Genomic DNA, 57,671 nt, shown 5'->3' with positions numbered 1-57,671 from the left:
CAATCAAGTTATCCAGACTTACAACAAAAAATAACTGCAACAGTTGCAAGTCCTAAGGATTTACCAACAATAACTCAAGCATATCCTGATTGGATGTTTAACCCTATACAAGATGGATTAGTTACAGATTTAACTCCATACATAGAAAATGAAACTCTTAAGTTTGATAATTATGATGATATATTACCAAGCCTTAGAGAAGCAGCTAAGATAGATGGAAAGATATATGGAATGCCATTTAATAAATCAACAGAAGTTATTTGGTATAACAAAACATTATTTGATGAATTAAAATTAACACCTCCAACAAATTATGATGAACTTGTAAAAGTTGCAAAAGAAATTAAAGATAAAAAAGGTATTCCAGGTGCTGGATTTGATTCTTTAAATACTTACTATACTACATTCTTAAAATCAGAAGGTAAAACTTTTGATAATAACTTTGATGTTACAAGTGATGCGTCAGTTAAAGCTGTTAATTACTATTTAGATGGTGTCAAGGAAGGTTACTTCAGAATTGCTGGAACAGATAAATATTTATCAGGACCATTTGGAAATGAAACTATAGGTATGTATGTTGGTTCAAATGCAGGTGAAAATTTTGTTAAACAAGGTGTTGGTGACAAATTTGAAGTAGGTGCTGCTCCATATCCAACAAATGCTTCATTACAACAAGGTACTGATTTATATGTATTCTCAAGTGCTACACCAGAACAAAAGACTGCTGCATACGAATTTTTTAGATTCTTAACTAGCAAAGAAAAGCAAATTCAATGGGCTTCAGAAACTGGATATATGCCAGTAAGACAAAGTGCTATTGAATCAGAAGAATATAAAAATTCTGGAAGCTTAATAGCTCCAATATTAGCAGATGCAACTAAGAACTTATATACAAACCCTGTAATAGCTGGTGCTGATGCTGCATACCGTGAAGCAGGTACAGTTTTAGAAGCGATATTAGCTGATACTAAAACAGATGTGACTAAAAAATTAGAAGAATTTAAAACAACTTTAAATTCAATTTGGGAATAATATAACAGGAGCTGCTTTATGGCAGCTCCAAATTTTGAAAGCTCCGTAAGGAGTTTTTTCTTTAATTTTATATTATACATTATTCATTTTACATTGTGCAAAGCACATAAAGGAGGTACTATGAAATTAGTAATTTATCAAACAAGTGATTTACATGGATTTGTATATCCAACAAATTATGTAACTGAAAAATCTCTTGGAATATTAAAAATAGGAACCTATATTTTAAAGGATGAAAAGAACTATGATGCATCTTTAAAAATAGATTGTGGTGATTTAATTCAAGGGTCAGCCTTAACTCATTATTTATCTAAGCAAAATCTAGAGACTAATCCAATAACAGAACTTTTAGAAGATATAGGATACGATGCGTATACTTTAGGTAATCATGAATTTAATTATGGATTAGATTATTTAAATACTGCTTATAAGACGGTTTCAGATAAAATTATAAACTCCAATATTAAAGGTTTGTCATTTGATAGTAAGCCTTATAAGATTTTTGATTTTAATGGTTTTAAGGTAGGATGTATAGGTTTTACAACATCATTTATACCTAATTGGGAACAAGAAAAGAATATTAAAAACTTAGAATTTTTAGATCCGGTAAAAGTTTATGGAGAATATGAAGAGGAATTAAAAGAAAAATCTGATATTATAATAGCTTGTTATCATGGAGGCTTCGAAAAAAGTCTAGATGGAAATAACACGCCTACAGAAAAGTTAACAAAGGAGAACCAAGCAAGTGAATTGTTAGAAAACTATGATTCTATAGATATTGTTTTAAGTGGTCATCAACATAGATCATTTATAACAAAAATAAATGGAGTTGTATGTACACAACCTATGCATAATGGTCAAAATTTTACTAAGATAGTTATAGATACTGAAACTAAAGAGATGAATTATGAATTAATAGATGTATCAAAATTAAATGATGAAATTGATTCTAAGCTAGAAAAACGATTTGCGAATATAAATAAGGAGTTACAAGATTATTTAGATAAGGAAATAGGCCATTTTAAAAATGACATAATCTTAGATGATATCTTTATAGCAAGACTTAAGGGACATCCTTTCATAAACTTCTTACATGAAGTTCAATTAGATGTTTCTAATGCAGATTTTTCAGCTTTATCATTATTTGACACTGCTATTGGATTTAAGAAAAATGTTTCAATTAGAGACGTACTAATTAATTATCCATATCCAAATACATTAAAAGTTCTTAAAATTAAAGGTAGCAAAGTTAAAGAAGCTATTGAAAAAAGTGCTACATATTTTGTTTTAGAAAATAATGAAATTAAAATTAATAAAGAATTTTTAGTACCGAAGGTACAAAACTATAATTATGATACATTTGCAGGTTTAACTTATGAAATAGATTTAAATGAAGATTTCGGAAATCGTGTTGTTTCAATGAAAAAGGATGGAAAAGAAATAGATTTAAATAAAGATTACACAATAGTTTTAAATAATTATCGTGCAAGCAATACAGCTATTTATCCTGCTTATGAAAATGCTCAAGTTGTAAAAGAAATAAATATGGATATGAGTGAGCTTATAATAGATTATTTCCAAAGAAACCATGAAGTAGATATTCCTGGTGAAAGTAGTTATATAATTAAATATTAATTTATTATTTAGAGTTCAAGGATATTTTTAAAATTATAATATCTTTGAACTTTTTTATTTATAAGATTAATTTATATTATTAACATGAAATCACATTCAAATTTTATGATAATATAGTGAATTTAATTAATATAAATTATATTAAGATTGAAGGAATAATAGCCAAATGAATAAAGTTGTTATAATAAGTGATTAATAGGAATTATTTTTTCATAATATCAAATAATAAAGTTTATTAGTACTATTTGAAACAAGGAGAATATTGATGAGCGAACAAGTTAATACTGAAAAAAATCAAGATTATTATAAATTAATACGGCAAATATTTAAGTGGATTATATTAAGCATTGCTATGGCTATACCTATTGGCATTATAGTTGGTCTGTTTAATAGGATGTTATCTGCAGCTAATAATTACAGAAAGGATCATGAGTATTTAATATACTTTTTGCCTATAGCAGGGTTAATAATAACGTTTATGTATTTAAAAACAAAAAGAAATGCATATTCAGGAGAAAATTTGCTTAAATCTGAAGTTCAATCAGCGGCTAAGGATATTCCATTTTATATGACATTTGTAGTATTTATAGGATCTTTATTAACTACATTTTGCGGTGGCTCGGCAGGAAAAGAGGGGTCAGCAGTAGCAATGGGAGGGACTTTAGGAGATTTTATAGCAAGGAAGTTTAAATTATCTGATGATGAACAAAGAACATTAGTAATATGTGGGGTTGGGAGTGCATTTGGAGTAATATATGATGTGCCTTTTGCAGGAGCAATCTTAGGAATGGAGTTAATATTAAAAGGTAGGTTTCATTATCAAGCATTAATTCCAGCTTTTTTAACAGCTGTAATATCTAATGAAATAGCAATAAGAGTAGGAAGTAAGGTTGTAGAGTATCCTAATTTAGTTTTAGATGATTTAAGCTTTGTAGTTCTTATGAAATTAGTATTACTAGGTATAATATTTGGAATAGGTGGATTTATATTTAATTTAGTATTAGATAATAGTAGTAAGGTTTATAATATGTTTACTAAAAATCCATATATAAAAGCTATTTTAGGTGGAGTTATAACAATAATTCTATTTTTAATAGTTGGAGATAATTATAATGGATTAGGTCAGTCTTTTATAAATGAATCATTTAAAAGTCATGTAAGTATAATGGATTCTATATGGAAAATTATATTCACAGCTGTCGCATTAGGTTCAGTTTTCCAAGGTGGAAGAGGAAATCCAACATTTTTTGTAGGAGCAACTTTAGGAAGCTTTGTTTCTAAATTTATTAATTTACCACTTACATCTGTGACAGCATTAGGAATGATAGGGCTATTTTGTAGTGCAACCTCTCTTCCTATAACATCTATAGCTATGGCTTTGGAATACTTTGGTGGAGAGGAAATGGTAGCAATTATAACTGTTATGACAGTTAGTTATATAATTTCTGGATTTTATGATATATTAACAAAAAGAAAATTACCAAAAGAAAAAGAAAAAATATTTGAAGGAAATATAAGAAAACATGATTAAAGAGATTAATATGCATAATGGAGCGCTGAATTAATTTATAAAAATGAGGTATATACTTTTAAATTTAGGTTATAAGATAATTATGAAGGATATATATTTGATAATATATATTTAATATAAACTTATGACTAATATAGGGAAGGTGAACTAATGAAGAAAAAACATAATAAATCTTTTAAATCTCTATCTCTAATTATGTTAGCTATTTTAATATTAACATTTTATTCAATAAGTCTTTTTAGAGATAAAGAAGAAGTACAATCTGTATTTGTAGAAGAAACTAGTGATAATGATATTATTCCAAAGCCATTAAGATATGAAAAGGGAACTGGAAAGTTTTTGCTTACTAAGGATAGTTCAATTTATGTAAAAGGAAATAATGAAGCAGAAACAGAGGAGCTTAGCAGAATTGCAGAATTATTAAAAGAAAAATTAAAACCTTCAACAGGATTTGAGTTGAATATAATAAGGGGTGAAAAGCCTGCTGTATCAAGCATTTATTTAACAACTATTGGAGGAGAAGAAGCTCAAGGAAATGAAGGGTACAAAATGATAACTACTTCTGAAAATGTTAAGATAATAGCATATAAGCCAGAAGGTGTTTTTAGAGGTGTTCAAACATTAAAACAGTTATTACCTACAGATATTGTAAAAAGTACATTAGTTACTAATGTTGAGTGGAGTATTCCTGTTTCTACAATAAATGATAAGCCTGAATATCAATATAGAGGGTTAATGATAGATGTTGCTAGGCATTTTTTTACGGAGGATGAAATTAAACGTCAAATAGATTATGCGGCACAGTATAAAATAAATAGAGTACATTTACATCTTACTGATGATCAAGGATGGCGTATTGAAATAAAGAAATATCCAGATTTAACTCTTATAGGAGGAAGTACAGAAGTTGGTGGTGGACCAGGAGGATACTATACACAAGATCAGTTTAAAAGTATAGTTAAATATGCAGCTGATAGATATATAGAAATAATTCCGGAAGTTGATATGCCAGGTCATAGTAATGCAGCATTAGCTTCTTATGGATTCTTAAATCCAGATGGAAAAAGAAAACCATTATATACAGGAACAGATGTTGGCTTTAGCTCTTTCATGACACATAGTGAAAAAACATATGAATTTATTAGTGATGTTATCAAAGAAATCTCAGAAATATCACCTTCAAAATATTTTCATATAGGAGGAGATGAAGCTGAAAGTACTAAAAAAGCCGATTATGATTATTTTGTGGGAAGAGTAGCTAAGATAGTTGAAGGTTATGGGAAAACGCCAATAGGATGGGATCCAATAGATACTGCCCCAGAAATAAATTCAAGTGTAGTGTTACAAAATTGGAAGGATTCAAATGAAGCAGCTAGAGAAAAAAAGATGAAGATGATAATTTCGATAGCATCAAAAGCTTATTTGGATATGAAGTATAATGAAAGTACGCCATATGGATTAGATTGGGCAGGATACATTCCTATAGAAACTGCATATAAATGGGATCCTACAGAATATGCTCCTAGGGATTTGATTTTAGGGTTAGAAGCTCCATTATGGACAGAAACTATTTCAACTGTAGAGCAAATGGATTTTATGATATATCCAAGATTACTAGGTTACGCTGAAATTGGTTGGACTCCTAAAGAACTTAGAAATTGGGATGAATATAAAATTAGGTTGGAGAAACAAGGCGAAAGACTTAGTAATCAAGGCATTAATTATTATAGGGATAGTGGTATATGGAAATAAAATTCAAAGATATTAATTTAGATTTATGTTAAAATAGTATTATATTATTAAATAAGGGGAGAATTTTGATGTGTATTAGAGTAGAATTAGTTGTTAGATTAGGCTCTAAGCAAGGACTGTAAGCTATTATTACAATTTTGTTTAGAGCCGTATTAGGAATATAAATGCGGTTTGAATGTTTTGTGCAGTCTTTGCTTTTTATTTATGAATTAAGTAGTAGATAGGAGCAACTAATATGAAGTATAAAAAAGCACAAGATATATTGCCAGAGGAGATTATTAAAATAATTCAAGAATATGTAGATGGAGGATATCTATATATTCCTACAAAGTTTGAAAAAAGAAAATCCTGGGGCACTCAAAGTGGACTAAAGGATGAGTTAAAACAAAGAAATAGAGAAATTTACAGTAAGTATAGTGAAGGAATGACTATTAATGAGCTTACTAAATGTTACTATCTTACTGAAAGTAGTATTAGAAGAATAATTAGACAACAAAAAGATATAATATGAATTTTGAAAATAATACCTATATGATTTTTATATAGGTATTATTTTTTTATCAAAATTTGTTCAGAAGTGTTTTTAAACTTGTTACATAAATTTATTAAATGATATTATTCGTATAAGGTATTGGTATGAATAAAATATATTACTTTTTTAATAATATAATTAAAAGCATATTTTGATTATATTATATTTATCTATAAATAAAGTAAAGTTATAAAGGTATATTGAAAGGGGAATAAAGATGAATATAGTAACAGTATTGGATGTTAACTTTGAGTATGGAGGCACGGTTAATACAATTTTTCCTGTAATATTAAGTGATAATAACAATATGATATTAATTGATTGTGGATATCAAAACTTTTTACCGCTAATAGAAGAGTGTGCTAGAAAAAAAGAAATTGAATTAAATAAACTGACAAAAATAATTATAACTCATCACGATTATGATCATATGGGATCACTAGCAGATTTTAAGAGGAAATATCCTAATATAGAAGTATTATCATCATATATAGAATCAAGATATATAAGTGGAGAAGAAAAATCCTTAAGGTTAAAGCAAGCAGAATTTATATATGATACTATTCCAGAAGAGGATAAAGAGGAGGCAAGAAATTTTCAACATATGCTCGAATCCATAGAAAATGTTAAAGTTGATACAGTGTTAAAAGATAAAGAAAAGCTTGAATGGTGCGGAGGAATGGAGATAATTGAAACTCCAGGACATATGCCAGGACATATATCTATATATCTAAAAGAAAGTAAAACGCTAATAGCAGGAGATGCTTTAGTTATAGAGGATAATAAATTAGTAATTGCAAACCCTCAGTATACATTAGATATGGAGAAAGCTAGAAATTCTATAATTAAGTTATTAAATTATGATATAGAAAAAATAATATGCTATCATGGTGGAATATACAGAAAAAATATAAGAGAATCACTTATGAAAATTTAGTTTAAAACATATACTATTGATGAAAAAGTTGATTTTAAGTTGGTATTTAACAAGGATTTAACATTGTTAATTTAATCTTCTAAAACTGTTATTATTACATGCTTTGCTATTTAACAAGAATTTAACGGTATAAACTGTGTATTTTGCTTGTATTTTTAAGATTAAATATTATATAATCACATTGTAAAAATTTTGTGAACAATATTATCATGATAATGAAAATAATAATAGTAAATATATTTATTATGATATAAAAAGTAGGTTTTATGCCATATATTAACTGAAAATTAACGTAAAAATGAAAGGGGATATTTCATGACTATTTCTTTCTTTGAATTTATAGGACAAATAGTAGATAATCCGGCATTATTAATAACAGTAATTTTAACCTTAGGTGTAATTTTAGTAAATGGATGGACAGATGCACCTAATGCTATTGCAACATGTGTATCTACGAGAGCAATAGGTCCTCGTGCCGCAATATTAATGGCAGCGGTTTTTAATTTTCTAGGAGTTTTTGTAATGACTATGGTAAATGCTAATGTAGCAATGACCATTTATAATATGGTGGACTTTGGAGGAGATTCTGGTGATGCTTTAGTTGCTTTATGTGCTTCATTATTTGCAATTGTTGTATGGGCAACTGCAGCTTGGTATTTTGGAATTCCTACAAGTGAAAGCCATGCACTAATTGCTGGTATATCAGGAGCAGCAATTGCGCTTCAAGGTGGACTTGGTGGTATTAACGGTGGAGAGTGGATGAAGGTAATTTATGGACTAGTACTTTCTACAGGGTTAGGTTTTGTAATGGGATGGATAACTGTTAAGATTACAGAATTGATTTTTAAAGGCTTTGATCGTAGAAAGACAAGTGGTTTCTTTAAATATTCTCAAATTGGCGGAGGAGCAGCAATGGCATTTATGCATGGAGCTCAAGATGGTCAAAAGTTTATGGGAGTATTCATGCTTGGAATATTCTTAGCAAATGGACAAGGCGCTGTTGAAAACTTTGTTATTCCAGTATGGCTAATGGTAATTTGTTCTTTAGTTATGGCTTTAGGTACTTCTATAGGAGGATATAAAATTATAAAAGCGGTTGGTATGGACATGGTTAAGTTGGATCAATACCAAGGATTTTCAGCAGATTTAGCTGCAGCTGGATGTCTTCTTATTTCTTCAGTAACAGGAATTCCTGTAAGTACAACTCATACTAAAACAACTTCTATAATGGGAGTTGGTGCAGCAAAAAGATTAAGTTCTGTAAACTGGGGAGTTGTTAAAGAAATGGTTTGGACATGGATTCTTACCTTCCCAGGCTGTGGTATTATCGGATTTTTAATGGCGAAGTTTTTCATTTGGATTTTTTAATAAAATATAAACTACAAAGGAGTAGGATTAAAAATGGGAAGTAAAAAAGGAAATGATTATTTTGAAATGTTATCTGAGTTAGTAGATTATTCATGCAGTGCAGCAAATTTACTTCATGATACTTTATTAAACTTTGATGTAAATGAAATAGAAAATAAAATAAGTGAAATGCATAAGATTGAACATGCAGCAGACTTAAAAAAACATGATATGATGAATAAATTACTTAAAGAATTTATTACACCTATCGAAAGAGGAGATATTGCAGAGTTAGCTCATGAAATTGATAATGTAACAGATGCTATAGAAGATATTTTAACAAGAATATATATGTTTAATATTACTTCTATGAGAAAAGAAGCCTTAGATTTTGCTAATGTAATAATAAAACATTGTAATGAGTTAAAAGGATTAATGAAAGAATTCCGTAACTATAAAAAGTCACAAGAAATACAAAAATTAATAGTAAATATAAATGGATTAGAAGAAGAAGGAGATAAGTTATATATTATGAGTATAAGAAATCTTTATACTACTTCAAAAGATTCTATAGAATTAATGACATGGACAGACACTTTTAAATATTTTGAAAGATGTTGTGATGCTTGTGAAACTGCAGCAAATGTAGTTGAAAGTGTAATAATGAAGAATTCATAATAAATTACATAAGAATAGAATAAGATAGGCTGTTGAAATCAAACAGCCTATCTTATTGCTATTTTAAAATCATCTATTTTTTTACCTTTAGATGTTATTGCACTTACCTTAATGTATTCTTTATCTATATCTATAAGTAAAAAATGATATACAGCAATTGGGGGAACAACAACACCGGATTTGCTTTTATACTTATCACGAAGCTTTTCACCGCCACCACCTGTAATTACTTGATAAATGTACTCTCTTTTTGAAGATGAATTTATCATCCTTCTTGAATAGTTATGCTCATGGCCACAAAAAATTATATCAATATTACATTTCTCTACTATATTTAAAAAGTTATCTCTGTCAGTAGGATACAAATCAAGGCAATGACCTAGATGAGCACCAGTTGGAAATGCTGGAGAATGAACAAAAAGAAGTTTGTTTTTATAACAGTCATATGAAATTTTCTCTAACCAATCAAGCTGAGCTTGGCTAATTTTATGAATTTCTCCATAATGAAATGAATTAAGTACTATAAGCCTAGTATCCTCAAAGTCTACGTAATAAACTGTTTTATTGTAACCATCAAGAGTAGTATCAGTAGGAATTGAATTATCATAAAACTCACTAAAAGCTTTTTCAAGTTTATAATCCTCTGGAGTTATATTTACTTCATGGTTCCCAATTACAGGAATCAGTGGTTTCCCAGGATGATATTTTTCAATAATATTTTTAAAGTCAATTAATTGTAATTTTAATAATTCTTCTTTAGGATTACCTGCAACAGTATCTCCACACATCACTATAAATTCAGGTTTAGGATCTAATTTACAAGTTTCTTTCATTATTAAATTGAGTACTTTTTTATTTATGCCATTTTCTTTCCCTTTTGAATCACCAAAAACTATAAATCTCATTTTTTTCTCCTTAAAAAATAAATGATTTACTTACAATATTTTAACCATCTAGCATAAATTTCGGGTCTTTCAGTTTTAACAAAACTTAGAAATTCATCTTTATATCCAAGATCATATAACCCTTTAATGATTAAACTAGGATATAAACGTTTTTCCTTCATAGCCTTTGCAGTATCAATAAGTTTAATATCATTTAAAGGTGTTAAAAATATATGAAATAAAGCTGAATCTAATCGTGCATATCCTATAGAATACATGGCTTCATAAAGTTCGATAATTTTATTTGATATATCTAGAGTGAGACAATGTGATGACAAATATTTATCTAATTCAATCCCATCTATATATTCTCTTACAATATGTTTATCACCATATGAATAAATCTTAGGAAAATGTGAATTTGTTTGAGCCATAAGTAAAGTGTGGATTTCATCCTTACAAGATTGTTTCTTTTTAAATATTTTAATACATTTTTTTGAATCTATTTTATATACTTTTCCTTGAGTTCCACTACCAAGTAATTGTAATTCATCTATATTTATTCCATCGTACAATTTAATTTTAATCACCTAATTAAAAAAGTAATAACAATATTAATATATGAAAAATAATAAATTTGACTTACTTTATTTTAGTTTTCTATAATTCGATTTCCTCAGCATTTATTTTAAAATTTGCATCTTTATAGGACTTTTTAATATATGATGCAGATCCAATAAATGTTAAAAGATAACCAATGAGTAAATTTTTCATAAACTCACTTCTAATTGAAGGTTCTAATAAGAAATCTGGAACAGATCTTAATGCATCAAAGAATGTTATTTCATAATAGCTTTTAAATTCTGAGTAAATATCTATAGCTAATGAAATATGATTAGCTAAATAAACCATAATTATAGTGATTATAGAAGTAATAATAACTCCTGTTATATTAAGTTTTCCACCTAGCAATTGATATCCTTTAATACAACATATAGCAATAGCTAGTCCAGCAATTGCTGCTATATAATTCATTTGGTATATTAATATCCAAACTAAAGATCCAAGTAGGGCACCTATAAATCCACCTACTATTCCACCAACTATATTGTTTCTTACATTTTGAAGATTATTTTGATTTTCACTGATAGCATTTTTGATTTCAAATTGACAATTCTTACAGCAAGGAATAACAGTATTACCTAGTAAAAATGCTGATACTTCCGTATTTTCTCCACAAGAGCTACATCCAGTAATAAAGTTATTCATAATAGAAAAATCAATAAGTTTATTTAATATAGATAATATAATCTCTGGATCTCTATATTTTTTAGAACCTGGATTATATTGTAGCTGAATACTAGAAGGTTTATAAGAAGCATAATTAAGTTTTTTATATTCTTTTGTTAAATCATTAAGAAAAGAGTTAATTTTATCTCCCTCAAATTCATTATTAAGTACTCCTTTCATTTTATATTCTTAAATTATTCATCATTATACCAATAATTGGGTCGATTATAAAATAATAAGTATAATTCTATAATAATTCATATTTACCATATGAAATCAATATTATATAATTTATGTAATACTAAGCAAAGAAGTGAATATTTAAAAGGAGGTTTTTTTATGTCTAAAAATTTAGGACCTAATCCAAATGATATATATCCAAATGAAAATATTAAAACTGTATGTTTTATAAAAAACACTATAAAAAATCCTAATATTGAAGTTGGAGATTATTCGTATTTCTCAGGAGAAGACTTTGAAAAGCATGTAACTCATCATTATGAGTTTATTGGTGATAAGTTAGTTATAGGGAAATTTTGTGCTATTGCAAGTGGGGTAGAATTTATTATGAATGGTGCAAATCATAGAATGAATAGTGTAACTACTTATCCATTTAATATTATGGGGAATGGATGGGAAAAATCAACTCCTGCAATAGAAGATTTACCTTATAAGGGGGATACTATAGTAGGAAATGATGTCTGGATAGGAGAAAATGTAACTATAATGCCAGGTGTCAAAATTGGAGATGGGGCTATTATAGCAGCTAATTCAGTTGTTGCAAAAAATGTTGACTCATATAGTATTGTAGGAGGAAATCCTGCTACATTTATAAAGAAAAGATTTGATGATGAGTTAATAGAATATCTTTTAGAATTAAAGTGGTGGAACTGGTCTAAAGAAAAGATATTTGAGAATATGGAAGTATTATGTAGTTCTGATTTAAATAGGATAAGAAGTATAGAATAAAGAATATAAAAAGTGGTATTAGAAAATTTGGATATACAATAGTATTATCTAGATAAACTTTGTTTCTAATAATATTAAATAAAATAATGTATAAGCTATAGTTAAATATTAATTGTTAAGAGTTATAGAATATATACTAATATATTTTAACATACTATATCTGTATCAATTTTGAAAGGAGATATAGTATGGAAAGATTACATTGCAAGATTAATGGAATAGCTAATGAAAATATGAAAACGCAACTAAAAAATTCATTAGAAAAAGTTGAAGGTGTTAATCAAGTTTGTGTTGATATGGCAAGAGGTTCTGTTGAAGTTATGTACAATAAACCAGCTACACAACAAGGAATAAGAGCTTGTATAGAAAATACAGGACATACAATTGAATAATTAGTAAGAAAAGTAGTCTATAATTAATGAAAGCATAGACTACTTTATTTTAATATTTATATGAATTAAATAGATGAAATAACAAATTCTTTAAATATTTTTGCTATAGGGGACATATAAGCATCTTTAAGCCATCCCATATAAATAGTTTTATCTTTAATTTTTTCTTTTATCTTCAAGATAGAAACAGAATTTGTGTTGATAATTGGTGTGTTTGGAACTATTGATATTCCAGCGCCTGCCGCAACTAAACCTTCTAGCATACTTGCTTCACTAGGTCTTATTGATATTTTAGGAATATAACCTAAGAATTCAGAGTATGAAATCATCTTATCTTTACTATCTATGCAAAAAGCAACAAAGGATTCATTTTCTAATTCTTTTAAAGATACTTCGGATTTATTTGAAAGATGATGTTTTTTAGGAACTATTAAAACATATTCTTCACTTCTTATAGCAATTGATTCAATTTCAGAAGGTATATTAGAATGTTCTAGACACTCATAAAATCCTAAATCTATTTTTCCAGATTTCAAATCACATATTATATTTTTTACTGATTCATGATTAAATTGAAATTTAGTATTTGGATTTTCATTTAAAAAATTACTTATTATAAAAGGCATAAAATATGTACCTACACTAGATGTAGAAGATATAGAAATACTATCAGTATTAGAATTAGTTATTTCTTTTAATTCTTTTATACCTTTATTTATTTCAAGTAATGCAGTTTTTGTATGAGATAAAAACATTTTTCCAAACCTTGTTAGTTTAATGTTACGTCCACTTTTTTCGAATAAAGGAACTCCCAATTCTTCCTCGAGTTTTGAAATTGCCTTACTTAATGCAGGCTGGCTTACTGATAATAAATTAGATGCAGTTGTAAAATTTTCGACTTCAGCAATTATTTTAAAGTATTCTAGTTGTTGTAAGTTCATTTTATTCTCCTTAAGATAAAGTATATGATTATATTTATAAGATTAGTTAATCTAATTTAAATTTACAAGGCAGTTTAAAAACTTATTAGCTAATGGAATTATAAAAGAAAATTAATGTAGCAAAAGTATAGTACTTTTTAAGGTTATAGTAATCATATAAAAACTATAACTATTAGTTATAGTTTTATGAAAATTATCAATTAGACATATGTTATTTTATAATGATATAATCACAATATAAAATTTTGGATTTAATTTAATATGATAAATAATTATAAAATTTATTTATAGTTATGTCAAAAGAAAATGGGGGAATATATTATGATGAAAGTAGATAAAGAAAAATGTATTGGATGTAGTTTATGTATTAATGATTGCATAGTAAGAGATATAAACCTAGTTGATGGGAAAGCTAATATAAATAATATTGCATGTTTTAAATGCGGTCATTGCATAGCAGTTTGTCCTAAAAATGCAGTATCAACAGATGAATATAATATGGATGACGTGAAAGACTATAATAAAGAAGAGTTTGAAATAGATGAAGATAATTTACTTAATTTTATCAAGTATAGAAGAAGTATAAGAAATTTTAAAAATAAAGATGTAGAAAATGAAAAACTTCTAAAAATTATTGAAGCAGGTAGATTTACTCAAACAGGAAGCAATAGTCAAGGTGTATCTTATATAGTTATAAAAGATGGAATTGATAAATTAAGAGAAATGGCTTTAGAAAGTTTAAATCAAATGGGGAAAGGGATACTTAATAATTTAACAGAAGAAACTATGAAGCTTAAAAATTATGCAGAGATGTGGGTACAAATGTATGAAGATTGTAAAGTTGATCCGAAAAAAGGGGATAGATTATTCTTTAATGCCCCAGCAGTAGTACTTGTAGTATCTAATTCACAAGTAGATGGAGCGCTTGCATCTTCAAATATGGAACTTATGACTAATGCATTAGGACTTGGAACATTCTTTAGTGGTTTCTTTATTAGAGCGGCACAAGGAAATAAAAAGATAATGGATTATTTAGGTTTAGATGAAAGTAAACAAATTGTAACTTGTATGGTTATTGGATATCCTAATATAAAGTATTTAAGAACTACCCCAAGGAAAAATGCAGAAATAATTTGGAGATAATTAAAAATATACAAATAATCAATTAAAATATCTATACAGTAAGGAGGAAGAGAAGTGAAAGTTGAAATTTGGTCAGATATATTTTGTCCATTTTGTTATATAGGAAAACGCAAATTTGAAGCAGCTTTAGAAAACTTTGAGAAAAAGGAAGATGTAGAAGTTATATATCGTAGTTTTGAATTAAATCCTGGTGCAGAAAAGCACAATGATAAAAATATACATGAACTTATTGCTAGTAAGTATGGGATTACTTATGAGGAGGCTAAGTTAAATAATGATAATATAGTAAGACAAGCAAAAGAATTAGGATTAGAATACAATTTTGATACTTTAATACCTACAAACTCTTTTGATGCTCATAGAATGATTCATTTTGCAAAAGAATATGGTAAGATGGAGGAAATGACAGAAGCTTTATTTAAAGCATATTTTACAGATTCTAAAAACGTAAGTGATTTTAATACATTGGCTGAAATATCAGAGAGTGTTGGATTAAATAAAGAAGAAGCAATAAATGTATTAAATAGTAATAAATATAGTGATTTAGTAAGAGGCGATGAAGAACTGGCAGGACGTTATGGAATAAATGCAGTACCATTCTTTATATTCAATGAAAAGTTTACAGTATCAGGAGCTCAACCAACAGAAATATTTTTACGAGCTCTAAACAAAGTTGCTGAAGAGGAAAATTCTTTAACTTAATAAAAGCTTACAAATTACATTATGACAATCAAAGAGATGTATAAAAATAAATTCTAGTGCAGTTGATAAAAAGGAAGCTCGAAATAAATTAGAGCTTCCTTTTTTACAAATAATATTAAAAATATTTAGTTTTATGCATATGTAAATAATAGATAAAAAATTATATTTAAAAATTACTTTAAGTAAATAAAATAAATAACTTAAAGGATATAACGTTTTGTGATACCATTTAGAAAAAATTAATATATAAGCATAAAGGGGGTCGCGTTTCGCGACCCCCTTTGTAAAAATAAGAGATTAACTTTTTCAAGGTAATAAAGCTTACTTAAAATTGAATAAATTTCACATTAAATATATTTCTGATACTACGTCGTCTTTTACTTTCGCAATAAATTAAGTAATTTTCAAACTTATTTGGAATAAACATTATAATAGATATTTATTAAATGGAGAGTTTTTAATGGTAATTTATATTAGAAAGAGAAAAGGTTGTTTATTACTATGTTTATTAGCTTTATTTTGTATTGGACTTATATTTTATAAATACATAGCACTAAATAATAGAAAAGATTTTATTGCAGGAGCATTTGTTATAAATGAAGAATTAGAAGAACAACACGAAAAAGAAGTAATGACAACAATAAATAATGAAAAATATTTTAGACCATCAAAGCTTCCAGTGTTAAACAATAATAAAGAGGCTATTGAACTTATGGATGATTTTTATGATAAAGAAGTAAAAGATATATCAATAACAAGCAAGTATATAAGGAGCCCAGAAGATACTATTTTAAATTATTTTTCTCTTTTAAGGGAAGCAGCTAATCCTGTGGATAATAAATACTTAGGGTGTGGTTCTATAGGTAATGGTGATAGACCTTATCCAATAGCTTATAATTTTTTTGATGATGAATATAAGAAAAAGGTAAGTTTTAGTGAGTATAAAGATTCCTTTTATAATATATTTCATATTAGTTTAATTAAGTATAAAGAAGTTCAAAGTGATAATAAAAATTTAAAATATTTTTATGAAATCGAAGCAATGCAAGCTTTAGAAAACAATGTAGCAAGTTTTGTTTATTATTATGGATTTATAGAAATGCGAAAAATTGAAAATGAATATAAAATGTCAGATATTAATATTACTCCTGAAAATTATCTTTGTGCACCATATCATGGATGGGTATATGATGCAACTGCAAAAGTTGAAATAGAATATGGAAACTGGTGTAAGTTTATTAAGAAGATGGGCAAAACAGAAGTTGATGGATATGTTAAAAATATATATTTCCTGGGAAATGACAATAAAAACTATAAAATACAATTTTATACCCTAACTAATGATTATGATATTGAAGTAGCTCAATATGTTCAAAATAGCAATGGAAGATGGGAAAATATAAAATTAAATCCTAATGATTGCTTGAAAAAATAGTGACTGTCATCCCTAGAATGTTATAAGCAATCTTAGTTAGTAGAATAATATTAGTAATTCTTATAAATTGATATTAAAAAAACTCGGAATATGTAATATTTTTGTGGTAATTTAATATGTAAAATGTGTTGACAATGTTTACACATTGTATTAGAATATAACCATATTAAATACGGATCCATTTACGGATTGTTACTGGAAAGCAGGCAAAACCTAAATTGATACCAAATTTGTTATAGTGGAGAAACTATAACCATTTGATATTGATTTGGGTTTTTTTATACGAAAATAGAATAAATCTTATTAATAAGCTAAATATATAATGAGATTATTTTTTATAGAAGATAAATATTTCTAATAAAAAATTAAGATGAAGGAGATTAGAGATATGCTAATAAACAAAGTGTTAAATAATAATGTTATTACAATTATAAATGAAAACAATGAAGAATCAGTTGTTATGGGTAGGGGAATAGCCTTTCAAAAGAAGAAGGGTGATGAAGTTGATAAGGAAAAAGTAGACAAGGTATTTGTTTTAAGGAATAAAAGCATTAATGATAAGTTAATTGCATTAGTAAATGATATCCCTGTAGAAAATCTAGAAATTGCTGAAGAAGTAATTAAATATGCAGAAGAAAAATTAGGAACAAAACTAAATGAAAATATATATTTAACACTTACTGATCATATAAGCTTTTCTATAAACAGATATAAAAATAATTTAGAAATGAAAAATGTAATGCTTTGGGATATAAAAAGACTTCATAAATCAGAATTTGAAATTGGACTTAAGGCATTGGAAATCATAAAAAGTAAAGTGGATATAGAGTTGCCAGAAGATGAAGCAGCATCAATAGCACTTCATATTTTAAATGGTGAATTAAGTCAAGATATGCCTCAAATAGTTGATATTATAAATTTAATTAATGAAATTCTCAAAATTGTAAAATATCATTTTAATATTGATTTTGACGAAGAATCAATTAATTATTATAGATTTATTACTCATTTAAAATTCTTTGCACAAAGATTAGTTAATGGAAAATACTATGAAGATAATGATAATGAGTTATTTGAAATGATTAAGAATAAATATCCAAAATCATATGAGTGCACAAGAAAAATAGAAGGATTTATAAAACAAAAATTTAATAATGAATTAACAAAAGAAGAAAAACTATATTTAATAGTACATACAGCGAGAGTTGTAAAAGAGAATTATTAAAAATTAATATAGATTTAAATTTTACTTAGGATTGTAACTGATTCGATCAGGCAAAACCTAAATTAATGATTAAAATTTAGCTAATGAACTATACTATACTTGCGTATTATCAAGATTTATTTATATTCATTAGTACGATATTTATGAGTTAATTTAGGTTTTTTATTATATACTGATAAATAAATATGTTCGGAGGAGATAGCAGGAAAATTAATTTGTTAACCGGAAGTTTCATAGGATTGTAACTGACTTGATCAGGCAAAACCTTAATTCTTCAAAACTTAAATAATTTAAATTTTGAAAGTGAGGAATTAAGCTATGAATTATGAAAATTTAGCTAAGTCAATATTAGAAAAAGTAGGCGGAGAAAAAAACGTATCAAATTTAACACATTGTGCAACAAGATTAAGATTTAACTTAAAGGACACATCGAAGGCAAATACAGATGCTCTTAAAAACACTCAAGGAGTCATGGGAGTTGTTGATAAAGGCGGTCAATATCAAGTAATAATAGGAAATGATGTAAATAATGTTTACAAAGAAATTATCAAAATTAGCAATATTGAAAATGGAAATAGCAATGGATCTAATGAAGTTGATGATCGTAAACCTATTGCAAAGGTAATAGATACAATAACAGGTATATTTACACCTATATTACCAGCAATAACGGCAGCAGGTATGATGAAGGCAGTTCTTGCATTATTAACTGCATTTAAATTAGTATCTACGGATTCTCAAAGTTATCAAGTTATAAATTTTATGGCAGATGCTGCATTCTATTTCTTACCTTTACTTCTTGCAAATTCAGCAGCTAAGAAGTTTAAATGCAACCAGTACTTAGCAATGATGCTTGGAGGAATGTTGCTTCATCCAACATTTGTTACAATGGTAAATACAGCAAAAGAAGCAGGAACATCTATATCAGTATTTGGATTACCAATTTCTTTAGCATCATATAGCTCAAGTGTTTTACCAATAATACTTGGTGTTTGGTTTATGTCATATGTTGAACCAATTGCAGATAAAGTATCACCAAAAGCAATTAAATTCTTTACAAAACCATTAATTACAGCATTAGTTACAGGAATAGTTTTATTAGTAGTAATTGGACCTTTAGGATATATAATTAGTGATAAAATAGGATTAGCTATAAAAACTTTAGAATCTTATGCTAGCTGGTTAGTACCTACTTTAATAGGTGGATTAACTCCATTATTAGTTATGACAGGAACTCATTATGGGCTTATACCAATAGGAATAAACAATCGTATGACTATGGGATATGATACAATAATCTACCCAGGAATGTTAGCATCAAATGTTTCTCAAGGAGGAGCAGCATTAGCAGTAGCACTTAAAACTAAGAATAAAGAAATCAAACAACTAGCATCTTCAGCAGGTATTACAGCGGTATGTGGTATTACTGAGCCAGCTTTATATGGTGTTAACTTAAGATTTAAAACTCCATTATATGCATCTATGATAGGAGGAGCAATTGGTGGTCTGTTCTTAGGATTATTCCGTGTATCAAACTATTCAGGTGGTTCTCCAGGATTTTTAACTTTACCAAGCTATATTGGTGGAGAAACAATGATGAACTTTGTATATGCTTGTATAGGAGCTGTAATAAGTGTGGCTGTATCATTTGCAGCAGGTTTAATCTTATATAGAGATAAAGAAGAAGTTACTGATACTGAAGTAGTTGATAAGAGTGATGAAAATATGAATAAAGAGGCTCTAGGTAATGCAATTACTATTGCTAGTCCAATAAATGGAGAAATAGTACCTTTAAGTGAAGTTAAAGATGAAACTTTTGCATCAGAAATGATGGGAAAAGGAATAGCAATTAAGCCAATAGAGGGTAAAGTAGTATCACCGATAAATGGAACTGTTGAAATGATGTTCAAAACTAAACATGCTATAGGGTTAAAATCAAATGATGGAGCAGAGGTTTTAATTCATGTAGGTATGGATACAGTTCAATTAGAAGGTAAACACTTTAAATCATTTGTAAAAGATGGAGATAAAGTGAATATTGGAGATACTTTAGTAGAATTTGATATGGAAGCTATTAAAAAGGAAGGTTATGAATTAACAACACCTGTTATAGTTACAAATACTATGGATTATTTAGAAGTTTTACCTATGAACTTAAAAGCAGCTAAGGCTGGAGATACTATTATAAGTATTCTTTAATATATAAGTTTTAATAAAAATGAAGTTGACTAAATTTATTAAAAGGTGAAATTAATTTGAGTTTATAATAAAATAATTCATTCTTACTAAGAAAGATTTAATTATTTAATAACTAGAAAACAATTAAATTTAAAACTTATGAAAATATAAGGAAGTATCTAAAGAAGAATTTATAGATACTTCCTTTAAAAAATAGAGGAGGAATTAGTTATGACTAAAGATTTCAATAGATTTCCAGAAAACTTTTTATGGGGAGGAGCTTTAGCTGCAAACCAATGTGAAGGTGGATATAAAGAAGGTGGAAGAGGCTTAACAACTGTTGATCTTTGTCCAGCAGGAGCAAATAGACGTAAAGTTATGGAAGGGAAAATAGATGTTTTAAGACCATTAGAAAATGAATATTATCCTTCACATGAAGCTATAGACTTTTATCATAGATATAAAGAAGATATAGCATTATTTGCAGAAATGGGATTTAAATGCTTAAGAGTATCAATTGCATGGTCAAGAATTTTCCCAAATGGAGATGAAACTATTCCAAATGAAGAGGGATTAAAATTTTATGATTCAATGTTTGATGAAATGATTAAGTATGGAATTGACCCAGTAGTTACAATTTGTCATTTTGATACACCAATTGGAATTATTGAAGAGTTTGGTGGATGGAAAAACAGAAAGTTTATTGATTTTTACTTAAATTATTGTGAAGCTATATTTACAAGATACAAAGATAAGGTTAAATACTGGATGACATTTAACGAAATCAATATGATATTACATTTACCTTTTATGGGAGCAGGAGTTAGATTTGAAGAAGGTGATAATGAACTTCAAATAAAATATCAATCAGCTCATCATGAACTTATAGCAAGTGCATTAGCTACAAAAATGGCACATGAAATAATGCCAGGTTCAATGGTAGGATGTATGCTTGCAGCAGGAGAGTTTTATCCTTACTCATGCAATCCAGAAGATGTATTATTAGCAAAAGCAAAGGATAGGGAAAATTTATTCTTTATTGATGTGCAATCAAGAGGGGAATATCCTGGATATGCAAAAAGATTTTTAAGAGAAAATGGAATTGAAATAGAGTTTGGAGAAAATGATGAAGAAATATTAAAAAACAATACAGTAGATTTTATTGGATTCAGTTATTATTCAAGCAGATGTGCAAGTTCAGATCCAGAAGTGCTAAAAGGCCAAACTGCAGGGAATGTTTTTAAAACTGTTAGAAATCCTAACTTAAAAATTTCAGAATGGGGATGGCAAATAGATCCATTAGGTCTTAGAATAACTTGTAACTCTTTATATGATAGATATCAAAAGCCTTTATTTATTGTAGAAAATGGTTTAGGTGCTGTTGATAAAGTAGAAGAAGATGGATCTATAAATGATGATTACAGAATTGAATATTTAAGAGAACATGTTAAAGCAATGAAAGAAGCTATTAAAGATGGTGTTGATTTAATAGGATATACACCATGGGGATGTATAGATATAGTTTCTGCTTCAACTGGGGAAATGAAAAAACGTTATGGATTTATATATGTAGATAAAGATAACGAAGGAAATGGAACATTAGAAAGAAGAAAAAAGAAGAGCTTTGACTGGTATAAAAAAGTTATAGATAGTAATGGTGATGAGCTTTAATATAGGCTAATAATTTATTAAAAGAGTTTGGATTTAATTTCAAGCTCTTTTTAATTTAATTAAATTTGATATATAATATAATAGGTTTATAAAGACATTTAAATTAAATTAATAAAAATAGTGTTATAATAAGATAAACAATAGAAAAATATATTTAGAAGGTGTACAAAATGAAAAAAAATATAATCAATTTTATTGAAGAAAATAAAATAATTGCAATTTGCAGAGGGATTTATGGAGAAAAGCTAGTTCAACTAGTAGAGTCGTTGTATGAAGGTGGAGTTAAGCTAGTAGAAGTAACATTTGATCAAGGTGACGAAAAGTGTATAGAAAAAACTTCAGAAGCACTTAAAGAATTAAATTCTAAATTTAGTGGCAAAGTTAAGTTTGGAGCAGGAACAGTTATTACAACTGAACAAGTTAAGGCTGCAAAAAATTCAGGAGCAGAATATATTTTATCTCCAAATTCAGATTCAGAAATAATAAAGCTAGCAAATGAATTAGGATTAGTAACTATACCAGGTGCTATGACTCCAACAGAGATTTTATCTGCTCATAAGGCTGGTGCAGATTTTGTAAAACTGTTCCCAGCAGGTACTTTAGGATTAAAATATGTTAAAGATATATTAGGGCCAATAAATAATGTTAAATTTATAGCAGCAGCTGGTGTCACTCCAGAAAACTTAGGAGAATTTTTAAAATTAGGATTTGTAGGTGCTGGAATTAGTAATTATATAACTAATAAAGATATGGTAAACTCAGGAGATTTTGAAACATTAACTAATCATGCTATAGAAATAATGAAAATAGCTAAAAATTAATATAAATAAAGAAATATAGAATTAGATTTGCAGAATAATATTTATAGTGATGGATAAGATAAAATTGAAAATAGAGCTATGGTATAATATCGATGATAAAGATTATCAATTAGCGAGAAATATTAAGGAATTTAAAAATAAACTAAGATAATAAGCTTAAACTAAATGATAATGATTTTCAATTACTGAAAAGGTGTGATATTATATCAACATAATTTAATTTTAAAGAGGAGGGAAACCATGGCTAGAGAAAGAGGCCCAAGATTTAAACAGTGTAGAAGACTTGGCTTAAATGTTTCCGGACATCCTAAAGCTATGAATAGAGCTGTAAAGGGAACAAGTAGATCAGACAAAAAATTATCAGAATATGGTGTAAGACTATTAGAAAAGCAAAGATTAAGAGCTTACTATGGAGTTTTAGAAAAGCAATTTAAAAAATATGTTGAAGATGCCTTTAAAACAAAAGAAGGAACAACTGGGGAAGCTTTATTAATAAGATTAGAATCAAGATTAGACAATCTTGTATATAGAATGGGATTTGCTAATTCTATAAGAGCTGCAAGACAAATGGTTAATCATGGACATATATTAGTTAATGGAAAGAAGATTGATATTCCATCATATAAGGTAGACCCAGGCACAGAGATTTCTTTAACAGAAAAGGCAAGAAAATCTCCAAATTATATTGCAAACATAAATGGACATGTGAATACTTTACCTTACATAGAATCTAACTTAGATGAATTTAAGGCTGTATATACTAGATATCCATTAAGAGAAGAAATTCCAATACAAATTAATGAAAACCTAATAGTTGAGTTCTACTCTAGATAATTATTCTAGCTAATAGTATAAGGTTCATAACTTCTTAAAATTAAAGTATATTTTGCCATGGAAAAAACTATACAGTGCAGTGTATAGCTTTTTCTTTTTATAGATATTAAAAAATAAAATAGAATTAAATATATTGACTACTTACTACAGCTAATAGAGTTTTAGGGTCAGTTAAAATTGTTATATCCTCTGGAATAACAATATCTTTGATTAAGACCTTATCATCAACATTCATACTAGAAACATTTATTTCAATAGATTCAGGAATTTTTTCAACATTTCCTTGCAAATCTATAAATAAGTTATGAGTTTCTAATGTTAACCTCCTAGACTCTAGATTTTCTTGTCCAATAATTTTTATAGGAATTCTCATTTTAATAATTTCATTTGGTTTAATATATTGAAAATCTACATGTAAAATTTCATGTAGATCATTTTTCTGAACATCTTTAACTACGCAATTAAATTTTTTATTATCTAATTCAACTTCTATAATAGATCCACTATTATTTTTTCTAAGCATTCTTCTAAGCTCTGCATTACACATTTTTATTGGGATAGTATGATCAAGGAATTCCCCATATATTATTCCAGGGATTTGTCCAGTTTTTCTAAGTTTACTTTGATTTGTTTTTATATTTCTTTCATAGACTTTAAATGCTAAATTTGACATAATAAATACCTCTTTCATTAACTTTATATAATATATGTGTTTTAATTAATAATTTATATAATTAAAATAATATAGTTAGTTTATTAAGCTCTATAAAGTTAAGGTGAATATACTCATAATATGAGATATTTAAATAACCACACCTAGAGCTTAATTTCAAAGCCCCACATATGCATCATCCTCCTTTAAGTTATTATGATGAGTTTACTTAATAAGTTAAATAAAAGCAAAGGTAAGAAAGTAAGTCTTTGACAATAAAACATTAATATAATAAGGAAGTATTAAAGGAAAGTATAGAATATTATGACAAGTTTATAAAAAGATAAATTTATTATTAAAGTGGGAAATATATCATAATTTTTTATATCATAATAAAAATGATTCATTATATTAACTACTATAGAATGTCAAATGAATGGTTAATGGGTAGTATGATAAATAATTATAAAAAAATATATATTTATTTTCATCAATTAATTCTATCTGAATAGTATAATTAGAAAGTATTTATTTGGGAGATAGTATTTTGAAAATGATTAATAAAATTTTTTCTATAATAAGTAGAGGAGAAGATTATAGTGATAGTGCCATTGCATTTGTTAATTCCGGTAGTTTTTCTAGTCCAACTAAATATTTTATATGGGTAGATACTAAAAAGTTTAAAGTCAACATATTTCAAGGATCAACAAATAAATGGAATCTTATTCATAGCTATATATGTACTATTGGAAAAAAGGCTACTCCAACACCAAAGGGAACATTTAGTATAGGGATTAAAGGATTGTATTTTGGAGTTGAGAAAGGATATAAATGTTGGTATTATACACAGTTTAAAGGAAATTATTTATTTCACTCAATAATTTATAATTTAGATGGTAGTGTAAGAGATGGAAGGCTTGGAATGGCTTTATCAGATGGATGTGTAAGATTGGCTAAGGAAAATGCAAAATGGATATATGATAATATTCCTGAAGGGACTAAAGTTTATATTACGTAAAATATATGGCATATGGATGGAAGATTGCAATATATAATTTAGAATGTATGAGGGAAACTTCGATTGAAGTTTCCTAAATTAAATTGCTTTTAGTGCTTTAGAATAAATTATATTAATAGAAAAAAACTTCTCAAAATGTTTATATATTATCATTGACATCGATTACTTAGTATGATAATCTGAAACAAATAGTTTTTAAAACTACATATTTTAGATTAAAATACGAAATTGGAGAAAAAAAGATGATAAAAATTGTATCAGACTCATCTACACTTTATTCTATAGAAGAGGGACAAGCTAATAATATTGATATTGCACCTCTTTCAGTTAGCATTAATAACAAAACATATAGGGAGTATGAAGATATAAACACGAAAGAGTTTATTGATATTATTAACGAAGGTCATATTCCTAAATCTTCACAGCCATCTATTGGACATGTATTAGATTTATATAGTAAATATCCAGAAGATGAAATAATAAATATTTCAATGGCAGATGGTTTATCAGGTACATATAATTCAGCATTTATGGCAAGAAATATGGATAATAATCCAGAGCGTATAGATGTAATTAACTCAAAGACTTTATGTGGACCACATAGATATTTAGTTGACTTGGCTGTTAAGCTTGTAGAAGCTGGATACACAAGAAGTGAAATAGTAAATGAATTAAATAAATTTATTGAAACATCAACTTCATTTTTAATTCCTCATGACTTTGACTTTTTAGTAAGAGGGGGAAGAGTGTCATCTATAGTTGGTAAGATTGGAAGTGCCATTAAATTAGTACCAGTTATGACTCTTTCAGAGGACTGTAAATCTCTTGAAAAGTTTACTACTAAGCGTACATATAAAAAAGCAGTTAAAAAGATAACTGAAGTATTTTTAGAGAAAAATATTGATTTTAATTATAAGATTTATATTTCTCATGCTTGCAAAGAAGATTTAGCAAACGAGACTAAAGAAATTATATTAGAAGACATTAAAGATGCAGATATAGAAATTAAGTTGTTAAGTCCTGCATTTACTACTCAAGGTGGACCAGGATGTGTTGCGATACAAGTAATAAAAAAACATGATTTATTAAAATAATTATAAAAATAGGAGAGGCAGTATGGGTAAAGGGAATAAGTGTGGAGTTCATAGAAATATTTTAGAGTTTCATTGCCCAAGGTTTAATGAACTGCCAAAAGTTTCTTTATATAAGGACCAAGTCATTGTATATATAGAAGATGTATTAAAAGAAATAAATATTAATAATGAAGAAAAATTATTAACACCTACAATGCTTAATAATTATGTGAAACAAAAGGTAGTTTATCCTCCAAAAGATAAAAGATATGATGAAAAACATTTAGCTTACTTAATTGTAGTTTGCACATTAAAGCAAGTATTTACATTACAAGAAATATGTTATTTAATTAGAAAGCAAATAGATACTTGCCCTATAGAGGAGGCGTATGACTTTTTTTGTGTAGAACTTGAAAAGGCGCTAAAATCAGTATTTACTACAAGAGATTTTTCAGAGCCAAGTTCAGCAAGGAAAGTTACAATTGAATCTGAGATAGTAAGATCAATGGTAATGGCTTTTGCTAATAAGATATATATACAAAAGTATATTAAACATGAAGTAAAAGATAAATAGAATTTAATAAAAATGATTTAAAGGTACAGTATTAATTTATATAATTAAATTGATTATATAAATTGATACTGTGCTTTTATAATATAAACAATATATAAGATGTTACTGCAAATATTATTTGATTTTTAAATAGTATTGAACATGATTAATATTTATGATATTTTTAAGTAAACGTTATAATTAAGTTGAAAGTAAATTTATATTATATATGGAGGTATAGAATATGGGTATTAGATTTATAGAAAAGTATAATGTATTTAAGCTTGACTCAAAAGATACATCGTATATTATTTCTATTGTAGATGAAGAAAAATTTTTAGGACATGTTTATTTTGGTAAAAAAGTAATTGATGAAGATATAAACTATTTGATGAGGATTGAAGAGCCACCATATATTCCATCTAAAAATAATAGAGATAGAGTATCCTTTTATGATAGTTTCCCTTTTGAATACTCAACTCATGGAATCGGAGACTTTAGAGAATCATCAATAAGGGTTAAGGATAAGAATGGACATTCAGAAGTAAAGCTTGAATATAAATCACATGAAATTTATAAAGGGAAAAGAGAGCTTAAAGGGTTACCTGCTACATTTGGAAATGAAAATGAGTGTACAAGCCTTGAAATAACTTGTGTAGATACATATTTAGATTTACAAGTTGTACTTGTTTATACTACTTTTGAGAATTTAGATGTTATTACAAGAAGTGTAAAAGTTAAAAACCTAAGTGAAGGTGAAATTAATTTAACAAAGGTATTATCTACCTGCATTGATTTTGATGGTATGGATTATGATATGATATCACTTCATGGATCTTGGGCTAGAGAAAGGCATGTACAAAGAAAGAAAATTGGTTATGGAAAACAAGTTGTATCAACTATAAGAGGAGAATCAAGTCATCAAGATAATCCATTTATAGCATTATTAGATAGCAAAGCAACAGATGATTATGGAAATGTATATGGATTTAATTTTGTTTATTCAGGAAATTTCTTTTCACAAATTGAAGGATGCCAATTTAATACAACTAGAGTTGTAATGGGAATAAATCCAGAAGGTTTTAATTGGATATTAAATAAGAATGAAGAATTTACAGCACCTGAAGTAGTTATGGTTTATTCAAATGAAGGTATAGGAAAGATGACAAGAACCTTCCATGATCTATATAGGAATCATTTAATAAGAGGCGAATATAAAGATAAAAAGCGCCCAATATTAATAAACAATTGGGAAGCAACTTATTTTGATTTTAATACAGAAAAACTGTTATCTATTGCAAAAGAAGCATCTAAGTTAGGAATAGAAATGCTTGTTATGGATGACGGCTGGTTTGGGAAGCGTAATGCTGATAATTCATCATTAGGAGATTGGTTTGTAAATGAAAACAAAATAAATGGCGGGCTTAAAAATTTAGTTGATGAAGTGAACAAACTTGGTATGGAGTTTGGAATATGGGTTGAACCAGAAATGATATCAGGAGACTCAGAGCTATTTAGAAAACATCCAGATTGGTGTATTAAGATACCAGGTCGTGAGCCTGCATTATGTAGGGAACAATATGTATTAGATTTATCAAGAAAAGAAATAGTAGATTATATATATAATAGTATAAAAGAAGTTTTATCTAGTGCAAATATAACTTATGTGAAATGGGATATGAATAGGCAACTAACAGACTTGGGAAGCCTTGGATTAAAGTCAGAAAACCAAGGAGAATTATTCCATAGATATGTTTTGGCAGTATATGATATGATGGATAGATTAACTAAAGATTTTCCACATATTTTATTAGAAAACTGTTCTGGTGGAGGGGCAAGGTTTGATCCTGGAATGCTTTATTATAGTCCTCAAATTTGGTGTTCAGATGATACTGATGCAATTGAAAGATTGAAAATACAAGAGGGAACAGCTATGGTATATCCACTTTCAGCTATAGGTGCGCATGTTAGTGATTGTCCAAATCATACAGTTGGAAGAACTACACCTTTTGAAACTAGAGGCTATGTAGCTTTGGCTGGTACTTTTGGATACGAGCTTGATGTAACAAGAATCCCACAAGAAGATAGAGATATGATCCCAAAACAAATAGAAATGTATCACAAGTATAATGACTTAGTAAGAACTGGTGACTATTATAGAATAGAAAACTTTTCTGAAAATAATTCTTTTGATTCTTGGTCAGTAGTTTCTAAAGATAAGAGTGAAGTTTTAGTAACTTGTGTGCAAGTTTTTGGAAGACCAAATTACCATAGCAGAAGAATAAAATTAAAAGGATTACTAGAAGATAGATTCTATAAAAGTGAAGAAACTGGAAAAATTATTTCTGGTGGAGCATTAATGAATGCTGGAATTAATTTAACTAATTTACATGGAGATTTCAAAGGTAAATTAATTCATTTAAAACTTGTAAAGTAGTGAAAATATAGTATATAAGTTAACTATAATAAATTCCACAGTGTAAAAATAAGATGTTTATACTGTGGAATTTTTATTTATTTTATTATATAAGGTAATGTTAGTACCATTGAGGTACCCTTGCCATATACGCTAAATATTTCAAGTCCGTAGTCTTTCCCATAATTAAGTTTTAGTCTACGATTTATATTTCTTAATGCTATGCTACTGAATTTATTATTTTTATCATTAATATAATCATTTAAATCCTTCAAATTTTCATCTTCAATGCCTATGCCATTATCAGATATTGTTAATAATAAATTATTATCTATATGATGACCTTGAATTATTATTTTCCCATTACTATCACATTTACTTAATCCGTGGTAAATAGCATTTTCAATTAGTGGTTGAATTATCATCTTAATTATTTCACAATTGAGTAATTCTTCGGGGATAATATTTTCTATTGTAAAAAGCTGATCAAATCTTATTTTTTGTAAGTAAATATAATTATCTATTATTTCCATTTCTTGATTTAGCTTTACTGTATTAATTTTTCTATTCATGCTATATCTTATTATTGAACCAAAGTATTCTGCCATAGTTGAGGTTTCTAAATCATCATTAATTTCCGCCATCATATGAATTGATTCTAAAGTGTTATATATAAAATGAGGATTGATTTGATTTTGAAGCTGGCGAAGCTCTAATTCCTTTTGCTCTATTTGATTCTTATAGTTTATATTTATTAAACTATTAATACGACCTTTCATGTCATTATACGAATTAACAAGTTTACCAATCTCATCATCTTTATCATATCTAAAGTTTTTATTTAAATTATTTTCTATAGAGTTTGAAGACATATTGTTAATAAGATACTGTATTGGATTAAAAATTCTTTTTGTAAAGAATAGATACAGTATTATTGATGAAATTAGAAAAAATAGTATGTTAGTAATTAAAAAGATAATGTATAAATTATCTAGTTTAAATGCATCTTTCTTTGGTATTTTATTAATTACTATCCAATTTGAAATATTAACTGGATTAGAACAAATAACATAAGGTGCATCTTCATATATATAATTTATTGACGGCTCAGAACTATTAAAATTTACTTTGTCAAAATAGTTGAATTCTGATTCTTCTTTATTTGTTGATAGAATTAAATCACCACTAGAACTATAAATTGAGATAGCTTCATTATTAAATGGTAAATCATAGTTTAATATATTATTAAACTCTTCAGTTGATAAAGTAACTAAAAGCATCCCTGTAATTTGGTTTGTATTAATATCTATTATTTTTCGTGTAAGAAGTATAAGATTTTTACCTTTTGAATAGTCTATATCGAAAATACTACTAGAATTAATATTTGCAAAAATTGAAGTAGCAGAAGATGAACTTAAACTTTCTTGAAACCAATTTTCATTAAGTGGATTTATAAGTTTATAGTGAGAACTGTTTCTGCTTGCAAATGCACCCATGCCTTTTAAATCATAAATATAAGCTCCACTTATATAATTATTTTGAATTAGCATCATTTCACAAAGATATTTTAAGTAGTTATAATGTGATATTTGAAAATTTTCAGTATCTCTCAATGTCTGATGCAACGTACTTATTTCTGGTATAAGTAAAGGATATTTAGAAACATCAGAAATAGTGTTTATTTTTTCTTCTATTTGGTTACTAAAGCTAATATTGAAGTTTTTTATTAATTTTTCAGTTTTGTTAAATTCATACTTTGAATAAGAATATAAATTAAAAGTAGTAACAAGTAAAAAGATTAAATAAAGACAAGTAAAAATAATTAGAGTTAACTTTTTTATAGATAAATTTTTATAAGAAAACATAATTTACACCTAACTTCTTTAAAAAGTATATATTTTATTTTATTAAAGTATAATTCTTCTAAAATGTAAACATTTAATATATAATAAATATATAATGAACTGAAAAAATATTCAATAGTAGGTGTAAAGATGAAGATATTGATAGTAGATGATGATAAAATTATTAGATTAGGATTAAAGAAAATAATTAATAGGCTATTTCCAGAGTATGAAGTTTTATCAGAATTTCAGAATGGATTAGTAGCATTCGAATATCTAAGAAATAATAAAATAGATTTAGTTATAACTGATATAAAAATGCCTATAATGACTGGAAGTGAGTTAATAGAAAAATCAGTAAGAGAGATAGACAATCCTCCATTATTTATTGTGCTAAGTGGATATGATGAATTTACTTATGTAAGAGATACTATGAAATTTGGAGCGTTTAATTACTTATTAAAGCCTATTAAACAAGATGAATTAAAAAAAGTAATCTCTGAAGCAGAAGTTAAAATTAAAGAGAATACAAAGCAAGATAATATATTTAATAAATCAATAGAGATATTAAAAAAAGATTTTTTTAGACATATATTATTTTCAAATTCTGAATGGAATTATAGAAGCGATAAGTCCTTTTTAGAAGATATACAGCTTAATGAAAATTATATGTACAAGCTTATTATAGTCGAGAATGCAAAAAAACAAAAAGAATTATTGAAAAAATATATAAAAAATATTGTTACTAGATGTATCTATATTGAATATATATATTTTAATTTTGAAGGAAACTCATATATAGTGTTTTATTTAGATATCACTAAAAGTGCTTTTGATGAAGGAGTAAACAATTACATTGAAAATGAGGTGAAAATATTTGTAGAGAAAAATATAAATGTCTATATAATGGAGCAAACTGATGAATTATATAAGTTAAAGGACCAATCAATAAGGTTTAGAAAAATTAGAAATACAATATATTATGAAAGTAAAGCAAGAAAATATTTATTAAAATTATCAGATGAAAATAAAGTTATTGAAGAAGAGAGTAATATTAATACAAATTTAACTGTTATAAAACTTGCTAAGCAATACATAATAAATAATTTTAATAAAAATATATCTCTTAAGGAGGTAGCAGATGAGGTTTTTTTAAGCCAAAATTATCTATCTGAATTATTTAAAAAAGAAGTTGGAGAAGGATTTTATGAATTTTTAACTGAATACAGGATAAAGATTGCAAAAGAATTATTGGTAACAACAAATTTAAAAGTTTATGAGATAGCAGTAAGGGTAGGGTATAATGATGCAATAACTTTTGGAAGGGCTTTTAAAAAAGTAACAGGATATACACCAAATAGCTTTAGAAATAATTAGAATCCATTATTTTATGAAAGAGGTTAGGTCAATGAAAAATAAAAAAATAAAGATTTCTATCATGGTAATCATGGCTATTATAACTACTTTTTTTGGAGTTAAAATTATTAAAGAAGATAAAGCTGAAGGGAATATTTTAAAAAATGAGAATAAAGAATTAGCGGGAGAAATAACATTTGTTAGTAATAGAATTGATAAAAAAGAAGAACTTAAAACTTTAATATCAGAGTTTGAGGAAGAGCATCCAAAGGTTAAGGTGAACTTAGAATTAATAGGAGATGCAGAAGAGATTCTTCAAAGAAGAGCTATGGTTCAAGAACTGCCAGATGTAACTTTAATCCCTAGTGCTATAAAAGCAAGTGAATATTCTCAGTTTTTTTTTGATTTGGATGATTTAGGATTCACAGAAGATAATATATATAATTATAGCACCGGTATTGGTAGCGATGGTAAGCTTTACAACTTAACTACATCAATTTCATGGAACGGAATTATATATAATAAAAGCGTATTTAAAAAATTAAACATAAATGAACTCCCAAAGACTAATGAAGAATTTTTAAATTTATGTAAAGCTATAAAAGATAATAAAATAATCCCAATTGCATTAAACTATAAGCAAGTTTGGACTATGAATACTTGGATAGATGTAGCACCATATTTATTCGATGTGAAACTTGAAAAAAATATAATCTTAAATAATGAGGATATTTTAAGTGACAATAGCGGGATTTTTAGAGCTTTAAATTTTGTAAGAAACATCTATCAAAATAATTATTGTGAAGACAATTTACTAAATTATGAATGGGAACAAAGTAAGGTAGACATTAAAAATGGAAAAGTAGCTATGATATTTTGGAATTCAGATTTTAAATATCAACTAGAAGATATAGGAATGAATATGGATGATATAGGCATGTTTCCATTACCAGATAGTAAATACATAAAAGTTTATGGAGATTATAAGATCGGAGTTGCTAAAAACACAAAATACCCAGAGTTATCAAAAGCATTCCTAAAGTTTTTATTTGAAGAAGATCGTTATGCAAATGCGGTAAATATATTATCTCCTTTGAAAGAAAACTTGAGAAACAGGGATTTAATAAAAGAGTTGGAAGCATATAATATTCCAATAGATATACATGGTGATACTATAAAAAATCAAACAGAAGAAGATAGAAAGATTCGGGAATGGTATGAAACTTTAAGAAGATTATCAGGATTAGATTATTCTTTTGTTCAAGAGTATATTACAAGTTCAGATATAGAAAACTTAAGGGATCAAATGAATAACAAATGGAATGAGTTGGAGAGAAAATCTGAAAGCAATGATTAAAGATAGTATATTAATTATATTTACATATGTCTACTTTTATTAAAAAAATAGGAAGTATGGATAATAATAAATCAATTTAAATTACTAAGTATTTATAATAATAATTGATTTAGTTATTCAATAACTTCCTCATTTCCTTCTTCATTTTTTTCTCCATTTTCTTCAGAGTTAGCTATTTCCGTAAAAGCTTCAAGCCTTAATGTGTTTGCATAAGTACTTAAGAGATAGGCGTTAGCTAACTTTATATATGGAGAAATATTAACATTTTCTTCCATATTATTTGTTCTTAAATTTCTAGAATAAACTCTTTTTATAGCTACGACCCATAAGAAAATATAGCCTAATAATACGAGTTGTTGACCTTGTAGTGTGATTTCAGCAGAAGCTACATCAGTATTATTATTAGTTAATAAATCATGTATATCAACATTTGCAGCATATGCAAAAAAAGCATATCCTACTGAAAGAAATGTAGCGCCAGTTCGTTCGAGCTCTGCAAGGTTTATATCCAAGTTTTTTATAAACTCTTCAATATCATCAAATGAATCATTATTACTCATATAAAATATATACCTCCAATAAGAGTTCTAATTATTATATGATATTGTATATAATTTTGAGTCATATTTTTTAATGTAAAAAAATAATATAGATATTTATTATTCGTAAGATAGTGCTTAGGGATTTCTATTGATATTTGGATAATACTTTTCAGACCAGACTTCAAGCTCTTTTATAATTTTAGTAATTTCTTTTCCTTTTTCAGTTAAATAATATTCAACTTTAGGAGGAGTTTCATCATAATTCATCTTAATAACTAACTCATCTATTTCAAGTTCTTTTAAATTTTCAGTTAATACTTTGTGACTTATTCCCTTTACAAAGCGTTGAAGTTCTAAAAATCTCTTTGGGCCATCATAAAGATGGCATAAAATAAGAGATTTCCATTTACCTCTTATAAAATCCATTGCAAAGTCTAGTAAGCATACATATTTCTTATTATTGTAATTTATCATAATGCGGTACCTTCCTAGAATATTTTAAATAAATTTATACTTTATTTAAAATGAGATGTTTTATATTATATAAGAAAAAATTTTCAATTGCAACAAATGTAAACTGAAGAAAATTTGTAGAAGAACAGATTAAAATCAGAAGAAAATAGAAAAATTACTATTTTAGCTATAAAAAATAATAGTAATAGATATTTAACTAAGATTGAGAATTTAAATAGATAAAAAAGAAAGTATTATTAAGAAAAGATATATGATTATATAAAAATAACATTGACTACAGAAATAGACAATGTTAGAATAATATTCTACTATATTATTTATTAGTATATATAATTAAATCATATCATATTCAAAAAAGAAAGTCAATATAAAAATAAAAAGTTTTGGAGGTTATTTTATGGAAAATAATATTATATCTATTCCAGATTCCTATATAAATAAACAAACTTTTTTAGAAATTCAAAAATGTAATGATGAAACTCTACACTACGGATTAAAACTTTCAGAAGAGGATATAAAAATAATTTTAGAAACTAGAAAAGAATCACTTATTAAAACTGGAAGAGTAGAATTTAGTGGAGGATTAATTCAAAAAATTATACTAGCATTTTGTGATTCCCCTTATATTTCTCAATATAATTATATCGAAACAATAGATGATATAATAGAAGCCTTTTATTATTATAAAAATGAGACTATGGATGAAATAGGTGATGATGAATTAATAAACTTAATGAAGAATTATTTTGATAATGAATGTCAAGGGTCATTAGACCTTCTAAAATATAAATATCTAGATAATATTGCCCACAATATAAAATATGGAGTGGCTGACTATTTTAATATGGATGAAGATGAGGATAAGTAATGAGTAATTTAATTATAAATAATAAAGAAGGAGCAGATGAAATATTAAATCAAGAGAATTATTTCCAATCTTTATTACAATATTCATATAATAACAATTTATTAGATAAAGAAGATTTTGAAAAAGTACAAATTCAAATTATGAATATTTTAAAAGATATTGTAACTTATTATACAATGGATTCAAGTTCATCTGTTAGGGTTGAGGTAGCAGAAAGCTTATTATCGTCAATATATTATACAATTAGTTTATTTATAAAGAATAACTCTAATGCTAATGAAGCTATAAAGATACTCAAAGAAGAAAGTATCAAGGAAATATTCAACAAAGGTGAAAAATTATTGAGAGTTAAATTTGATGATTGCATATCTTTATTAAGTAGTGTACAAAAAACAAAATTAATAATAAAAAATTATGCTTATAATGACACTATTGATTATGGAATTCCACTGTTTTTTAAAAAATATGATATTAGATATGGAAGTCATGAAACTCCAGGATCTATAGATTATCCATTATCTAATGATAATATGAATTTAGTAGGTATTGAATATATAGAGAACTATTTAAAGAAACTAAATTTAGAAAACAAGTTTTGTTCTAACTTCAATACAATAGAAATAGAAGATTTATTAAATGGATATGATAAAAAATCATATCATCTATTAATTAATATTTTTGATTTAGTATTAACAAATTCTATTGGTTCTGTTTTCTTAAATAAAGAAGCTAGTAATTTAAGAATAACACCATATGAAAAGTTATATCTTAAAGAGAGGTTTATAAATTTATCAGAGAAAGAAATAAAAAAAGAAATATTATTAGCAGTAGAAAGAATTTGTATTGAATTTTTAATCGATGCAGATGATTTAGATTTAGTTAACTATTTAAATAATGCCTCTGTAAAAATTTCTCATGAACTTAATAGAGATATAAATCAAATTGATAGAATATTCATCACTCCTAATAATGAAAAAGAAAAAACTATAAAATATCAAGATAGAAAAAGTGTTGAAAATAGTATATTTAGAAATATTTCTGAAGAAGTTAGAACTTGTAGTAATGTAGAGGATAAAATAAAAATTATTAAAGAGGACATTCATAGTTTAACTGATTTGGTAGATTTACTAGGGGCAGATTGTATATTTGAGTATGAGTTTACTGAAGTCTTTAAAGCTTTAGATGATTTTGAAATTGCTTTATTAATTAAGTATTTGCCGAGAGATAAAGATGTAGAAAGTGATTATGGAACTGAAAGTGAAAAGGAATGGCATGAAAAATTATTGAGATTTATTGATAGCTTAGATGAAATAAAAAGAAGAAATATTTTGAGGTTATCCAGTAAGTTTGAAATATAAAGCAGATGGTACATGAGCTTATTAATCTTAGAATGTAAAAATAGAAGATATAGTAGTATTTATTACTAAGATATCTTCATTTTATATTCTTATTTTTAACTGTATCATAGCAGACTTTAATTTTATAACATATAATTATAAGAAAAGTGTTAATATTGTTAATAAATGAAATAGTTCATAGAAGGAGATGATAATATGAATAAGCCTATTATTGGAGTTACAGCACTTTTTGATGATGAAAAAGAAAGTATTTGGATGTTACCGTCATATTTAGATGCAATTACAGATGCAGGAGGAATCCCTGTCATATTACCAATTATAGATAACGAAGAAGATATAAAGACTTTGGCAAATAAATTTGATGGATTTTTATTAGCTGGTGGTCAAGATATTAATCCTGAAATATATAAGGAAAAGAAATTGGCTCATTGTGGAGGTATAAATGTTGCAAGAGATAAGATGGAAAAAAGTTTGTTAAAGGAAATATTAACTATAGATAAGCCATTACTTGCAATATGCAGAGGTTTTCAACTTTTAAATTCATATTTAGGGGGCTCTTTATACCAAGATATAAAAATAGATAGAAATAATAATAAAGATAGTATTCATAGGCAAGAAAAACCTTATAATAAGCCAAGTCATAAGGTAATAGTTAAAAAGAACTCTTTACTATTTGATATTATGCAAAAAGAAGAAATAATGGTAAATAGTATGCATCATCAGGCTATAAAGAATGTTTCTCCTAATGTAACTGATGCTGCAATAAGTGAGGATGGAGTTATAGAGAGCATTTATATTAAGGATAGAAAGTTTGTATTAGGGGTACAGTGGCATCCGGAACATTTATATAAAGATTATGAAGAGCAGTTTAATATATTTAAGGAATTTATAAATAGATGCAGTTAAATATATTAAAGTACCAGAAAAATACTTTTAATAACTTTAAATGGAAATTAAATACTATTAATGGAAAATATAAACATTGTGGAAAAATGCTAGAAAAATAAGAAAAGAATAAAAAAGATGAGTTAAACTTAAGCAACGAAGAAAATCACTTTTTACTTAAATTAATAAAGGGAGTAATATATGATTATTACTAGTAATAATTAATTCATGAAGTTTGCAAGCTATATAAATATAACTAAGGAGTTGTACTTTGTGGAAGTAAATAGTGTGAATCTAAGCCAAGAAGTATATATATCAGATGCCGAGAAAATATGTAACTGGCTTAGTGATGAGGAAATAACAAGTTATTTAAATGAAGACATTAATGTAAAGCGAAATTTAATTAACGTTATAAATAGGGTAAATATGCCTATTTTAACTCATCTTTTTAATAATAATTGTAGATTTTTTATTATAAAAAATATATATGGCGCAATAGGATTTTTACGACTAGTACCAAAAGGTGAGTTTGTAGAAATAGTTATTGCAGTAGGTGAAAAAGATTTATGGGGAAAGGGAATAGGGCATAATGCTGTACTCGAAGCTTTAAAAGTAGCTTTTTTTGATATGAGGGCTGAATATGTTGTAGCTAAAATTAAAAAGATTAATAAGAGATCACAAAATCTTTTTAAGGGCTTAGGGTTTAAGCAAGCTAAAGAACTGGAAAGAGAAATTGAATATCATATTAGTATGAAGTCTTTCATTAGATCTGCTGCCTAGACTATTTAAATATTACTTTCTTTAATTATATATTAAGTAGATAGTCCTAAAAATAATAACAATATATAGTTATTAATTCTGCTAAAAAAGTATTGATTTTTGTTAATCAGTACTTTTTTTATTTTGAATAAATTATAATAATATTTATATAAGATAAAAAATATCATGATTTTAATATAATTTATATTAAAATTAGAAGATAAAAATCTGTAAGAAATATTTTAAGTATTATGATAAATTATTAATGGAGGTAGATATATGAATAAGGAGGAAAAATGGAAAGCTGTTATAGAGAATGATTTAAGATATGATGGGGATTTTTTTATGGAGTTAAAACAACAAAAATATTTTGTCGTCCATCTTGTAAATCTAAAAATCCAGTTAAAGAAAATGTAGAATTTTTTTCTACCACTGAAAGTGCAATTGAAAGTGGATTTAGGCCTTGTAAAAGATGTCGACCTGATTTAATAGAATACAATCCGATTACTAATATTGCTAATAGTATGAAGGAGATTTATGATAAATATTATTTTGATGAAGAGCTTATTAATATTAAGATAAAAGGTCTTCATATAGCTAAAAGTCATTTAATAAGAGTTTTCAATAAGACTTTTAGCTTAACACCTAAAGCATATATTTCTAAAATTAGAATTGATAAAGCTAAGGAACTTTTGAAAGCTAGTGACAAATCAATTACTGAAATTTCTTATGATTGTGGATATAGGAGTTTATCAACTTTTTATGATAATTTTAAGAAAGTTGAAGGGATGAGTCCTATGAGTTATCGTATAAAATAATTAAGAATCTGCTTATAAAATAGATGTGAAGGAGTTATATGAAAAGTATTTTTTACTATGAGACTATAATTGGAGAAATTGGAATAGCTGATAATGGAAAAGGTATTACAAATATTTATATAAAAGATAAATTAAAGATTGAAAAAGATATAGAGGTAAAAGAAACTAAATTAATTAAAGAGGCAGCAAGTCAACTTAATGAATATCTATCTGGAAGTAGAGAAGATTTTAGTATTCCATTTGACTTAGAAGGAACAGAGTTTCAAGTTAAAGTGTGGAATGAGCTAATTAAGATACCTTATGGAGAAACAAGAACATATAAGGAAATAGCAGAAAAAATAGGTAATCCTAAAGCAGCTCGTGCTATTGGAATGGCAAATAATAAGAATCCAATATTAATAATGATACCATGTCATAGAGTTGTAGGTAAAAATAAAAGCTTAGTTGGATATGCTGGAGGCTTGGAAATGAAAGAAATGCTATTAGAAATAGAACACAAAAATATTCAGATTTACTAGTGATAATTGAATAGTTAATAGATAAGGGGGAAATACTTTGGCGTTTGATATGGATGAAAATATGTCTTTAACAATAAGAGAGGAACTTATAAATTTGTCAGAAGAAGATTATAGAAATTTTTCTTCGAAACTTTTACCAGGAGTTAAAAATATACTTGGAGTTAGGCTCCCAGCATTAAGAAAAATTGCAAAAAGTATTGCTAAAGAAGATTGGAAAAGTTACTTGAATAATGCAAGGGATGATTACTTTGAAGAAGTAATGTTACAAGGTATGGTAATTGGATATATTAATAATATTGATATAGATGAAATTATAAGTCTTATTAGAAAATATGTACCCAAAATCAATAATTGGTCTGTTTGTGATAGCTTTTGCAATGGCCTAAAAATTACTAGTAAAAATAAAGAAAGAATGTGGAATTTTTTACAAGAGTATCTTTCATCAAGTGATGAATTTGAAGTAAGGTTTGCGGTAGTAATGCTATTAAATTTTTATGTTGAGGAAGAGTATATTGAGCTTGTCTTAAGTAATTTAGATAAAATAAAGCATGATGGATATTATGTTAAAATGGCTGTTGCTTGGGCAATTTCTATTTGTTATGTGAAGTTTAGTGAGATAACTTTCAATTATCTAAAAGAAAACAACTTAGATTATTTTACATACAATAAATCATTACAAAAAATCTGTGAATCTTTAAAAGTTTCTAAAGAAGAGAAAAATATTATTAGAGGCATGAAGAAAAAGGTAAATAATAAATAATGAAGTTAATTAGACGATTTTATAAAGAATTTATCAAATCGTCTAATATCATATTACCTCCAAGTTTATAATCATAATCAGAAGTACTATTTATTGATTTTATAAAACTCCAAGTTGCATTCCAAAGTTTAACTACAAAAAGATAACCTTCTAACTTTTCATTTAGATATTTTGAAGAATAACCAAAATAACTTTTAATCAATTCGTTTTTCATATTTTCATTTAAAAACCAAGATAAAGTAGCTAAATCAAAAAATATATCTCCCATTGCGGAAAATTCAAAGTCAATAAGATAGATAGAGTTTTTAGTATATAAAATATTAGATGTATTTAAATCATTATGGCACAATCCAAAATGATATTCTTTAGTTAAATTATCTTTTAAGGAATTTAGCTTTTCCATTAATAAATTTATATCATGATTAAAGAGAAAATTTGAACTAATTAAAAACTTAACATTTCTTTCAATTATATCAAAAGGATTAAAATAATTACTACATTTTAATCCATGTAACCTTTTTAATGTATGTATTAAGCTGTCAATAAAAATATGTGAGTTATAAAATTCTATATTAATTTTATTAGATTCCTTAAATTCACTTAACAAGACTCCAGTATCTTTATTATGATAAAGTATATTAGGAGAAATATTAAAAGGCTTAATTATGTTTAAAATTTCATTTTCATTATAAAAATTATTAGTGTTATCTTTACTTGGAATTCTTAAAACATATTTTGAATCTTGTAGTGTCATTAGATAATTTGAATTATTTAACCCACCAAGTTTAGTTAGTGAAAAATTTTTATGTATTGTATTCATAAAATCTCCTATAGTTATTGTTGTTTATACATTATATCAGATATAATATGAAATGTATTTTAAGATTATTATTTATGTAGATTATTAGTTGAACATAGATTTTACTTAATAATTTTAAATTTATTATGTATACTATTATAAATAATACTAGTATGTACTAATATGAGATTAAAAAGTATTATAATTTTATTCGAATTTTAGTATACCTAATTTAATTAAAAAATAGGAGAAAAAAACATGAAGAAGTATAAATTTGATTCAGAAATAAAGAAGCACGAAGGAAAAGATGCCACTTATATAGAGGTTCCTATAGATGTTGAAAAAGAGTTCGGAGCTAAGAGGGTAAAGGTTAAAGTAAAATTTGATGGTGTAGATTATAGAGGATCAATAGTAAAAATGGGATTACCTTGCTATATGATAGGAATAACAAAAGAAATAAGAAGTAAAATAGGTAAAACTTATGGTGATATTATAACAGTTGAATTGGAGAAAGATGAAGAAGAAAGAAAGGTAGAGTTACCAGAAGAATTTAAAGAAAAACTTATTAAAAATAATGATGCATATAAATTTTATGAAAGCTTATCTTATTCACAACAAAGAAAGTATTTTCAATGGATAACTTCAGCAAGAAAAGAAGAAACTAAAGTAAAAAGAATGGAAGAGGCAATAGAAAAATTAACAAATAAAATAAAAATATAATCCCTTAAAGTGTAGTGCAGTATAAGAAAAAATGAATATAGTGAAAAAATTATCAAAGTACTGTATAATAGTTATAAATAATGGAGGGATATATGATGGATTTATCTAAGTTTACTGAGAATAAGGGACTTACTGAAATTGAAGTAAAAGTTTTAAATTATATAGTAGATAATATAGAGGATGTAAACAAATTAGGCGTTAGAGGGATTGCAAAAAATAATTATACATCAACATCCACAATAATGAGGCTTTCTAAAAAACTTGGTTACTCTGGTTTTTTAGAAATGCAATACAATTTAGCATCATTAAAGGGCAATGAGCTAGGAGAAAATCATAATGAAAGAGACTTTGTTGATAGCTTAGATATGGATAGTCTTTTAAAAGAAAATTCTAGTGATTCTATCAATAAATTTGTAGATATTTTATTTAATGATGATAATAAATTTATTTTTATATATGCCAATGGATTTTCAGGAATTGTAGCAGAATATATTAATAAGAAACTTTTAGTCATGGGAAAAAGGTGTATATTATCTAATGGTACAGATTCAATTGGAGTTTTTGAGAATAACTTAGATTACATAAGTTCAATTATAGTTATTTCAAAATCAGGAGAAACTCCAATGGTTTTAAATAAGGTTAAGACAGCAAAGGAACATGGAATTAAGGTGGTAGCCTTCACAAATGAAAGAGAAAATAGTATAAGTAGACTTGCAGATATAAGTTTTAAAATTGATGACGCAAACAAACTAGATGATAGAAACTTAATGCCAAATACATTCTTTCCAAAGGTGTTAGTATTAGTTGAATTATTAATATATGAATATTATAAACGAAAAAATAGTGATTCTAAGTAACGTGTTATCTAATTGGGTAACACGTTTTTTTGAGGGGAAAATCTATATACAGATAAATTGACACTTATTATAATGAAAATGTAAATGATTTCTGAAAAGATGATAAATGGAGGTAAAAAAATGAAAGAAAAGATAATGAACAAACTACAAGACTTTTCTAAAGGAATGTTCGTACCTGTTTTAATATTACCTATAGCAGGTATAATAATTGCAATAGGTAACATTTTAACAAATGCAAAGTTAGCAGAGTACTTGCCATTTTTAAAGAATGACGTTGTATATGGACTTGGAAAGATGTTATCAGGGTCATTAGTTTCAATATTAACTAATTTAGGTATTATATTTTGTGTAGGTTTAGCAGTAGGACTTGCTAAAAAGAAGAAGGCAGAAGCAGGTTTCACATCATTATTAGTGTTTTTAGTATTTATAAACGCAATGAATATATTTTTAACATTAACTGAAAAACTAGCACCAGCAGATGCGTTAAGAGGAAGTGGACAAACGACTGTATTAGGTGTGCAAATACTAGATATGGGAGTTTTCTTAGGTATTATATTAGGAATCGTTGTTGCATATATTCATAATAAATTCTGTGAAAAAGAGTTTGATGGAGCATTTCAAATATATGGTGGATCAAGGTTAGTATTTATTATTTTAATACCAGTAACAGTTGGTTTAGCAATATTATTTAGCTATGTATGGCCACCAGTGCAAAATGTTATTAATAATCTTGGGGAGTTTATACAAGGGTCAGGTAATTTCGGTATCTTCACATATGGAACTTTAGAAAGATTATTAATTCCAACAGGGCTACATCACTTAGTTTATACTCCATTTTTATATAGTTCATTAGGCGGAGTTGCTGAAATCGGTGGACAAGTATTTGAAGGAGCTAGAAACATATACTTTGCAGAAATGGCTGATCCAACTATAGCTAAGCTTTCAGCATCAGTAATTTGGGATGCTAGAGGACTTTCAAAGATGTTTGGTCTAATAGGTGCATGTCTAGCTATGTACCACACAGCATTACCAAAGAACAAAACTAAGATAAAGGCAATATTAATTCCAGCAGCTGTTACATCAATTTTAGCAGGGGTTACAGAACCAATAGAATTTTCATTCATGTTTGTAGCACCAGTATTATTCGTAATTCATGCAGTATTAAGTGGACTAGGAATGGTTGTATTAAACGTTTTAGGAGTTACAGCAATAGGACCAAATGGATTAATAGACTTCTTATTATATAATCTTCCACTTGGAATAGAAAAAACTGGCTGGCCAATGTATATATTAGTTGGTTTAGGACAATTTGTAGTTTATTATGTAGTATTCAGATTTGTAATAGCTAAATTTAAGCTAAAAACTCCAGGTAGAGAAGAAGATGGAGATACAAAGCTTTATACAAAGAGTGATTATAAAGAAAAAAATTCAACTAAGGATAATTCAGCAACTGCTACTGGAAGCAAGGATGCTGACAATGCAGGATTAGCACCTATAATAGTAGAAGGTCTTGGTGGAACAGAGAATATAGTAAAGGTTGATAACTGTTTTACAAGATTAAGATTAATAGTAAAGGATTCATCATTAGTTAATGAAGCTTTATTAAAAAATGAAACTGCAGCAAATGGTGTTGTAATAAAAGGTGAAAACGTACAAGTAATTTATGGTTTAAGAGTTACTGGAGTAAGAAAAAGCGTGGATGAATATCTTGGAATAGAAGTAAATTAAAATCTATTTAAGTTTAGGAGTGGCTAAAATTGGTCACTCCTATTTCTGATAAGATTTTAAATTTATTATATATTAAAAATTAAATAATATATATTTTAAATTGGTTAATTTACTTAAAAAAGTGTATTAAATATTTAATATAGTATTAGCTTAAATTATGTAAAATATTAATTAAAACATATATGGGAGGTATACAATGAAGGTACAAGTTGCTATAGATAGAGTGGGTCTAGATAAGGCAATAGAGTTAGTTGAAAAGTTCAATGGTGTTGCCGATATAATTGAAATTGGAACATCTATAATAAAGGATTATGGACTTTTAAATTTGAAAGAATTGACTTTAAAAGCAAATAAGTCATTAATATTAGGAGATATTAAGACAAATGATGAAGGGGCTTATGAGTTTACTATGGGATATAATCAAGGGTTTGATATCTTAACTGTTATGGGAAGTTCTTCTTTGGAAACACTACAAAAGTGTTATGATGTTTCAAAAGAATATAATAAAAAAATGATGATTGACTTGATTGAATGTTCATATGAAAAAATAAAAGAAATATCAAGATTTGATGAAGCAATTTACTGTTTACATACTTCTGTAGATAAAAGCAACAAAAATAATATTATAGATGAGTTAAGAGATTTTAAACTTAAGTTTCCGAGCATAAGAAATATTGCTATAGCTGGAGGTATAAACTTAGATATTATTAAAAGTTTGAAAAATGAAGATATAAATATAATAGTTATAGGATCTACAATAACAGCATCTAAAGATCCTATTAAGACTTTAAATGAAATTAAGGAGGCACTTTTATGAATATAAGAGAGGAAATATTAGAAGAAGTAAATAACGTAGTATTAAATGTTAATGAAAAAGATATTGAAAAAATGGTGAATACTATTGATAAAAACTATTCAATTTTTGTTGATGGAGAAGGTAGAAGCGGGTTTCAAGCAAAAGGATTTGCTATGAGATTGATGCATATAGGTTATAAATCATATGTTATGGGGGAAACTATTACCCCTGCCTTAAAAAAAGATGATATTTATATAGCTATATCTGGTTCTGGAACTACAAAAAATACTTTAAGTAATGCAAAGTCAGCAAAGGATTTAGGATTAAAAGTCATTGCAGTCACAAGTAAGAAAAAATCTCCTTTAGGTGAAATAGCAGATATTATTTTAGAAGTACCAGGAAAGGTGAAAGGTGATGGTGAAGGCGGATCAATACAGTTATTAAGTTCTTTATTTGATCAAGCCGTTCACATAGTTCTAGATTTGGTATGCCTTTTAACAAGTAAGAGAGATAATTTTTCAAATAAAGAAGCATTAAATAATCATATTAATGTAGAGTAGTAATTTTTGAGAACATGTTACAACATAGGGTAACATGTTTCTTTGGCCACCGAAACTGTTTACCATTACATTTTACTGGTCTATAATGAGCTTGTAAGTAAGAAAAAAGACTAATTTTAAAATAAAATGATTAGATTTAATAAGTTGTAATAGGAAAGGTGGCTAATTTTATGGATACAAGCAAAAAGTTTTCTATAGTAATAGCAGGAGGAGGAAGCACATTTACACCAGGTATCGTAATGATGCTTTTAGACAATGTAGATCGTTTCCCTTTACGTAAGTTAAAATTATATGATAATGATAAAGAACGTCAAGAAGTAATTGGTGAAGCACTTGAAATATTATTAAAAGAAAGTGCACCTGAAATAGAGTTTTCATACACAACAGATCCTGAAGAAGCATTTACTGATGTAGATTTCTGTATGGCACATATAAGAGTTGGAAAATATGAAATGCGTGAAAAGGATGAAAAGATTCCTCTAAAATATGGAGTTGTTGGACAAGAAACTTGTGGACCTGGTGGAATAGCATATGGAATGCGTTCAATAGGTGGAATGATGGAATTAATCGATCTTATGGAAAAGTATTCTCCAAATTGTTGGATGCTAAATTACTCTAACCCAGCAGCAATAGTTGCAGAAGCTTGCCGTGTGTTAAAACCAAATTCAAAGGTATTAAATATTTGCGATATGCCAGTTGGAACATTACGTCGTATGTCTCAAATAGTTGGATTAACTCCAGCAGATTTAGAAGTTAACTACTTTGGATTAAATCACTTTGGATGGTGGACAAGTGTTAGAGATAAACAAGGAAACGATTTAATGCCAAAATTAAGAGAATATGTTTCTGAAAACGGTTATTTAAATCAAGTTGAAGTAGATACTCAACATACAGAACCAAGTTGGCAAGAAACTCATAAGAAAGCAAAGGATTTAATAGCTCTAGATCCAAACTTCTTACCAAACACTTACTTAAAATACTATCTATATCCAGATTATGTTGTAGAACATTCTAATGCAGAATATACAAGAGCAAATGAAGTAATGAATGGAAGAGAAAAGAATGTATTTAGTGCAGCAAGAGAAATAGTTAAGGCTGGAACAGCAAAAGGTGGAGAATTCCATATAGATGCCCATGCATCATTTATAGTTGACTTAGCAAGAGCAATTGCATATAACACACATGAAAGAATGTTATGCATTGTGGAAAATAAAGGTGCTATTGAAAACTTTGATCCAACAGCAATGGTTGAAGTTCCATGTATAGTAGGTAGCAACGGACCAGAAGCTTTAGTTCAAGGAACTATACCAAGATTTGAAAAAGGTCTTATGGAACAACAAGTTGCAGTAGAAAAATTAGTTGTTGAAGGTTGGATAGAAGGAAGTTATCAAAAGTTATGGCAGGCTCTTACTTTATCTAAGACAGTACCAAGTGCAAAAGTAGCAAAAGAAATCTTAGATGATTTAATTGAAGCTAATGAAGGATATTGGCCAGAACTTAAATAATAAAGTATAAAAGAACAGCTACAGGCTCGGACAATGGATTATCCATTATCCGAGCTATGTTTAAATAATAGATTGTTAAGCAAGGAGAATAATAATGATTAGTCAAGATATTAGAAAAATTGCTCCAGAAATGGATCCACTCCGAAGGGGAATGGGATATACTTCAGAAGACTTGTCTAAACCACAAATAATAGTCGAAAGTACCTTTGGAGATAGTCATCCAGGAAGCATTCACTTACTTAAATTTGCAAACAATGCAGCTATGGGAGTAGCCGAAAAAGGGGGAAGAGCATCAAGGTTCTTTGCAACAGATATATGTGATGGAATGGCGCAAGGGCATGATGGAATAAACTATTCATTAGCATCTAGAGATACAATAGCATCACTAATAGAAATTCATGCTAATGCAACACCTTTTGATGGAGGAGTATTTATAACAAGTTGCGATAAAGGTGTTCCAGCTCATTTAATGGCTATAGGAAGAATTAATATACCTTCAATAGTTGTTACTGGTGGAGTAATGAAGGCAGGTCCAAATCTTTTAACATTGGAGCAAATAGGAACTTATAGTGCTATGGAAAGGCGCGGAGAAATTACTGAAGATGAATTAACTTATTATAAAAACAATGCATGTCCATCAGCTGGTTCATGTTCATTTATGGGAACTGCTGCAACTATGCAAATTATGGCTGAAGCATTAGGATTAATGTTACCTGGAAGTGCAGTTATGCCTGCAACTTGTGAAGACTTAGAAAATGTAGCAATAGAAGCAGGAAAGCAAGTAGTTGAATTAGCTAAGAAGAATTTAAAGGCAAGAGATATAGTTACAGCTAAATCTTTTGAAAATGCAATTATAATTCATGCGGCAATTTCAGGATCAACAAATTCATTGCTTCATATTCCAGCAATAGCTCATGAGTTTGGAGTAGATATAGATGCAGAAAGTTTTGATAGAATACACAGGTATGCACCATATTTATTGAATATCCGTCCAACAGGTAAATGGCCAGCAGAGTATTTCTACTATGCAGGTGGGGTGCCAGCAATAATGGAAGAAGTTAAGGATTTATTACATTTAGATGTAATGACAGTTACGGGAAAAACTTTAGGCGAAAACTTAGAAGATTTAAAGAAAAATGGATTCTATGAAAAATGTAATGAATATTTAAAAGAAACTGGTTTAAAGAAAGAAGATATTATTAAACCATACAACGATCCAATAGGTAAAAATGGAGCTATTGCTATATTAAAAGGAAATATAGCACCAGAAGGAGCAGTTGTTAAACATTCAGCTGTACCAAAAGAAATGCATAAAGCTATTTTAAAAGCAAGACCATTTGATAGTGAAGAAGAGGCAATTGAAGCAGTATTATCTAAAAAAATTAAACCTGGAGATGCAGTATTTATTAGATATGAAGGTCCAAAGGGAAGCGGAATGCCAGAAATGTTCTATACAACAGAAGCAATTTCATCTGACAAAGAATTATCTGCAAGTATTGCTCTTATTACAGATGGAAGATTTTCAGGAGCATCAAGAGGTCCAGCTATAGGACATGTTTCACCAGAAGCAGCAGTCGGAGGACCAATAGCGTTAGTTGAAGAAAATGATTTAATTGAAATAGATATAGAAAAGAGAATATTACAAATAGTTGGTATTAATGGAGAACGAGTAGATTTAGATGAAATAGATAAAATACTTGTTAAGCGTAAAGAATCTTGGAAGCCAAGAGCAAATAAATATGAGTCTGGAATATTAAAGATATTCTCAGAAAAAGCAGTTTCACCAATGAAGGGTGGATATATGGAGTAAGGAACAATTAATAATGGACAATAATAATTGAGATTGTTTTGCTTTGTAGAACTTAGATTATATGCTTAGTATAAGAAATTTTGTTATAATTTATAATTCTTAAGTATTGATTTCTTATTTAAAAGCATATAAAGACACATAGGATTGTTTATAAAAATATTAAATAAAATTTATAGGAGATTTTATTATGTTTAAAATAAGAATTTTAAATGCTTTAAAAAAGTGTGGGGTAGTTGCTGTAGTTCGTGGAACAACAAAAGAAATTGGGGTTAAAATATCAGAAAGTTGTATTAAGGGAAATGTTAAAGCTATAGAAGTAACATATACAAATAAGTTTGCAAATGAAATAATAAGAGAGCTTTCAGAAAAATATGATAAAAATGATGATGTTGTAATTGGAGCTGGAACAGTTTTAGATTCTGAAACTGCAAGAATGGCAATATTAGCAGGAGCACAATATATAGTTTCACCATCATTTAATAAAGATACTGCAACACTTTGCAATAGATACAATGTACCATATATACCAGGAGTTATGACTATAAATGAAATAGTAACTGCATATGAAAGTGGAGTAGATGTAGTTAAGTTATTCCCAGGGAATGCTTTTGGACAAGGTTATATAAGTTCAGTAAAGGCACCACTTCCACATGCTAATATTATGGTAACTGGTGGAGTAAACCTTGATAACATAGAATCTTGGGCAAAAGCTGGTGTAGATTTAGTTGGTATAGGTGGAGAACTAAATAAACTTGGAGAAGCAGGAGATTTTGATGAAATAGAATCTACATGTAAAAAGTATATAGAAAAGTTTGATAAAGCAAGAGGTATTTAATATGAAGGTTGCTGGTTTAGGAGAAATACTTTTAAGGTTATCAAGTAAAAAAGGCGTGTTACTATCAAATTCAAATGAATTTAATGTAAACTATGGCGGAGGAGAAGCTAATGTATTAATTTCATTAGCTAACTTTGGAATAAGTGCTAGAATGATTACTAAGATTTCTAATGATAGTCTGGGAGATGGGATGCTTAGTTATCTAAAATCGAAGTCTATAGATACTAGTTTTATAGCTAGAGGTAATAAGAGGACTCCAATATATTTTTTAGAAGTTGGAAGCGGAAATAGGGGATCAAAAGTAATTTATGATAGATTAGATTCAGCCTTTGGATCAATTTTAGAAGAAGATATAAATATAAAAGAAGCATTAAAAGGAATAGATATATTTCATGTTTCAGGTATAACTTTAGCTGTTTCAGAAAAAACAAGAGAGTTAACTTTTAAGATATTAAAATATTGTAAGGAAAACAATATTTTAGTTAGTTATGATTCAAACTACAGAGCAAAAATGTGGAGCTTAGAAGAAGCAAGTAAAGTTACCAAAGAATTATTACCATATGTTAATATTTTTTCAGGTGGTATATTAGATGCAGAAAATATATTGAATATGAAATGTGATTTAGAGGATAAATACGAAAAGTTAAAATATTATTATGATGAAATTTCAAAAAAGTATCCTAATATAAAGCATATTTTTTCATCTTTTAGAGAAATAAAATCATCAACAGTAAATACTCTGCAATGTAATTATTATAATAATGGTATTTTGTTTTCTTCAAAAATACATACAATAGATGATATAGTGGACAGAGTAGGTGGAGGGGATGCCTTAACTGCGGGAGTTCTATATAGCATTATAAATAATAAGTCTCCTGAGTATGTTTGTGAATTTGCTGTTGCAGCATCTGTTTTAAAACATACAATTTATGGAGATGCAAACCTTGTAACAAATGAAGAAGTGGAAAGTCTAGTAAGCTATGGAGTGGGTAAAATAGCGAGATAATGAGAAGTGCTTTTAAATATAGTTAGAACTTAATATAATACTAAAAATCCATAGTAAGTAAATACTGTGGATTTTTATTTTAATAAATATCGGAAGGTAATTATATAAAAAGATGGATAATAAAGAAGTATTTCATAAAGTAAATTTAGATATTATTCTAGAAATAATGAATATATGTTGTATAATACTAATTAATAAATTTTATGTTTTAGGAGAATAAAAAATGGTATTAAGGAAATCAACAGAAAAAGATTTAAAAAACATAATGAAAATTATCAGTGAAGCAAAAGTATATTTAAAAAATAATGATGTAGATCAATGGCAAAATGGATATCCAAATGAAGAAGTTATTTTAAAAGATATAAGAAACAATATTAGTTATGTTTTAGAAGATGATGCTGAAATTATAGGAACTACTTCTTTATCTTTTGATGTAGAAGAGACATACAACAATATTTATGAGGGAGAATGGCTTTCAGATGGGAAATATGCTGTTATCCATAGAATAGCTGCTTCTAATAATAGTAATAGAAAAGGAATTGGGACAGAAATAATTAAAAAATCCGAGGAGATTTGCTTATCAAAGGGAATAAAAAATATAAAAATCGATACACATGAAAATAATTTAACTATGCAAAAGTTATTAGAAAAAAATAACTTTAAATACTGTGGTGTTATTTATTTATTAGATGGGAGTAAAAGAATTGCTTTTGAAAAAGAAATCTAAAAGGTATATTAAAATGAGAAGATTTAAAGGAAAAGGTATATAAAGTTGAAAGATATACAGCTTCCAATATAAAGAAAGAGTTAATTTATAATATAAAAAAAGATGATTATATAGATGAGATAAAAGATAAAAATGCAGAAGATATTAAGGAGTTTCATGAACAAAGTACAAGTAATTTTTCTGAAGATGCAAAATATATAATATTTAACTGCGCAGATTATGCAGATAATCCATATCTTCTATTATCACAATTGTTTGCTAGTATCAAGGGTGCTTACACAGGAGCTACTGAAAATAAGATGGGAATTGTTGAGGCATGCGATGGAGGTATACTATTTTTAGATGAGATTCGCAGGTTACCTTCAGAAGGACTATACTGGACAAATCCTAGTTGGAAAAACTACGATGGAACAATAGCTGAATGGTAAAATAATATAAAATGATCTGTATGAAACTTTCAAATCATACAGATCATTTTATTTATATGAAAAAATAAGGGGGAGATAGGAATGAAGAAAAGTGATTATAAGTTGGTATGCATAGACTTAGATGGAACTCTATTAACAGATGACAAGAAAATTACAGATGAAAATATAGAAGCAATAAAGAAAGCTATTAATAGTGGAGTAAATATATGTATAGCTACAGGGAGAATTTGTAGATCATATAAAAGATGCTTTAGGGGTTAGCGCTAAGGTAATAGCTTCAAATGGAGGAGTAATTTTAACAGAGGATGGAAATTTAAAATTAAATACATTAAGCTGTGATAAAATTTTAAAATTGAAGGAATTATTAAAGACTATGATGTAGATACATATTTAAATACTGAAAATGAAATAATTTCGGGAAAACACATTCCAAATGAATATAGTTATGAAAAAATAAATGAAGGTTTAGGAAATAAGCATAAAGTAAATATAATTGAAAACTATCCATTTGAAAATCTAGCTATAGATAATAAATATAAAATAGCTAAGGCAATTTGTATAAATAAGAATAATTTAAAAATTATTTTTCTATTTTTAATTATTTTATTATGATATATAAATATTGCCGATATATCTATAAAAAAATAAGTATTTATATGATTATAAGGTAATTTATATATTGTTATACCTATTTGAGTATATATATGTGTGTATTGAGTAATATCATCATTTTATATATAATTTATTATTGTATATAAGATGATGATATTACTCTTATTTAAGAAAAAACTAGTATAATTGAGTACTTGCTATATTTATAGAGGTGAAAGAATATGATAAGTAAAAATTTAGCACAAAAAATTGTTGATAAAATGATGGATATTATTCCTTATAATGTGAATATTATGGATAAAAACGGAGTTATAATAGGGAGTGGAGATGAGTCAAGAATAGGACAACTTCATTTAGGAGCTATAGAGTCTTTGAAGTTAAAGAAGGCTACAGAAGTCAATAAAGAAAACAATGGGGTTAAACCAGGAGTAAATATTCCAATAACTTTGAATAATAGAATAATTGGTGTTATAGGAATTACAGGTAATCCAAGAACAGTAAGGCCTTTTGGAGAAATAGTAAGAGTCACATCCGAACTTCTTATAAATCAAGAATACAGTATTCAAAAATATATAGTAAAAAATAAAATAAAAGAAGAATACTTATATGAATGGCTGTATAGAAAGGAAGTTTATGATAAAGAATTTATTGAAAGAGGAATAGAAGTAGAAATAGATATTCAATTAAATAGAACAATTGTATTAATAGAATATAGAAGGAGTAATAATGACATTCTAAGGAAAACTATAGATTCTTTTATTAAAAAAAATGAGTTTATAATACATATAAATTCAAATAGATTAGTATTAATATTAAAATCTAAAATAGATAGTATGGAAAAACGTATAGAAGAGTTAATTGGTGATAATAAAGAGGAAATAGTAAGAGTTATATATAATAAGGCAGAAGAAGTATTAGCTAAATCATTTTATAAACTTTTGAATGCTTTAAATATAGCAAATAAATTAAATTTAGAAGCAACAATTATTTCATTAAAAGATATAAATTTCTTATCGGAAGTTGATAAGATGACTAAGAATAAAGATAATAAGGAAATAATTGAAAAATTAATAAAACATGGAGGTGACCTTTTAGAAACCTTTATTGTTTTTGTTGAGTCTAATTACGAAAAACAAATTACATATAAAAATTTACATATACATAGGAATACTTTAGCATATAGAATAGCTAAAATAGAGGAATTAACTGAATTATGCTTTAATAATGCAATAGATTGTTATAGGCTTACCAGTGCTTATATTTATTATAAAGTTATTTATTCAAGTGCACAATAAAAAAGCTTGTAAGTTTGTGTCTCTGAACAATGTAATCATTTACTATTAGGGGTATTATATGAATATATTCATGAGAAGTAGGAAGGGGAGATATTAATGGATATAACTGTTACAGCCTTAGGGGCAATAGTTGCTTTAATTATAGCAATTACATTAATAATAAAAAAGGTTCATCCAGCTTACAGTTTAATAATTGGAGCAATAATAGGAGGGTTAGTTGGAGGTGCATCTCTTGTTGAAACAGTAACATTGATGATTAATGGTGCTAAGGGGATGATGCCAGCAATTTTAAGAATCTTAACAGCTGGTATTTTGGCTGGTGTATTAATTAAATCTGGAGCAGCAGCTAAAATAGCCGAAACAATAGTAGAAAAAATAGGGGAATCAAAAGCTTTAATAGCTTTAGCTATTGCAACAATGGTATTAACTATGGTTGGAGTTTTTATAGATGTAGCTGTAATAACAGTATCACCTATAGCACTTGCCATAGCAAGAAAGATTGGATTAAGCAAAACATCGATTTTATTAGCAATGATTGGGGGAGGTAAGGCAGGTAATATTATGTCACCTAATCCTAATTCAATAGCAGCGGCTGATAATTTAGGAGTTTCTCTTACAAACGTTATGATGGCGGGAATAATTCCTGCAATCTTTGGATTAATTGTTACTTGTATAATTGCACAAAAAATCAAGAATAAAGGCTCAAGAGTAGAATTAGAGAATAGCTCTGAGAAATTTGAAAATAGTCCAAGCTTCTTTAAAGCATTGGTTGGACCATTAGTAACTATTATTCTACTAATGTTAAGACCAATTGCTAAGATAGAAATTGATCCATTAATAGCTCTTCCAGTAGGGGGATTAGTAGGAGCTATAGCAATGGGAAAAATTAAAAACATTAATGAATATGCAACCTTTGGTTTAGGAAAAATGAGTGGAGTAGCAATATTATTAATAGGTACAGGAACTTTAGCAGGAATTATATCTAATTCAGGATTAAAAGATGTAATTATAGAAGGAATAAATATATTAGGTTTACCTAGCTTTGCATTAGCACCAGTTTCAGGGATACTAATGTCTGCTGCAACAGCATCAACAACATCAGGAACAGCAGTAGCAACTTCAGTTTTTGGAAGCACTATATTAGAATTAGGGGTACCAGCACTAGGAACAGCTGCTATGATTCATGCAGGAGCAACAGTATTAGACCATTTACCACATGGAAGCTTCTTTCATGCAACAGGTGGCAGCGTTAATATGAGTATGGGAGAAAGACTAAAACTTATACCATATGAATCAATGATCGGATTAACAATGACTTTAGTTTCTACAATAATATTTGGTATAATATTATAATTATAGTTGGATGGAGATGAATTACATGAAGTTTATATTAGCACCAGATTCATTTAAAGAAAGTATGACATCAAAAGAGGCTTGTAATGCTATGGAAAGAGGGATAAAAAAGGTAATTAAAGACGCGATATGTATAAAGGTTCCTATGGCAGATGGTGGAGAAGGAACTGTAGAAGCCTTAGTTGAGGCAACTGGAGGAAAAATTGTAAATACAGTAGTCACAGATCCTCTTGGAGATAAAAAGATAAATGCTATGTATGGAATATTAGGAAACGGTGAAAAAGCAATTATTGAAATGGCAAGTGCAAGTGGAATTCACCTTGTTGAAAGAGAAAAGAGAAATCCTTTAATTACAACTACATATGGTACAGGTGAGTTAGTATTAGATGCCATAAATAGAGGTGTAAAGCATATAATAATTGGAATCGGAGGGAGCGCTACTAATGATGGTGGGGCTGGAATGATTCAAGCATTAGGTGGCCATTTATTAGATAAAGAAGGTAATGAGTTAAATTTTGGTGGTAGTGAATTAATTAAATTAAATGCTATAGATTTAACTAATTTTGACAGTAGATTAAAAAACGTTACATTTGAGGTTGCCTGCGATGTAAACAATCCTCTTATAGGAGAAAATGGTGCTTCAAGAATATTTGGGCCACAAAAAGGTGCAACAGAAGAAATGATTATACAACTAGATATGGCATTAAATAATTATGCAGAAGTAATTAAAAGGGAACTTGGAATTGATGTAGCTAATGTTGAAGGTGCTGGAGCAGCTGGAGGACTTGGAGCAGCTTTACTTGCCTTTTTTAATGGAGAACTTAAAAGAGGGGTAGATTTAATTATAAAACATACTGACTTAGAAAATAAAATCAAAGGAGCAGATATTGTATTTACTGGAGAAGGTGCAATAGATAGTCAAACTATATTTGGGAAAACACCTATGGGAGTAGCTTCTGTAGCTAAAAAAAATGGAGTGAAAACAATTGCCTTTGCAGGTAAGGTTGGAGATGGTGTAGAAAATCTTTATAATGTAGGAATAAACTCAATATTTGGAATCATGAGAGGTGTATGTTCTTTAGAGGAAGCTCTTAAGAATGGAGAAATTAATCTTGAAAAAACAGTTGAGAATGTAGTTAGAACATTAACCTTATAATGCTAAAAGTTAAAAAAGGGCTACATCAAAATAAATTTTCATATTAGCCGATAAAAAGAGAAGTTCTAATTCAAACTTCTCTTTTTTCACATACACAAATAATAGATAAAAATTTCTATTTAAGTTTAAAAAGTTTTCAATTAAGTGAAATCAATGGTTTAAAAGGGGCTCGCGTTTTAAACTGATACCTATAGACTAGACACTTAAATAAAAGGGTTTATGTCTATAGGTATTTTTTATATAATTAAATAAATAGATGGAGGTTGCTGAATGGGTAGATTTTTATTAACGAGAGAAGATATAG

Annotated in this window: 55 protein-coding genes and 1 pseudogene (1 of these 56 running past the window's edge); 47 read left to right on the top strand and 9 right to left on the bottom strand. The window is 27.4% G+C overall.

All coding sequences use genetic code 11. The features are described from left to right. The 8 genes from NSA50_RS08790 to NSA50_RS08755 form a co-directional block, all read left to right on the top strand. Window positions 1-1,032 carry the 3' portion of an ABC transporter substrate-binding protein gene (locus tag NSA50_RS08790; protein ID WP_195262959.1) on the top strand. The gene continues 225 nt to the left of window position 1, outside the view, so only the last 1,032 of its 1,257 coding nucleotides appear in the window; its start codon lies off the left edge, out of view; its stop codon occupies window positions 1,030-1,032. A 120-nt stretch (window positions 1,033-1,152) separates the two neighbouring features. Then, window positions 1,153-2,667 (top strand): bifunctional metallophosphatase/5'-nucleotidase, encoded by a 1,515-nt coding sequence (locus NSA50_RS08785; protein WP_257444486.1) that lies wholly within the window; start codon window positions 1,153-1,155, stop codon window positions 2,665-2,667. Between the two features lie 265 nt (window positions 2,668-2,932). Beyond that, window positions 2,933-4,198 (top strand): chloride channel protein, encoded by a 1,266-nt coding sequence (locus tag NSA50_RS08780; protein WP_257444484.1) that lies wholly within the window; start codon window positions 2,933-2,935, stop codon window positions 4,196-4,198. Between the two features lie 150 nt (window positions 4,199-4,348). Then, window positions 4,349-5,950, top strand: coding sequence for a beta-N-acetylhexosaminidase (locus NSA50_RS08775; RefSeq protein WP_257444482.1), 1,602 nt, complete (start codon window positions 4,349-4,351; stop codon window positions 5,948-5,950). Between the two features lie 235 nt (window positions 5,951-6,185). Further along, window positions 6,186-6,461 (top strand): CD3324 family protein, encoded by a 276-nt coding sequence (locus tag NSA50_RS08770; RefSeq protein ID WP_195262963.1) that lies wholly within the window; start codon window positions 6,186-6,188, stop codon window positions 6,459-6,461. A 238-nt stretch (window positions 6,462-6,699) separates the two neighbouring features. Further along, window positions 6,700-7,419 carry an MBL fold metallo-hydrolase gene (locus NSA50_RS08765; RefSeq protein ID WP_257444480.1) on the top strand — a complete coding sequence of 240 codons (720 nt, stop codon included), beginning with the start codon at window positions 6,700-6,702 and terminating at the stop codon, window positions 7,417-7,419. A 315-nt stretch (window positions 7,420-7,734) separates the two neighbouring features. Then, on the top strand, window positions 7,735-8,787 hold the full coding sequence (locus tag NSA50_RS08760) for an inorganic phosphate transporter (protein WP_257444478.1): 1,053 nt from the start codon (window positions 7,735-7,737) through the stop codon (window positions 8,785-8,787). A gap of 33 nt (window positions 8,788-8,820) precedes the next feature. Next, window positions 8,821-9,444 (top strand): DUF47 domain-containing protein, encoded by a 624-nt coding sequence (locus NSA50_RS08755; protein WP_195262966.1) that lies wholly within the window; start codon window positions 8,821-8,823, stop codon window positions 9,442-9,444. 47 nt (window positions 9,445-9,491) lie between these two features. Here the strand turns inward: NSA50_RS08755 and NSA50_RS08750 are convergent, their stop codons facing one another. The 3 genes from NSA50_RS08750 to NSA50_RS08740 form a co-directional block, all read right to left on the bottom strand. Continuing rightward, the gene (locus tag NSA50_RS08750) at window positions 9,492-10,349 is read right to left on the bottom strand and encodes a metallophosphoesterase family protein (RefSeq protein WP_257444476.1); all 858 of its coding nucleotides are present in this window, start codon (window positions 10,347-10,349) and stop codon (window positions 9,492-9,494) included. Window positions 10,350-10,375: 26 nt separating this feature from the next. Continuing rightward, the gene (locus tag NSA50_RS08745; protein ID WP_207738504.1) at window positions 10,376-10,903 is read right to left on the bottom strand and encodes a hypothetical protein; all 528 of its coding nucleotides are present in this window, start codon (window positions 10,901-10,903) and stop codon (window positions 10,376-10,378) included. A gap of 85 nt (window positions 10,904-10,988) precedes the next feature. Further along, window positions 10,989-11,798 (bottom strand): hypothetical protein, encoded by an 810-nt coding sequence (locus NSA50_RS08740; RefSeq protein ID WP_257444473.1) that lies wholly within the window; start codon window positions 11,796-11,798, stop codon window positions 10,989-10,991. Window positions 11,799-11,957: 159 nt separating this feature from the next. Between NSA50_RS08740 and NSA50_RS08735 the strand changes: the two genes are divergently transcribed. After that, complete coding sequence (locus NSA50_RS08735) at window positions 11,958-12,587, top strand: Vat family streptogramin A O-acetyltransferase (protein ID WP_257444471.1); 630 nt, start codon at window positions 11,958-11,960, stop codon at window positions 12,585-12,587. A gap of 188 nt (window positions 12,588-12,775) precedes the next feature. Next, window positions 12,776-12,979 carry a heavy-metal-associated domain-containing protein gene (locus NSA50_RS08730; protein WP_195262971.1) on the top strand — a complete coding sequence of 68 codons (204 nt, stop codon included), beginning with the start codon at window positions 12,776-12,778 and terminating at the stop codon, window positions 12,977-12,979. A gap of 65 nt (window positions 12,980-13,044) precedes the next feature. Here the strand turns inward: NSA50_RS08730 and NSA50_RS08725 are convergent, their stop codons facing one another. Beyond that, window positions 13,045-13,920, bottom strand: coding sequence for a LysR family transcriptional regulator (locus NSA50_RS08725; RefSeq protein ID WP_257444469.1), 876 nt, complete (start codon window positions 13,918-13,920; stop codon window positions 13,045-13,047). 321 nt (window positions 13,921-14,241) lie between these two features. On the opposite strand from NSA50_RS08725, the gene NSA50_RS08720 reads away from it, so the two are divergent. From NSA50_RS08720 to rpsD, 8 genes are all read left to right on the top strand, one after another. Next, a complete protein-coding gene (locus NSA50_RS08720; RefSeq protein ID WP_195429783.1) occupies window positions 14,242-15,063 on the top strand; it encodes a nitroreductase family protein in 822 nt (273 codons plus the stop codon). 54 nt (window positions 15,064-15,117) lie between these two features. Further along, window positions 15,118-15,765 (top strand): DsbA family oxidoreductase, encoded by a 648-nt coding sequence (locus tag NSA50_RS08715; RefSeq protein WP_257444467.1) that lies wholly within the window; start codon window positions 15,118-15,120, stop codon window positions 15,763-15,765. Window positions 15,766-16,225: 460 nt separating this feature from the next. Continuing rightward, a complete protein-coding gene (locus NSA50_RS08710; RefSeq protein WP_257444465.1) occupies window positions 16,226-17,200 on the top strand; it encodes a hypothetical protein in 975 nt (324 codons plus the stop codon). A gap of 388 nt (window positions 17,201-17,588) precedes the next feature. After that, complete coding sequence (licT, locus tag NSA50_RS08705) at window positions 17,589-18,425, top strand: BglG family transcription antiterminator LicT (protein ID WP_257444463.1); 837 nt, start codon at window positions 17,589-17,591, stop codon at window positions 18,423-18,425. Between the two features lie 318 nt (window positions 18,426-18,743). Next, window positions 18,744-20,624, top strand: coding sequence for a beta-glucoside-specific PTS transporter subunit IIABC (locus NSA50_RS08700; protein ID WP_195429775.1), 1,881 nt, complete (start codon window positions 18,744-18,746; stop codon window positions 20,622-20,624). 210 nt (window positions 20,625-20,834) lie between these two features. Then, window positions 20,835-22,274 (top strand): 6-phospho-beta-glucosidase, encoded by a 1,440-nt coding sequence (locus tag NSA50_RS08695; RefSeq protein ID WP_257444460.1) that lies wholly within the window; start codon window positions 20,835-20,837, stop codon window positions 22,272-22,274. 170 nt (window positions 22,275-22,444) lie between these two features. Beyond that, the gene (locus NSA50_RS08690; protein ID WP_195262979.1) at window positions 22,445-23,095 is read left to right on the top strand and encodes a bifunctional 4-hydroxy-2-oxoglutarate aldolase/2-dehydro-3-deoxy-phosphogluconate aldolase; all 651 of its coding nucleotides are present in this window, start codon (window positions 22,445-22,447) and stop codon (window positions 23,093-23,095) included. Between the two features lie 240 nt (window positions 23,096-23,335). After that, window positions 23,336-23,929, top strand: a complete 594-nt coding sequence (gene rpsD, locus NSA50_RS08685; RefSeq protein WP_257444457.1) for a 30S ribosomal protein S4 — start codon at window positions 23,336-23,338, stop codon at window positions 23,927-23,929. A gap of 124 nt (window positions 23,930-24,053) precedes the next feature. On the opposite strand, the gene NSA50_RS08680 is transcribed toward rpsD, so the two are convergent. Further along, entirely contained in the window at window positions 24,054-24,602 is a 549-nt protein-coding gene (locus NSA50_RS08680) for a 50S ribosomal protein L25 (RefSeq protein WP_257444455.1), read from the bottom strand. A gap of 532 nt (window positions 24,603-25,134) precedes the next feature. Here NSA50_RS08680 and NSA50_RS08675 point away from each other — a divergent pair. The 4 genes from NSA50_RS08675 to NSA50_RS08660 all read left to right on the top strand — a co-directional run bounded on the left by NSA50_RS08675 (window position 25,135) and on the right by NSA50_RS08660 (window position 29,662). Next, a complete protein-coding gene (locus NSA50_RS08675) occupies window positions 25,135-25,599 on the top strand; it encodes a L,D-transpeptidase (RefSeq protein ID WP_257444646.1) in 465 nt (154 codons plus the stop codon). A 242-nt stretch (window positions 25,600-25,841) separates the two neighbouring features. Then, complete coding sequence (locus NSA50_RS08670; protein ID WP_195429771.1) at window positions 25,842-26,693, top strand: DegV family protein; 852 nt, start codon at window positions 25,842-25,844, stop codon at window positions 26,691-26,693. Between the two features lie 22 nt (window positions 26,694-26,715). Further along, on the top strand, window positions 26,716-27,246 hold the full coding sequence (locus tag NSA50_RS08665; protein ID WP_257444452.1) for a DUF1836 domain-containing protein: 531 nt from the start codon (window positions 26,716-26,718) through the stop codon (window positions 27,244-27,246). A gap of 223 nt (window positions 27,247-27,469) precedes the next feature. Next, complete coding sequence (locus tag NSA50_RS08660) at window positions 27,470-29,662, top strand: alpha-galactosidase (RefSeq protein ID WP_195262985.1); 2,193 nt, start codon at window positions 27,470-27,472, stop codon at window positions 29,660-29,662. A 77-nt stretch (window positions 29,663-29,739) separates the two neighbouring features. On the opposite strand, the gene NSA50_RS08655 is transcribed toward NSA50_RS08660, so the two are convergent. Continuing rightward, complete coding sequence (locus NSA50_RS08655) at window positions 29,740-31,506, bottom strand: sensor histidine kinase (RefSeq protein WP_195262986.1); 1,767 nt, start codon at window positions 31,504-31,506, stop codon at window positions 29,740-29,742. A 129-nt stretch (window positions 31,507-31,635) separates the two neighbouring features. Between NSA50_RS08655 and NSA50_RS08650 the strand changes: the two genes are divergently transcribed. Next, window positions 31,636-32,862 (top strand): response regulator transcription factor, encoded by a 1,227-nt coding sequence (locus tag NSA50_RS08650; RefSeq protein WP_195262987.1) that lies wholly within the window; start codon window positions 31,636-31,638, stop codon window positions 32,860-32,862. A gap of 31 nt (window positions 32,863-32,893) precedes the next feature. Further along, window positions 32,894-34,198 carry an ABC transporter substrate-binding protein gene (locus tag NSA50_RS08645; RefSeq protein WP_257444448.1) on the top strand — a complete coding sequence of 435 codons (1,305 nt, stop codon included), beginning with the start codon at window positions 32,894-32,896 and terminating at the stop codon, window positions 34,196-34,198. A 113-nt stretch (window positions 34,199-34,311) separates the two neighbouring features. On the opposite strand, the gene NSA50_RS08640 is transcribed toward NSA50_RS08645, so the two are convergent. Next, on the bottom strand, window positions 34,312-34,758 hold the full coding sequence (locus tag NSA50_RS08640) for a hypothetical protein (protein ID WP_195262989.1): 447 nt from the start codon (window positions 34,756-34,758) through the stop codon (window positions 34,312-34,314). Window positions 34,759-34,875: 117 nt separating this feature from the next. After that, window positions 34,876-35,214: a winged helix-turn-helix transcriptional regulator gene (locus NSA50_RS08635; RefSeq protein WP_195262990.1), complete on the bottom strand. Its 339-nt coding sequence runs from the start codon at window positions 35,212-35,214 to the stop codon at window positions 34,876-34,878. 397 nt (window positions 35,215-35,611) lie between these two features. Here NSA50_RS08635 and NSA50_RS08630 point away from each other — a divergent pair, with 397 nt between their 5' ends. The 8 genes from NSA50_RS08630 (at window position 35,612) to NSA50_RS08595 (ending at window position 41,180) form a co-directional block, all read left to right on the top strand. Next, window positions 35,612-36,082, top strand: coding sequence for a DUF6323 family protein (locus tag NSA50_RS08630; RefSeq protein WP_195262991.1), 471 nt, complete (start codon window positions 35,612-35,614; stop codon window positions 36,080-36,082). Further along, window positions 36,082-37,440: a DUF6179 domain-containing protein gene (locus tag NSA50_RS08625; RefSeq protein ID WP_195262992.1), complete on the top strand. Its 1,359-nt coding sequence runs from the start codon at window positions 36,082-36,084 to the stop codon at window positions 37,438-37,440. Before NSA50_RS08630 ends, NSA50_RS08625 begins: the two co-directional genes overlap by 1 nt. A gap of 195 nt (window positions 37,441-37,635) precedes the next feature. Then, window positions 37,636-38,346, top strand: a complete 711-nt coding sequence (locus tag NSA50_RS08620) for a gamma-glutamyl-gamma-aminobutyrate hydrolase family protein (protein ID WP_195262993.1) — start codon at window positions 37,636-37,638, stop codon at window positions 38,344-38,346. Window positions 38,347-38,598: 252 nt separating this feature from the next. Continuing rightward, on the top strand, window positions 38,599-39,105 hold the full coding sequence (locus NSA50_RS08615) for a GNAT family N-acetyltransferase (protein ID WP_195262994.1): 507 nt from the start codon (window positions 38,599-38,601) through the stop codon (window positions 39,103-39,105). 258 nt (window positions 39,106-39,363) lie between these two features. After that, window positions 39,364-39,501 carry a hypothetical protein gene (locus NSA50_RS19885; protein ID WP_257444443.1) on the top strand — a complete coding sequence of 46 codons (138 nt, stop codon included), beginning with the start codon at window positions 39,364-39,366 and terminating at the stop codon, window positions 39,499-39,501. Beyond that, the gene (locus NSA50_RS19880) at window positions 39,450-39,902 is read left to right on the top strand and encodes a helix-turn-helix domain-containing protein (protein ID WP_257444645.1); all 453 of its coding nucleotides are present in this window, start codon (window positions 39,450-39,452) and stop codon (window positions 39,900-39,902) included. Before NSA50_RS19885 ends, NSA50_RS19880 begins: the two co-directional genes overlap by 52 nt. 38 nt (window positions 39,903-39,940) lie before the next feature. Further along, window positions 39,941-40,420: a methylated-DNA--[protein]-cysteine S-methyltransferase gene (locus tag NSA50_RS08600; RefSeq protein WP_195429767.1), complete on the top strand. Its 480-nt coding sequence runs from the start codon at window positions 39,941-39,943 to the stop codon at window positions 40,418-40,420. 61 nt (window positions 40,421-40,481) lie between these two features. Next, the gene (locus NSA50_RS08595; protein ID WP_195429855.1) at window positions 40,482-41,180 is read left to right on the top strand and encodes a DNA alkylation repair protein; all 699 of its coding nucleotides are present in this window, start codon (window positions 40,482-40,484) and stop codon (window positions 41,178-41,180) included. A 19-nt stretch (window positions 41,181-41,199) separates the two neighbouring features. Here the strand turns inward: NSA50_RS08595 and NSA50_RS08590 are convergent, their stop codons facing one another. Further along, window positions 41,200-42,000: a choline kinase family protein gene (locus NSA50_RS08590; protein WP_257444440.1), complete on the bottom strand. Its 801-nt coding sequence runs from the start codon at window positions 41,998-42,000 to the stop codon at window positions 41,200-41,202. A gap of 237 nt (window positions 42,001-42,237) precedes the next feature. Here NSA50_RS08590 and NSA50_RS08585 point away from each other — a divergent pair, with 237 nt between their 5' ends. The 15 genes and pseudogenes from NSA50_RS08585 (at window position 42,238) to NSA50_RS08515 (ending at window position 57,367) form a co-directional block, all read left to right on the top strand. Continuing rightward, window positions 42,238-42,699, top strand: a complete 462-nt coding sequence (locus NSA50_RS08585; RefSeq protein ID WP_195262998.1) for a YdeI/OmpD-associated family protein — start codon at window positions 42,238-42,240, stop codon at window positions 42,697-42,699. A gap of 95 nt (window positions 42,700-42,794) precedes the next feature. Continuing rightward, a complete protein-coding gene (locus NSA50_RS08580; RefSeq protein ID WP_195263015.1) occupies window positions 42,795-43,556 on the top strand; it encodes a MurR/RpiR family transcriptional regulator in 762 nt (253 codons plus the stop codon). A gap of 120 nt (window positions 43,557-43,676) precedes the next feature. Then, window positions 43,677-45,284 (top strand): PTS transporter subunit EIIC, encoded by a 1,608-nt coding sequence (locus NSA50_RS08575; RefSeq protein ID WP_195262999.1) that lies wholly within the window; start codon window positions 43,677-43,679, stop codon window positions 45,282-45,284. A 196-nt stretch (window positions 45,285-45,480) separates the two neighbouring features. Beyond that, window positions 45,481-46,101: an orotidine 5'-phosphate decarboxylase / HUMPS family protein gene (locus NSA50_RS08570; protein ID WP_195263000.1), complete on the top strand. Its 621-nt coding sequence runs from the start codon at window positions 45,481-45,483 to the stop codon at window positions 46,099-46,101. Further along, window positions 46,098-46,640 (top strand): 6-phospho-3-hexuloisomerase, encoded by a 543-nt coding sequence (hxlB, locus tag NSA50_RS08565; protein ID WP_195263001.1) that lies wholly within the window; start codon window positions 46,098-46,100, stop codon window positions 46,638-46,640. Before NSA50_RS08570 ends, hxlB begins: the two co-directional genes overlap by 4 nt. Before the next feature lie 170 nt (window positions 46,641-46,810). Further along, a complete protein-coding gene (locus tag NSA50_RS08560; protein WP_195263002.1) occupies window positions 46,811-48,145 on the top strand; it encodes a 6-phospho-alpha-glucosidase in 1,335 nt (444 codons plus the stop codon). A 94-nt stretch (window positions 48,146-48,239) separates the two neighbouring features. Further along, window positions 48,240-49,955, top strand: a complete 1,716-nt coding sequence (ilvD, locus tag NSA50_RS08555) for a dihydroxy-acid dehydratase (RefSeq protein ID WP_195263003.1) — start codon at window positions 48,240-48,242, stop codon at window positions 49,953-49,955. Between the two features lie 187 nt (window positions 49,956-50,142). After that, window positions 50,143-50,790, top strand: a complete 648-nt coding sequence (locus NSA50_RS08550) for a bifunctional 4-hydroxy-2-oxoglutarate aldolase/2-dehydro-3-deoxy-phosphogluconate aldolase (RefSeq protein ID WP_195263004.1) — start codon at window positions 50,143-50,145, stop codon at window positions 50,788-50,790. A 1-nt stretch (window position 50,791) separates the two neighbouring features. Then, window positions 50,792-51,796, top strand: coding sequence for a sugar kinase (locus NSA50_RS08545; protein ID WP_257444435.1), 1,005 nt, complete (start codon window positions 50,792-50,794; stop codon window positions 51,794-51,796). A gap of 223 nt (window positions 51,797-52,019) precedes the next feature. Then, window positions 52,020-52,523 (top strand): GNAT family N-acetyltransferase, encoded by a 504-nt coding sequence (locus NSA50_RS08540; RefSeq protein WP_195263006.1) that lies wholly within the window; start codon window positions 52,020-52,022, stop codon window positions 52,521-52,523. Between the two features lie 164 nt (window positions 52,524-52,687). Further along, window positions 52,688-52,894: pseudogene (locus tag NSA50_RS08535) on the top strand (sigma 54-interacting transcriptional regulator); the annotation flags it as partial. Window positions 52,895-53,032: 138 nt separating this feature from the next. Beyond that, on the top strand, window positions 53,033-53,212 hold the full coding sequence (locus NSA50_RS08530; RefSeq protein WP_243242166.1) for an HAD family hydrolase: 180 nt from the start codon (window positions 53,033-53,035) through the stop codon (window positions 53,210-53,212). Between the two features lie 572 nt (window positions 53,213-53,784). After that, a complete protein-coding gene (locus NSA50_RS08525; protein WP_195265119.1) occupies window positions 53,785-54,858 on the top strand; it encodes a CdaR family transcriptional regulator in 1,074 nt (357 codons plus the stop codon). A gap of 96 nt (window positions 54,859-54,954) precedes the next feature. Further along, on the top strand, window positions 54,955-56,211 hold the full coding sequence (locus NSA50_RS08520) for a GntP family permease (RefSeq protein ID WP_195265117.1): 1,257 nt from the start codon (window positions 54,955-54,957) through the stop codon (window positions 56,209-56,211). Between the two features lie 25 nt (window positions 56,212-56,236). Further along, window positions 56,237-57,367, top strand: a complete 1,131-nt coding sequence (locus tag NSA50_RS08515; RefSeq protein ID WP_257444430.1) for a glycerate kinase family protein — start codon at window positions 56,237-56,239, stop codon at window positions 57,365-57,367. Window positions 57,368-57,671 lie beyond the last annotated feature (304 nt).

Origin of the sequence: Clostridium mucosae (assembly GCF_024622765.1) — a bacterium.
In the GTDB taxonomy this organism is placed as follows: Bacteria; Bacillota; Clostridia; order Clostridiales; family Clostridiaceae; genus Clostridium.
This window is presented reverse-complemented; position numbering and strand designations above follow the sequence as displayed.

Excerpts from the sequence above, each read along its gene's own strand:
- NSA50_RS08785 (WP_257444486.1), top strand. The coding sequence starts at position 1,153 with ATGAAATTAGTAATTTATCAAACAAGTGATTTACATGGATTTGTATAT.
- NSA50_RS08780 (WP_257444484.1), top strand. The coding sequence starts at position 2,933 with ATGAGCGAACAAGTTAATACTGAAAAAAATCAAGATTATTATAAATTA.
- NSA50_RS08775 (WP_257444482.1), top strand. The coding sequence starts at position 4,349 with ATGAAGAAAAAACATAATAAATCTTTTAAATCTCTATCTCTAATTATG.
- NSA50_RS08770 (WP_195262963.1), top strand. The coding sequence starts at position 6,186 with ATGAAGTATAAAAAAGCACAAGATATATTGCCAGAGGAGATTATTAAA.
- NSA50_RS08765 (WP_257444480.1), top strand. The coding sequence starts at position 6,700 with ATGAATATAGTAACAGTATTGGATGTTAACTTTGAGTATGGAGGCACG.
- NSA50_RS08760 (WP_257444478.1), top strand. The coding sequence starts at position 7,735 with ATGACTATTTCTTTCTTTGAATTTATAGGACAAATAGTAGATAATCCG.
- NSA50_RS08755 (WP_195262966.1), top strand. The coding sequence starts at position 8,821 with ATGGGAAGTAAAAAAGGAAATGATTATTTTGAAATGTTATCTGAGTTA.
- NSA50_RS08750 (WP_257444476.1), bottom strand. The coding sequence starts at position 10,349 with ATGAGATTTATAGTTTTTGGTGATTCAAAAGGGAAAGAAAATGGCATA.
- NSA50_RS08740 (WP_257444473.1), bottom strand. The coding sequence starts at position 11,798 with ATGAAAGGAGTACTTAATAATGAATTTGAGGGAGATAAAATTAACTCT.
- NSA50_RS08735 (WP_257444471.1), top strand. The coding sequence starts at position 11,958 with ATGTCTAAAAATTTAGGACCTAATCCAAATGATATATATCCAAATGAA.
- NSA50_RS08730 (WP_195262971.1), top strand. The coding sequence starts at position 12,776 with ATGGAAAGATTACATTGCAAGATTAATGGAATAGCTAATGAAAATATG.
- NSA50_RS08725 (WP_257444469.1), bottom strand. The coding sequence starts at position 13,920 with ATGAACTTACAACAACTAGAATACTTTAAAATAATTGCTGAAGTCGAA.
- NSA50_RS08720 (WP_195429783.1), top strand. The coding sequence starts at position 14,242 with ATGATGAAAGTAGATAAAGAAAAATGTATTGGATGTAGTTTATGTATT.
- NSA50_RS08710 (WP_257444465.1), top strand. The coding sequence starts at position 16,226 with ATGGTAATTTATATTAGAAAGAGAAAAGGTTGTTTATTACTATGTTTA.
- licT (WP_257444463.1), top strand. The coding sequence starts at position 17,589 with ATGCTAATAAACAAAGTGTTAAATAATAATGTTATTACAATTATAAAT.
- NSA50_RS08700 (WP_195429775.1), top strand. The coding sequence starts at position 18,744 with ATGAATTATGAAAATTTAGCTAAGTCAATATTAGAAAAAGTAGGCGGA.
- NSA50_RS08695 (WP_257444460.1), top strand. The coding sequence starts at position 20,835 with ATGACTAAAGATTTCAATAGATTTCCAGAAAACTTTTTATGGGGAGGA.
- NSA50_RS08690 (WP_195262979.1), top strand. The coding sequence starts at position 22,445 with ATGAAAAAAAATATAATCAATTTTATTGAAGAAAATAAAATAATTGCA.
- rpsD (WP_257444457.1), top strand. The coding sequence starts at position 23,336 with ATGGCTAGAGAAAGAGGCCCAAGATTTAAACAGTGTAGAAGACTTGGC.
- NSA50_RS08680 (WP_257444455.1), bottom strand. The coding sequence starts at position 24,602 with ATGTCAAATTTAGCATTTAAAGTCTATGAAAGAAATATAAAAACAAAT.
- NSA50_RS08675 (WP_257444646.1), top strand. The coding sequence starts at position 25,135 with ATGATTAATAAAATTTTTTCTATAATAAGTAGAGGAGAAGATTATAGT.
- NSA50_RS08670 (WP_195429771.1), top strand. The coding sequence starts at position 25,842 with ATGATAAAAATTGTATCAGACTCATCTACACTTTATTCTATAGAAGAG.
- NSA50_RS08665 (WP_257444452.1), top strand. The coding sequence starts at position 26,716 with ATGGGTAAAGGGAATAAGTGTGGAGTTCATAGAAATATTTTAGAGTTT.
- NSA50_RS08660 (WP_195262985.1), top strand. The coding sequence starts at position 27,470 with ATGGGTATTAGATTTATAGAAAAGTATAATGTATTTAAGCTTGACTCA.
- NSA50_RS08655 (WP_195262986.1), bottom strand. The coding sequence starts at position 31,506 with ATGTTTTCTTATAAAAATTTATCTATAAAAAAGTTAACTCTAATTATT.
- NSA50_RS08650 (WP_195262987.1), top strand. The coding sequence starts at position 31,636 with ATGAAGATATTGATAGTAGATGATGATAAAATTATTAGATTAGGATTA.
- NSA50_RS08645 (WP_257444448.1), top strand. The coding sequence starts at position 32,894 with ATGAAAAATAAAAAAATAAAGATTTCTATCATGGTAATCATGGCTATT.
- NSA50_RS08640 (WP_195262989.1), bottom strand. The coding sequence starts at position 34,758 with ATGAGTAATAATGATTCATTTGATGATATTGAAGAGTTTATAAAAAAC.
- NSA50_RS08635 (WP_195262990.1), bottom strand. The coding sequence starts at position 35,214 with ATGATAAATTACAATAATAAGAAATATGTATGCTTACTAGACTTTGCA.
- NSA50_RS08630 (WP_195262991.1), top strand. The coding sequence starts at position 35,612 with ATGGAAAATAATATTATATCTATTCCAGATTCCTATATAAATAAACAA.
- NSA50_RS08625 (WP_195262992.1), top strand. The coding sequence starts at position 36,082 with ATGAGTAATTTAATTATAAATAATAAAGAAGGAGCAGATGAAATATTA.
- NSA50_RS08620 (WP_195262993.1), top strand. The coding sequence starts at position 37,636 with ATGAATAAGCCTATTATTGGAGTTACAGCACTTTTTGATGATGAAAAA.
- NSA50_RS19885 (WP_257444443.1), top strand. The coding sequence starts at position 39,364 with ATGAATAAGGAGGAAAAATGGAAAGCTGTTATAGAGAATGATTTAAGA.
- NSA50_RS08600 (WP_195429767.1), top strand. The coding sequence starts at position 39,941 with ATGAAAAGTATTTTTTACTATGAGACTATAATTGGAGAAATTGGAATA.
- NSA50_RS08595 (WP_195429855.1), top strand. The coding sequence starts at position 40,482 with ATGTCTTTAACAATAAGAGAGGAACTTATAAATTTGTCAGAAGAAGAT.
- NSA50_RS08590 (WP_257444440.1), bottom strand. The coding sequence starts at position 42,000 with ATGAATACAATACATAAAAATTTTTCACTAACTAAACTTGGTGGGTTA.
- NSA50_RS08585 (WP_195262998.1), top strand. The coding sequence starts at position 42,238 with ATGAAGAAGTATAAATTTGATTCAGAAATAAAGAAGCACGAAGGAAAA.
- NSA50_RS08580 (WP_195263015.1), top strand. The coding sequence starts at position 42,795 with ATGGATTTATCTAAGTTTACTGAGAATAAGGGACTTACTGAAATTGAA.
- NSA50_RS08575 (WP_195262999.1), top strand. The coding sequence starts at position 43,677 with ATGAAAGAAAAGATAATGAACAAACTACAAGACTTTTCTAAAGGAATG.
- NSA50_RS08570 (WP_195263000.1), top strand. The coding sequence starts at position 45,481 with ATGAAGGTACAAGTTGCTATAGATAGAGTGGGTCTAGATAAGGCAATA.
- hxlB (WP_195263001.1), top strand. The coding sequence starts at position 46,098 with ATGAATATAAGAGAGGAAATATTAGAAGAAGTAAATAACGTAGTATTA.
- NSA50_RS08560 (WP_195263002.1), top strand. The coding sequence starts at position 46,811 with ATGGATACAAGCAAAAAGTTTTCTATAGTAATAGCAGGAGGAGGAAGC.
- ilvD (WP_195263003.1), top strand. The coding sequence starts at position 48,240 with ATGATTAGTCAAGATATTAGAAAAATTGCTCCAGAAATGGATCCACTC.
- NSA50_RS08550 (WP_195263004.1), top strand. The coding sequence starts at position 50,143 with ATGTTTAAAATAAGAATTTTAAATGCTTTAAAAAAGTGTGGGGTAGTT.
- NSA50_RS08545 (WP_257444435.1), top strand. The coding sequence starts at position 50,792 with ATGAAGGTTGCTGGTTTAGGAGAAATACTTTTAAGGTTATCAAGTAAA.
- NSA50_RS08540 (WP_195263006.1), top strand. The coding sequence starts at position 52,020 with ATGGTATTAAGGAAATCAACAGAAAAAGATTTAAAAAACATAATGAAA.
- NSA50_RS08530 (WP_243242166.1), top strand. The coding sequence starts at position 53,033 with ATGAAGAAAAGTGATTATAAGTTGGTATGCATAGACTTAGATGGAACT.
- NSA50_RS08525 (WP_195265119.1), top strand. The coding sequence starts at position 53,785 with ATGATAAGTAAAAATTTAGCACAAAAAATTGTTGATAAAATGATGGAT.
- NSA50_RS08520 (WP_195265117.1), top strand. The coding sequence starts at position 54,955 with ATGGATATAACTGTTACAGCCTTAGGGGCAATAGTTGCTTTAATTATA.
- NSA50_RS08515 (WP_257444430.1), top strand. The coding sequence starts at position 56,237 with ATGAAGTTTATATTAGCACCAGATTCATTTAAAGAAAGTATGACATCA.